This window comes from Microvirga lotononidis, assembly GCF_034627025.1.
GTDB lineage: Bacteria > Pseudomonadota > Alphaproteobacteria > Rhizobiales > Beijerinckiaceae > Microvirga > Microvirga lotononidis.
Genome location: NZ_CP141048.1, coordinates 736,399 through 789,506, shown reverse-complemented (window position 1 = coordinate 789,506; position 53,108 = coordinate 736,399). Strand labels below are relative to the sequence as shown.

Sequence of the window (53,108 nt, the reverse complement as noted above, 5' to 3'; positions counted from 1 at the left end):
GACGGTCGGTGCGATGGATCGTCAGGGTCCAGCCGCGGCGGCGGGCGAGGGCCTGCAGCTCCTCCCGGTGCTGGTCGATCCGCAGGCGGTAGGCCCGGCCCCAGGAGATCGCATCGCCGATGCGCAGGGAAAGACCGTCCTCCAGGTCGTGCAGGACGGCTTGTCCCTGGAACGGGAAGGTTTCCTCGACGGGATCGACGATCATGACGAGATGGCCCCGCGCCCCGCGCGCCGAGATGGCCTCGACCATGGCGGTGATGTCGCGCATGGGCGACAGGAAATCGCTGATCAGCACCGCTTCGTGCTGCGGCGCGACGGGCGCCTGCGGCGGCAGGTCCTCCTCCAGGGCCGAGCGGTCGGTCACCAGGGTCTGGGCCATGGCCTCCGCGATGCGCCTTGTGGCGCGCGGCGGCATGAGGCCCAGCATGCCGACCCGCTCTCCCGCTTCGACGAAGCAATCGGCGAGCGCCAGTCCGAGCACGATGGCACGCTCGATCTTGGGCGCCTGGGCCAGGTCGGAGACGTAACCCATGGAGGCGGAGCGGTCGATCCAGAACCACATGGTCTGGGCCGTTTCCCATTCCCGCTCGCGCACGTAGAGCCGGTCGTCGCGGGCGGAGCGCCGCCAGTCGATGCGCTGCGCCGCCTCGCCGGTGACGAAGGGGCGGAACTGCCAGAAGGTTTCGCCGGTGCCGGCGCGGCGGCGGCCGTGGATGCCGTGCGCGAGGTTCGCGGCCACGCGCCTGGCTTCGAGCACCAGATGCGGCATCCGGCTGGCCAGGGAGAGCGCGCTCTCCGTTTCGCTGCGTCCCGGCGAGCGGGCGCTTTCGGGAAGGACCCGGACACGGGCCATGATGGTGATCCTAGCCTGCCAGCCGCGCGGTGAGCCGGCCGACGACGCTCCTGATCGTCTCTCCGTCCGCCCTGGCGGAGAAGGTCAGCGCCATGCGGTGCTTGAGGACGGGTTCGGCGAGCGCCACCACGTCGGCGATGGAGGGCGCCACGCGGCCCTCGATCAGGGCGCGGGCGCGCACCGCCAGCATCAGGGCCTGGCTGGCGCGGGGGCCGGGCCCCCACAGGATCTTGTCGGTCACGCCGTCCATCCCGTCGCCCTCCGGACGGGCCGAGCGGACGAGGTCGAGGATCGCATCGACCACGCTCTCGCCGACCGGCAGGCGGCGGACGAGCCGCTGCGCGTTCATGAGCGCCTCGGCGTTCATGACGGCTTGCGGCTTGTGTTCGTCGGCGCCCGTCGTCTCGATCAGGATCCGCCGCTCGGCGTCGCGGGTCGGGTAGCCCACGTCGATCTCGAGCAGGAAGCGGTCGAGCTGGGCCTCGGGGAGTGGATAGGTGCCTTCCTGCTCGATGGGATTCTGGGTCGCGAGCACGTGGAACGGCTGGGGCAGGTCGTGCCGCTCGCCGCCCACGGAAACGTGATGCTCCTGCATGGCCTGCAGCAGGGCCGACTGGGTGCGCGGGCTCGCGCGGTTGATCTCGTCGGCCATGAGCAGCTGGGCGAAGACCGGGCCCTTCACGAAGCGGAAGGAGCGCCGGCGGTCGACGCCTTCGTCGAGGATCTCGGAGCCGAGGATGTCGGAGGGCATCAGGTCGGGGGTGAACTGGATGCGGCGGGCGTCGAGGCCGAGCACCGTGCCGAGCGTTTCCACGAGCTTCGTCTTGGCGAGGCCCGGGACGCCCACGAGCAGGCCGTGGCCGCCGGCGAGAAGGGTGATGAGGGTCAGGTCGACCACGTCCTCCTGGCCGAAGATGACCGTGTGAATGGCCTCTCTGGCGCGGCCGACAGTCTCAAGGGTCGCCTCCGCGTTGCGGATGATCGCGTCGTCCAATGCGGTAGGCGCTTGAGCAATGCTGGCCGTCATGAGGTCACTCTCCTCGTTCGCAATTGCCCCCGTTAGCTAGTCTGCCTTTGTTCCGTGTCGAGACGCAAGGGTCGTTGCGCCGCAGCATGACAAGGAACGGAGTGGACGGGACTGCCCGGGGCCCTATGCTCTAGCAAGTAACAATCGGCGGCCGTTCGTCGATCCATAAGTTCAAGATTCCTGTTCACGCTTGCGTCATGACCGAACATTCATCCCCCATTCCCGGGAACGCCTTGGCCCGTCTCGCGCAGGCGCTCGGCCCCGATTCCAAGCGCAAGGGCCCGCCTCCGGTCGAGCGCTGGAACCCGGCCTATTGCGGCGAGATCGACATGCGCATCGCGGCCGACGGAACGTGGCATTACATGGGCACCGCGATCAACCGCCCGGCTCTCGTGAAGCTGTTCTCGACGGTCCTGCGCAAGGACCCGGAGCGATACGTGCTCGTCACGCCGGTCGAGCGGGTCGGGATCGCGGTCGAGGATGTGCCGTTCCTCGCGGTCGAGATGGCCGTGGAGGGTGACGGCGAGGCTCGGCAGATCGCCTTCCGCACCAATGTGGACGATCTCGTGCAGGTCGGCCCCGAGCACCCTCTGCGCTTCGACCGGGATGCCCGTGGCGGCGTGAAGCCTTACGTTAAGGTACGGGGCGATCTCTGGGCCCTGGTGACCCGGTCCCTGGCGCTGGATCTCGTCGCGATGGGCGAGGAACAGGACGTGGAAGGCATTGCCACCTTCGGTATCAGGGCCAATGGCATCTTCTTCCACATGGCTTCCAGCGACGAACTGGGCACACGCTGATGCGGCTCGCACCCCATGACGCGCCCGATTTCCTGACGCTGGCGGCCGAGCGGCTGCGGCCCGAGCCGCCGCATCAGGACGAGGCGCTCGCCAATCCGCGCGGCGATCATACCCTCGACAACGTGCCCCTGGCCCATCCCCTGACGCCCAAGCCGGCAGCGGTCCTCGTGCCCGTGGTCATGCGCGAGGAGCCGATGCTGCTCCTGACCGAGCGCTCCGCGCATCTGCGCCAGCATTCGGGGCAGATCGCCTTCCCGGGCGGGCGGGTCGATCCCGAGGATGCCTCCGTCCTGGCGGCGGCCTGCCGCGAGGCGATGGAGGAGATCGGGCTCGACAGCCGCTTCATCAGCCCGCTCGGCTATCTCGATGCCTATTTATCCACGACGAATTATCTCGTCATGCCGGTGGTGGCGCGGGTTTCCCCTTCCTACACCCTCAATCTCAACCCCGACGAGGTGGCCGAGACTTTCGAAGTGCCGCTCGGCTTCCTCATGGATCCCGCACGCCATGAACTGCATTCGCGCGAATGGAAGGGCCGGGTGCGCCGATACTATGCAATGCCCTACGAGGGACGCTACATCTGGGGCGTGACGGCGGGCATCATCCGCAATCTGTACGAAAGGCTCTACGGTTCATGACGCGGGCAGTTGTTCAGGGACTGGTTCTGTTTTTCCTGCCCTTCGTTCTCTTCGGTGCCTATCTCGTCATCCGCCGCCGCAACCCGCTGCTGTGGTCGCACTGGAGCACCCAGTCGCTCTGGCTCACCATCGCGGGCCTGGGCTTCGTGGTCCTGTCGCTGATCGTCACGGGCTTGGTCGACGAGCGCAAGACGGGCGCCTATGTGCCGACGCGGGTCGAGAACGGGCGCGTGATACCGGGACATTTCGAGTGATGGACGATCTCGATCGACAGGCCCTGGCAAGCCTTCTGGAGCGCCCGGCGCTGCGCCGCCTCCTGGAAGTCTTCAACGACGATGCGCAGGAGACGCGCATCGTGGGCGGCGCCGTGCGCAACGCGCTTCTCGGCAGGCCCGTGACCGAGGTGGATTGCACCACCACCCTGCTGCCGGACGCCATCGTGGCCCGCGCGGAGGCCGCGGGGTTCAAGGCTGTCCCGACCGGGATCGAACACGGCACGATCACGGTGATCGTCCAGGGCGAGCCCTATGAGATCACGACCCTGCGCGAGGACGTGGAAACCAACGGGCGGCACGCGGTGGTGCATTTTGGTCGCGATTTCGCGCTCGATGCAAGGCGTCGCGACTTCACCATCAACGCGCTCTCGCTGAGCCTCGACGGGCGGCTTCACGATTACACCGGCGGCATGGCCGATCTGGCGGCCCGGCGCGTCCGCTTCATCGGCGACGCCCATACCCGCATCCGCGAGGATTACCTGCGCATCATGCGTTTCTTCCGCTTCCATGCGGAATACGCGCAAGGCGATCCGGACCCGGAGGGGCTCGTCGCGTCGGGCGCCGAGCGACAGGGGCTGGAGATCCTTTCGAAGGAGCGGATCCGGCATGAGCTCCTGAAGCTCGTCGTTGCCCGCAGGGCGGAGGACACCATCCGCCTGCTGGCGGAACATGGGTTCCTCACATGGCTGTTGGACGGCGCCGCCGAATTCGGGCGCCTCGATCGGGTCGCCGCCTCCGACCGTGATGATCCCGTCCCGGTCTGGCGGCTGGCAGCCCTCGCCGTCATGGTCGAAGAGGATGCGGAGCGGCTGCGGGAACGCCTGCGGCTGTCCAACGACGAGCACAAGAAGCTCGCCGCCTACGGCAGGCTCCTGTGCCTTCTCAAGACCTGGGCCTTGCCCCTCGACGCCGCCGCCATCCGCCGTCTGGCGGCGGACCATGATCTCGACACCCTCCGGGTCGTCCTCGCGGCCACGGCCGGAGAGCCCCGTCCGATCATCGAGGCCGAGGCCCGCGAGGCGCTCGCCCGGTTCTGGGCTGGCGCTGAGCCGGTGCCGATCTTCCCCCTCCGCGGAGCCGACCTGATCGAGGGCGGTGTTCCGAAGGGGCCGAGGATCGGTCAACTGCTCGCTCAGGCCCGCCAAGCCTGGCTTGCGGAGGGCTGCCGGACGGATGACTCATATTCCAGGGACTTGCTGAAGCGAGTTCTGGAGCAGGTTTAAGGCCACCTCACCGTCGGCGGCATGGAGGAGAGGATCGACGCGATGTTGCCGCCGGTCTTCAGGCCGAAGATCATGCCACGGTCGTAGAGCAGGTTGAACTCCACATAGCGCCCGCGCCGCACCTGCTGCTCCATGCGGTCCGCTTCCGTCCAGGGATTCGTGACGTTGCGGCGGACGATCTCGGGATAGACCTTCAGGAAGGCCTCGCCCACTTGGCGGGTGAAGGCCAGGTCCTCGTCCGGATTTCCGGTCCAGTGATAATCGTAGAAGATGCCGCCGATGCCGCGCGGCTCGTTGCGATGCTTGAGGAAGAAGTACTCGTCGCACCAAGCCTTGTATTTCTCGTAGGAGCCCACCGGCGCATGGCTTCGGCAGGCCTCCTCCAGGGCCTGATGAAAGGCGATGGTGTCCGGGTCGGACTGGGAGCGCCGCCGGTCGAGCACGGGGGTGAGATCCGCTCCGCCGCCGAACCAGGGTTTCGTGGTGACCACGAAGCGGGTGTTCATGTGCACCGTTGGAACGTTGGGATTCCAGGGATGGGCGATGAGCGAGACGCCGCCGGCCCAGAAGCGCGGATCCTGGTCGGAGCCCGGGATCTGGCCTCGGAATTCCGGCGCGAACTCTCCGTGCACGGTCGAGACGTGCACGCCCACCTTCTCGAACACGCGGCCGCGCATCATCGACATGACGCCCCCGCCGCCGGGGGCTCCGCCGTGGTCCTTGCGCTCCCAGGGCGTGCGCTCGAACCGGCCGGGCTCGGAGGCTTCCGGGGGGAGGGGAGCCGTCACCTCGTCTTCCAGCGTCTCGAACGCGGCGCAGATCCGGTCGCGCAGGGTGGCGAACCAGCGGGGAGCCTCCGTCTGCAGGCGCTCGATATCGGCTTTGTCGGTCATGGTGATGTCGCTTCAGGTTTCTGGAAGAGTGGCTTGCGGGAACGTGTTCGTCTGTCTCAGGGCCTCGCCGAGGATCATGGCGGCGGTCACGGCGACGTTGAGGGAGCGAAGGCCGGGCTGCATGGGGATGACCACCCGGGCATCGGCCGCCCGGTGCACCTCCTCCGGCACGCCGGCGGATTCGCGGCCGACCAGGATGATGTCGTCGGGCTGGTAGGCGAAATCGACGTAAGGGACGGCGCCCTTGGTGGTGGTCAGGATCAGGCGGCTCTTCGCGTCCTGCCGCCATTCCTCGAAGGTGCGCCAGGAGATGTGCCGCGTGATCGCGACGCGGTTGAGATAATCCATCCCGGAGCGTCGCAGGTTCCGGTCCGAGACGTCGAAGGCCGCAGGTTCGATGATCTCCACCGGCACGCCGAGGCAGGCGGCGAGGCGCAGCATGGTGCCGGTGTTCTGCGGGATGTCCGGCTGATAGATGGCGAGACGGGGCATGGGCCCGTCATCGGGGCATCGGGCCCCGTCGTCAAGGGAGTGCGTGAGGGCGCGGGAGCGGCGGCATTTTGCGCCACAGGCTGGAACAACTCCAATCCGGCTATGGACAGGCGGGCTTGGCCGTGCCAAAGAGCCACCGCGCGGCGACTCCCAGTCGCATTGCGCGCGCGTCGCCGCGCATGCTTGTTCCATTGCGGACCTCGTGTGCCAAATGCCTTGGCTCCCAAGGTGTTGCCGATGCGCGGTTCTCGTTTTTTGACCAATGCTGGAGAGCCAAGTGGCCGAGACCACCACTCATGTCGCTGAGCCGACACGGCGCGATTTCCTCTACATCGCCACGGGCGCAGCTGCCGTTGTCGGCGGAGCCACCCTGGTATGGCCCTTCGTGCAGTCGTTGGCGCCCGACGCGGCGACGGTGGCTGCCGGCGCCCCCGTCGAGGTTGACCTGACCCCCATCGCCGAAGGGCAGATCGTCAAGGTTTTCTGGCGCGGCAAGCTGATCTTCATCCGTCACCGCACGCCCGAGGAGATCAAGGCCGCCGAGGACGTGAACGTCGCCTCCCTGCGCGACCCGCAGGCCGACTCGGCCCGCGTGAAGCCGGGCAAGGCCCAGTGGCTCATCGTGTACGGCAACTGCACCCATCTGGGCTGCGTGCCGCTCGGCCAGCAGGGTGAGTATCATGGCTGGTTCTGCCCGTGCCACGGCTCGATCTTCGACACCTCCGGGCGCGTCCGCGGCGGCCCGGCGCCGATCAACCTGCCGATTCCGCCCTATACCTTCACGTCGGACACGAAGATCGTGATCGGCCAAGAAGCCACGGCGTAACTGAAAGCGACGATCAGGCGATATCCATGAGCGCACATCCCACAACTTACGTTCCCAAGAGCGCCTTCGGTAAGTGGTTCGAGAGCCGTTTGCCCATCGCAGGCCTCATCCACTCGTCCTTCATTGCGTTCCCGGTTCCGCGGAACCTGACCTATTTCTGGACCTTCGGCGCCATTCTGGTGTTCATGCTCGTCGCGCAGATCGTGACCGGCGTGTTCCTGGCGATGTACTACACGCCGAACGCCGGTCTCGCCTTCCAGTCCGTCGAGCACATCATGCGCGACGTGAACTACGGCTGGCTGATCCGCTATCTGCACGCCAACGGCGCGTCGATGTTCTTCGTGGCCGTCTACGTGCACATCTTCCGGAACTTCTACTACGGCTCCTACAAGGCGCCCCGTGAGGTTCTCTACATCCTCGGCGTGATCATCTTCCTGCTGATGATGGCCACCGCGTTCATGGGCTACGTGCTTCCCTGGGGCCAGATGAGCTTCTGGGGCGCCACCGTGATCACGAACCTCTTCTCGGCGATCCCGGTCGTCGGCGACACCATCGTGAGCTACCTCTGGGGCGGCTACTCGGTGGGCAACCCGACCCTGAACCGCTTCTTCTCCCTGCACTACCTGCTGCCCTTCATGATTGCGGGCGTCGTGATCCTGCACATCTGGGCACTGCACGTGCCGGGCCAGAACAACCCGACCGGCATCCCGATCAAGTCGGGCAAGGACGCGGTTCCCTTCACCCCCTATGCGACGATCAAGGACGTCTTCGCCGTCGTCGTGTTCATGATCTTCTTCGCCTACTGGGTGTTCTACATGCCGAACTATCTCGGCCATGCGGACAACTACATCCCGGCGAACCCGGCCGTGACGCCCGCGCATATCGTTCCGGAATGGTACTTCCTGCCGTTCTACGCGATCCTGCGCGCCATCCCCGACAAGCTCGGCGGCGTCATCGCCATGGGCGCGGCCATCGTGATCTGGTGCTTCATGCCCTGGCTCGACACCTCCAAGGTCCGCTCCACGGCCTACCGCCCGCTCTACAAGCAGTTCTTCTGGATCTTCGTGATCGTGTGCTTCCTGCTCGGCTGGCTGGGTTCCCGCCCGGCTGAGGGCTGGTACGTGATCGCCTCCCAGATCTGCACGGTCTACTACTTCGCCCACTTCCTGATCATCCTGCCGGTGCTCGGCTTCGTCGAGCGTCCGCTGCCGCTGCCGAATTCGATCCTCGAATCCGTCATGGGTGTTCAGAAGGGCGGAGCGGGCATTCCGGCCGGCGCCAATCCCGAACCGCATTCCAAGGGCTGACGCGAGAGTCGAGGAAACAGAAACTATGATGAAGCGTACTCTTCTCATCGCAGCCGCCGTCCTCGGCCTGGCCGCTCCGGCCTTCGCTGCCGGCGAGACCCCGGTCCCGCCAATCCACAAGTGGAGCTTCTCGGGTCCGTTCGGTACTTTCGACCGGGCCCAGCTCCAGCGCGGCTTCAAGGTCTACCGGGAGGTCTGCTCCTCTTGCCACGGCCTGAGCTACGTGGCCTTCCGCAACCTGCACCAGCCCGGTGGTCCGGAGTTCTCCGAGGCCCAGGTCCGTGCCCTGGCGGCGGAATACAAGATCCAGGACGGCCCGAACGAGGCCGGCGACATGTTCGAGCGTCCGGGTCGCCCGGCCGATCACTTCCCGTCGCCGTTCCCGAACGAGAACGCCGCCGCCGCGGCGAACGGCGGCAAGGCTCCGCCGGACCTGTCCCTGATGCCCAAGGCCCGTACCTACGAGCGTGGCTTCCCCTGGTTCATCACCGACGTGTTCCGTCAGTACTCGGAGAATGGCGCGGACTACGTGACGGCGCTGCTGAACGGCTACGAGGAGCCGCCGCAGGGCTTCACGGTGCCTCAGGGTGGTCATTACAACCACTACTATCCGGGCCACGTGATCGCCATGCCGAAGCCGCTCAGCGACGGTCAGGTCGAGTATCCGAAGAACGAGGCCGGCCAGCCTCAGGTGCCGGAGACCGTGGATCAGTACGCCCGCGACGTCACGGCCTTCCTGATGTGGACGGCGGAACCGCACCTCGAGGCCCGCAAGCGCCTCGGCTTCCAGGTCATCCTGTTCCTGATCGTCCTGTCCGGCCTGCTCTACTTCACCAAGAAGAAGGTGTGGGCCCGGGTGGGCGGCGAGGTCGAAGGCCACGCGACGCCTCCGATGACCCACAATCCCTAAAGACCAGGATCAAGGCCCCGCTTCGGGGCCTTTTTCTTTTCGGGTGACAGGATGCCGGGCCGCCTCTATCCCGGTTCTCATGTTGCAGACGATCGCCGACGATATCTGGGGCCAGCCCTGCCTCGCCTACCATGTCCAACCGAGCCTGGAGCCCGAGACACGGGAGGCCTTCGCGCAGGTGCAGCGGAGCTTCGCGGAACTCTGGCCCGAGCCGCTGCATGTAGGTCCCAAGCCCGGGCTCCACGTCACCATCTATCCCCTGGTGATGGTGAAAGGCGACTTCGACAAGGACCGGTACTGGCGCAGCATCGCCGGCCAGGCCAGCGACCTCCTGGAGGAACTCTGCACGGGCCATCGGGCCCTGGAACTGCGCTTCTCCCGCCTCAAGGTCACGGACACGGCCGTCATCGCGACGGCAACCGACGAGACGGGCCTGATCGACGCCATCCGCGAGAGGATCGTCAATGAGATTCCACCGCCGCCGGGCCGGAAGCCGATCATTTACGACCTGATCCATACGACCCTCGCGCGATATCGGACGAGTACGGCGGTTCCCGACGAGGTGGTCGAACGCGTCGAGCGCCTTCCGGTCGGTGTCACGGCGCCCGTGAGGCAGATTCGGCTCGTGCGCGAGACGCTCTTTCCCTGCCTCGCGACCGACGAGATCGCCGCGATCTCTCTGTCGGGCCGGTGACGAGCCACGACAGAGCGGCTTGGGTCAAGTCCTGCCGTCGGCTATGAAGACCGGGGACCAAGGCAGGCGAGGATTCGAGATGGCGAAGGCGGTACTAGGCATCATCGGCGGATCGGGGGTCTACGACCTGCCGGGGCTCGAGGATATTCGCGAAATGCGGATCGATTCCCCCTGGGGCGAGCCTTCGGACGTGCTGCGCGTCGGGCGCATCGGCAGGACCGAAGTCGCCTTCCTGCCACGCCACGGGCGGGGGCACCGCCTCTCGCCATCGGACATCAACTACCGGGCCAATATCGACGTGATGAAGCGCGCGGGCGTCACCGACCTGATCTCCGTCTCGGCCTGCGGCTCGTTCAAGGACGAGTATTATCCCGGCTTCTTCGTCCTGGTGGACCAGTATGTGGACCGGACACACAGGCGCGAAAGCTCGTTCTTCGGCCGGGGCTGCGTCGCTCATGTGCCCATGGCGCACCCGGTCGGGCCGCTCCTGCGCCAGCGCATCGCCGATGCCGCCGTGGCCGAGAAGATCCCGTTCTCCCTCAATGGGACGCTGGTCTGCATCGAGGGGCCCCAGTTCTCCACCTATGCCGAGTCGATCACCTACAAGAACCTCGGCTACGACGTGATCGGCATGACGGCGATGCCAGAGGCGAAGCTCGCCCGCGAGGCCGAGATCACCTATGCGACGGTCGCCATGGTGACCGATTACGATTGCTGGCATGAGGAGCACGATGACGTGGACGTGGCCTCCGTCGTCGCCGTCGCGCACCAGAACGCCCGGAAGGTGGCCGGCCTGATCGCCCGCGTCGCCCGGGATTTCCCGGCCGAGCACGAGCCGTGCCCCGTGGGTTCGGACCGGGCGCTCGACGGCGCGATCATGACCGCCCCCTCGGCTCGCGATCCGGAGCTTCTGAAAAAGCTCGATGCGGTGGCCGGCAGGGTCCTGAAAGCGCCGGCAACCTAGCGCATCGTCCAGCCCATGTGGCCGAAGCCGAAGACGGCCCCGAAGATCCAGCTGATGAACGCCAGGACGAAGCTCACGATGATGGCGGCCGGGATCACGGCGAGCGAAGCCTTGACGAAGAAGAGAACAAGGCTTCCAAAGGGAATATCGATATCGGTCAGAACGGTTCAGGAGGGTTGTTCGGCCATGGCACGGCTCCTCGGATAACCTCAACAATTCTACCTATGACAGGCTCAAACATGGACCAGCGTCTCATCACCGACCTGAAGGCCGCAATCCGGTCGATCCCGGATTATCCGAAGCCCGGCGTCGTCTTCCGGGACATCACGACCTTGTTGGGCGATGCCCGGGCCTTCCGCCGGGCGGTGGACGAGCTCGTCCATCCCTTCGCGGGCGGGCGCGTCGACAAGGTGGCGGGAATCGAGGCGCGGGGCTTCATCCTCGGCGGCGCCATCGCGCACCAGCTCTCCTCGGGCTTCGTGCCGATCCGCAAGAAGGGCAAGCTGCCCCATGAGACGGTGCGGATCGCCTATTCGCTCGAATACGGAGTCGACGAGATGGAGATCCACACCGATGCCATCGGCCAGGGCGAGCGGGTGATCCTCGTGGACGACCTCATCGCCACAGGCGGCACGGCCGTCGCCGCGACCCAGCTCCTGCGCCAGATGGGCGCCAACATCGTGGCGGCCTGCTTCATCATCGACCTTCCCGATCTCGGCGGCGCGAAGAAGCTGCGCGACCTCGGCGTCGAAGTGCGCAGCCTCGTGAGCTTCGAAGGACATTGAGGGGGCGCCGATGACAGGTGACCGCCTTCTGGGAGCGCTGGAATTCCTGCGCGAGGCAGAGAGGCTCAAGGGCACTCTGCGCAGCGGCTTCACCTCGACTGGGCGTCAGGAGAGCACGGCCGAGCACACGTGGCGCCTGTGCCTCATGGCGCTCGTGCTCTCGGACGAGTTCGAGGGCGTCGATCTCCTGCACCTGATCAAGCTCTGCATCGTCCACGATCTCGGCGAGGCCCTGAGCGGCGACATTCCGGCCATCCTGCAGACGGAGGGGATGGACAAGTCCGCCCAGGAGAGGGCCGACCTGCAGATCCTGACCCGGGCGCTCCACCCCGACAAGCGCGACGAGATCCTGGCCCTGTGGGAGGAATACGAGGCGGCCTCGTCGCCTGAGGCGGTACTGGCCAAGGGCCTCGACAAGCTGGAGACTATCCTCCAGCACAACCAGGGTCGGAATCCAGCGGATTTCGACTACGCGTTCAACCTCGGCTACGGGCGAAAGCAGACGTCGGCCCATCCCGTTCTCGCCGGGATCCGGACGGTCCTGGACGAGGAGACGCGCGCAAGGGCGGAGGCTTCGAAGGCGGGTTAAGCCCGCCTTTCCCAGAACACCATGCCGTCGAAGGCGAACACCTCTTCGCCGTGCTGGTTCGTGCCGGTGTTGTGGTGGAACACCAGCCCCCAGCCGGGCCGCGAGGCCGAGGCGCGCTTGGAGGACACGGTCGTGCGGTAGGTGATCGTGTCCCCCGCATAGACGGGCTTGAGCCATTTCAGGTTGGAGAAGCCCGGGGAGGGCCCGAGCCGCGCGGGCCGGCCCCCATGGGCCAGCGCATAGGCGCGGATGCGGTCGCGGTAGCCGACCATCTGCTTCATCCAGACGCTCGCCGTATGCCAGCCCGAGGCGCAAAGCCCTCCGAACAGGCTGTCCTTCGCGGCCTCTGCGTCCACGTGGAAGCGCTGCGGGTCGAATTGCCGGGCAAAGCCGACGATGTCGTCGGGCGTGAAGGTGTGGGAGCCGAGCTCCTCCGTCTCGCCGATCACGAGATCCTCGAAGAACGGGTTGGAGGAGATATGCGGCAGCTCCCGCTCCGGCGCTTGGTCCGGCATAGCGGCGGCGGCCGCGGACAGGACGCCTCGGCCCGCTCCCCTGACGGGTTCCGCGTCGCGGCGGCCGAACATGATCCAGTTTTTCTGCGCGAAGACGGTCTCGTCCTCCTGGTTCAGCATCTCGAACTGGAAGCGCACGAGACCGAGGGAGGGACGGCTCGCCGACGGGCGGCTCTCGAGGATCGTCATGCGCGAGCGCAGGGCATCCCCCGGCCTGACGGGCTTCAGCCACTTCACCTCCTCGATCCCCGGAGAGCCCAGGGACGTGGAATCGAGAATCACCTCGTCGGCCAGAAGGCGCATATTGATGCTGCAGGTATGCCAGCCCGAGGCGATGAGCGTGCCAATGAAGCTGTCCTTGGCCGCGACCTCGTCCACGTGGAAGGGCTGCGCGTCGTATTCCCGCGCGAAGGCGAGCAGCGCCTCCTTGGTGACGATGGTAGGGCCGAGCATCCGGGTGGCGCCGGGCGTGAAATCTTCGAAAGCGTAACGGGGCATGGTCTCGATCGATGCGGGTTGAGCGTATCGCCTCAGGGTCAGGCCGGAAGGGGACTGAATTGTCCAGCCGCGTTGTGCGCCAGGCGGATTGGTTCGGGCAAGCGATACTTTGGAGAACAGCGCAGGACGAGTTCCGCCGCCGTGGGAATATCGGCCAAGTGCCCGGGAGAGATGAACATGGGGTTCTTGGCCGTGCGGGTGCGCAAAGCCACGCCGATGGTCTCCCTGCGGTCGATCAGGGGGGCGGCGGAGCCCTTCTCCTCGCCCAGGTCCTTGTAGCGTCCGCACAGGAGCGTCTTGCCGCAGCCGATGGTGGGGCGCTGCAGCCACAGGCCCATGTGGCTGGCGATGCCGATGCGGCGGGGATGGGCGATGCCCATGCCGTCGAAGAGGAAGACGTCTGGCTCGGACCTCAGTTTCTCGAAGGCTTCTTCGAGGACCGGCCCTTCGCGGAAGCTCAGGAGGCCCGGCACATAGGGAAAGGGCGTCGGGCGCTGCGCCAGGACGGTCTCGACCGGCAGGAATCCCGGATAGGTGACCACCACGATGGCCGCCTGCGACTGCTCGTTCTTCACGCTCACGTCGACGCCGGCCACGAGCCTGACCGCATCGAGATCGATGGGCCGGTCGGACACGACCTCGGTTCTCAGCTGCTGCTGGAGGGCGATGGCCTCGGAGGGGGTAAGGTTCCAGTCGTGGCGGTGATGAAGCTGCATGGCGACGCATTGAAGATGACGAAGCTTCAACGCTCAAGATTCCGGAACGATCCGGATTGATCTGGATCATGGCGGAAGGGACAATTCGTCCTTTGTGGGCGGGTTGACCCGAGCCGGGGATGCGATCATCTCCGGTGAGATCGAGCAGGAGAAAGGCACATTGGCCCATTCAGCCGCCACAGGCCGCAGCATTCCGATCATCAGCCCGGCCGAGGGCGTCTCGGAGGAGCTGATCCGCGAGCTTGTGGAGACCTTCTACGACCGGGTGATCCGCGATCCGGAACTCGGCCCCATCTTCCACAAGGCGCTCTCCGGCCGCTGGAGCCGGCATCTGGCGCTGATGGTGGATTTCTGGTCGTCGATCGCGCTCAGGACCGGCCGCTACCAGGGCAAGCCCCAGGCGGCGCATTTCGGCCTTCAGCTCACGCCGGAGCTGTTCACCCGCTGGCTGTCCCTGTTCGAGGCGACGGCCCACGAGCTCTGCGAGCCGGATGTGGCGGATTTCTTCGTCGACCGGGCGCGGCGCATCGCGGAGAGCCTGCAGATCGGCCTCGGGATCGGACCGAAGGCCCTGCGGCTGCCCTAAGGGACCTATCTCTCCCACCATTCGAGCTTGTCGGGGCCTTGCTTGGGAAGCAGGGCCGAGATGCCGATCATGAGAAAACCGCAGGCCATGAGAACGCCGACGAAGAATTCGGCTTGGCCGAGCCCGGGAGAGACGAAGGTGTCGAATAAAGCCTGCATGGATCACATCCTTGATGCAGGCCTTGTCGCATGGCGGCCCTGAACGGACGAAAAAGCGCGCGTTCAGGAAATTGACAGGTTGCTGAAGGGGCTTGTTCACCCTTCCTGTCATCACCGGCCTTGTGCCGGTGATCTCGATTGGAAAAGCACAGCGCTTAAAATTATCGGTATGGCCGACACAAGGCCGGCCATGACGTGGAGAAACGTCCGGTGCCTTAGGTATTGAACCGGAAGTGCATCACGTCGCCGTCCTGCACGGTGTATTCCTTGCCTTCCAGCCGCAGCTTGCCGGCATCGCGCGCGCCCGCTTCGCCCTTGAGCGTGGTGTAGTCCACATAGGCGATGGTCTCGGCGCGGATGAAGCCCTTCTCGAAATCCGTGTGGATCACGCCGGCCGCGGCAGGAGCCTTGGTGCCCTTGGTGATCGTCCAGGCGCGGGCTTCCTTGGGACCGACGGTGAAGTAGGTGATGAGGCCGAGGAGTTCGTAGCCGGCGCGGATCACGCGGTTGAGGCCGGGCTCCTCGAGGCCCACGGCTTCGAGATATTCCTTCTGCTCGTCGGGCGGCAGAACGGCGATCTCGCTCTCGATCTTGGCGGAGACGACCACGGCCTTTGCGCCTTCTTCCTTGGCCCGCTCGAACACGCGCGCCGAGAACGCGTTGCCCTTGTCGGCGGAGGCCTCCTCGACGTTGCAGACGTACAGAACGGGCTTGGAGGAGAGAAGGCCCAGCATCTGGAACAGGCGCTCTTCCTCGACCTTCCGCTCCACCATGCGAGCGGGCTTGCCGTCGCGCAGAAGGGGCAGGGTGCGGTTGACGAGGTCGAGGGTTTCCTTGGCTTCCTTGTCGTTGCCCTTGGCCTTCTTCTCGAGCGCGGTGACGCGCTTCTCGAGGCTGTCCAGGTCGGCCAGCATCAGCTCGGTCTCGATGGTCTCGATATCGGCAATGGGATCGATCTTGCCTTCGACGTGCGTGATGTCCGTGTCCTCGAAGCAGCGCACCACATGGGCGATGGCATCGACCTCACGGATATTCGCGAGGAACTGGTTGCCGAGACCTTCGCCGCGGGACGCGCCGCGCACGAGACCCGCGATGTCCACGAAGGTGAGGCGGGTCGGGATGATCTGCGCCGAGCTCGCGATGGCTGCGAGCTGGTCGAGCCGCTCATCCGGCACGGCCACGTCGCCCACATTGGGCTCGATGGTGCAGAACGGATAATTGGCAGCCTGCGCGGCGGCGGTCTGCGTCAGCGCGTTGAAGAGGGTGGACTTGCCGACATTCGGCAGGCCGACGATGCCCATCTTGAAGCCCATGGCCTCGCTCCTTGTCATGGCCGGCCTCCGCCGGCGTGAATGTCTGGAGCATCGGACGTGAAATCGAACTCACGCCCCACGCTCTCATCGTTTGTTCTTTCACATCTGCCCGCGCAGAACCGGTTCCCGTTTTTGCGCTCGATGCTCTATTTCTCGGCGGCCTTTTCGCCCGGCCGCTTTACGTCGGTCCAGCCTCTCGCCTCCATGGCGAGGTGGACCTTGTTCTGGAAACTTCCGTCCTCTCCCTTGGCGAGGAGGGCGGCGTTGTCCGCGATGATCCGGCACAGGTCGTCGACCCAGGCCTCTTCGCTCTTCCCGAAATCGCCCAGCACATGGTTCTGCACGAGCGCCTTGTGGCCCGGATGGCCGATGCCGAGGCGCACGCGGCGATAATCGTTGCCGCAATGAGCCGAGATCGAGCGCAGGCCGTTATGGCCGGCATTGCCGCCGCCGATCTTGACGCGCAGCTTGGCCGGGGGAAGGTCGAGTTCGTCGTAGAAGACCGTCACGTCGTGCAGGGGAATCTTGAAGAAGTTCTGCGCCTCTCCCACCGCCTGGCCAGACAGGTTCATGTAGGTCTGCGGCTTGATCAGCAGGACCTTCTCAGCCCCGATCACCGCGTCGGCCGTCTCCGCCTGGAAGCGCTTGCGCCAAGGGCCCGCGTTGTGCACGCGCGCAATCTCGTCCACGGCCATGAAACCGATGTTGTGGCGGTTTCTGGCGTAGCGCGATCCGGGATTGCCGAGGCCGACGAAGAGGCGCATCGCTTGGTCCTGCTCATAAGAAACGCTCCGGCCTTGCGGTCGGAGCGTCGAAGCCGGTCGATGGGCTTGAAACGCCCGATGAGGCCTTTAGGCCGCCGGGGTGCCTTCGGCAGCCGCCGGAGCCGCTTCCTCTTCCTTCAGGCCGGTCGGGGCCACGACGGTGACGAGGGTGAGGTTCTCGGTGGAGGTCGCCTTGGCGCCATTCGGCAGCTTGATGTCTTCAAGGTGAACCGAGGAGCCGATGTCCAGACCTTCGACCGAAGCCTCGATGTAGTCCGGAATCGCGTCGGGGGACACCGCGAGTTCCACCGTGTGCTCCACGACCTGGAGCGTGCCGCCGCGCTTCACGCCGGGGCTCTTCTCCTGGCCGACCACGTGCACCGGAACCACGACCTTGATCGTCTGGCCGGCGGAAACGCGCAGGAAGTCGACGTGGATCGGGAAGTCGCGCACCGGGTCGAGCTGGTAGTCGCGCGGAATGGCGCGGACCGTCTGGCCGTTCACGTCGATCTCGAAGATCGTGGTCAGGAAGTGACCGGCGAAGATCAGCTGCTTGGTCTGGTTGAAGTCGAGGGCGATCGCCTGGGCGGCTTGGCCGGCTCCGTAGATGACGGCGGGAACTTGGCCTTGGCGACGAACGGCCCGGGCGGCCCCCTTGCCGCTCCGGTCGCGCGCCACGGCCTTGATTTGCTTAATTTCGCTCATGGTCGTGGTCCTTAAAATGGGAGTTAAAAACCGATGGCCGCCCGGGCTCTTTTAAAGAACCAGCCGGCGGCCATGAGGTCCGCGCCCGTGCCTCCAAGGGTGTCGAGCGGGCGCGAGGCGGCTTATAGGGGAAAGCGCCCTGGAATGCAAGGAAGCCTCGAGGACGGACCCTCATGGTCGGGATGTCCCACACGCCACGTCCTGGCCGTCGCCGGACTTGATCCGGGGATCAGTCCCGACCATCCCGCCTGCCTAAAGCGCCGCGGCATCCAGATCGGGATCACCGGCACAAGGCCGGTGATGACGTGGAGGGATTTCCCGACGCGCCAGGCAAGGGAAGACTGATGGCGCGTTCCCGCTCAGTCGAACAGGCTCGACACCGAGCTTTCCGTCGCCGTGCGGCCGATGGCCTCGCCCATGAGGGACGCGATGGAGATGACCCGGATGTTGTGGGCCACCTTCACGGCTTCGGTCGGCATGATGGAATCGGTGATCACGAGCTCCTTCAGGCGGGAGCTTGCGATGCGGGCCACCGCGCCGCCGGAGAGCACGCCGTGGGTGATGTAGGCGTAGACCTCCTTGGCGCCGTTGGCCAGGAGGGCGTCGGCGGCGTTCACCAGGGTGCCGCCGGAATCGACGATGTCGTCGACGAGGATGCAGGAGCGGCCGGACACGTCGCCGATGATGTTCATGACTTCGGACTCACCGGGGCGCTCGCGGCGCTTGTCCACGATGGCGAGCTGGGCGTCGATGCGCTTGGCGAGCGCGCGAGCGCGCACCACACCACCCACGTCGGGCGAGACCACCATGCGGTTGCCGCCTTCGAGGTGATCCTTGATATCGCGTGCGAGCGCCGGGGCCGAGAACAGATTGTCGGTCGGGATGTCGAAGAAACCCTGGATCTGGCCGGCATGGAGATCCAGCGTCAGCACACGGTCGACACCCGCATGCGTGATGAGGTTGGAGACCAGCTTGGCCGAGATCGGCGTGCGGCCCGACATGCGCCGGTCTTGCCGGGCGTAACCAAAATAGGGAATCACAGCCGTGATGCGCTTTGCCGAAGAGCGGCGAAGCGCATCCGTGATGATGAGGAGTTCCATTAGGTGGTCGTTCGTGGGGAACGAGGTCGACTGGATGATGAACACGTCCTCGCCGCGCACATTCTCCTGAATCTCGACGAAGACTTCCATGTCCGCGAAGCGCTTGACCTGGGCCTTGGCCAACGGGACATTGAGATAGGCGGAGATGGCCTCCGCCAGCGGACGATTGGAATTTCCCGCAACGAGCTTCATGCAAGCAACTTTGGCTTCGAGTGACCGATAACACCCGCTGCGCAACGCCATAATCCCTGCACGGCTGGGCGCAAGGCTCTTAGCAGCGATAAGGAGCCGTCACAATACATGGAAGGCTTCCAATCCGCTGCAAGTTTGGCTCGCTGCCATGCGCTTATTGCATTGCAACAACGGAATCGTCGCTTGGGCCCGCCGCCGTTTGAATGGCTGTTTCGGGGGCGGCCGGGGTTTCGGAGGCTGTTTCCGATTTCGAGGCGGTCAGGAACTCGGCGATTTCGTCCATGCTGGCCTGCGCCAGCTTGGCGAGTGCCGCCTTGTCGAGTGTCGAGATCGACGATGCCGGGACAGGGCTCGATCCGGCCAGGCGCTTGGCCCGGCGCTTCTGGGAATCGAACACGTCCCAGACATAGGCCACCTTGGTCTCCCCATCCTCGGTTGAGCTCGAGAGATAGCCGCGAACCCGGTAGCGCGCCTGGGCGCTGGCGCCCACGAGATCGACCTTGCGGTCGGTGGCGGCATTGGTGAGTTCGTCGACGAGGGCGGTGCGGATGGGGGCCGGGGCTCCGTCGATGCTCTCCAGGGCCACGGGAACGCCTTCCGGCGACTCGCCGAGCGGTCCCTGGCAGGCTCCCAGAGCCGCCGTCAGGACCAGGGCGGCCAACAGCCCCGCACGCTTCATCCCCGCCATGAGAGTCCCCGTTCTTGTTCTTCGTAACGAAGTCTTAAGCTTAACGGAGGCCGCCGTCCAGATCAGCCGCGCTTGCGCAAGGCGAGGGCCACGAAATCGAGCCCGAGCGTCGCGAGACCGGCCACGAGGCCCCAGAAGGCCGAGCCGATGCCAAAGAGGGTGAGGCCGGAGGCCGTGACCACGAGGGTGACGATGGCCGGGAACCGCTGGGATGCCTCCGAGAGGGCAGAGGTCAGGGCACCCATGAAAGCTCCCATGAGGGCCAAGCCCGCAACCGTCTTGATCAGTTCCGGGGGGAGCGCGGCGATCACGCCGATGAGCGCGGCGCTGAAGGCGGCGAAGACGAGGTAACTCAGAGCATAGAACGGGCCGACCATCCAGCGCTTCGCCGGGTCGGGATGGGTGTCGGGGCCGGTGCAGATCGCGGCCGAAATCGCCGCGAGGTTGCTGGTATGGGCGCCGAAGAAGGCCGTCACGATCGAGGCGAGACCGGTCACGGCGAGAATCGGGCTGGAGGGCGGCTCGTAGCCCGACGCCTTCAGCACCGCGAAGCCCGGGAGATTCTGCGAGGCCATCGTCACCAGGAACAGCGGCAGCCCGAGGCCGATGAGGGCCGTGAGGTCCCAGGCGGGGGCGATGAAGGTGAGGGTGGACAGGGCGAGGTCTGACGTGACCGGCCGGGCCATGCCGCCACCGAAGGCGATGCCGAGGCCGACGAAGAGCACCGCCAGCACGGCAAGGGCCGGATTGAACAGGCGAACCACGAGAAAGATGCCGGCGAGGGGCAGGACGAGGCCGGGCGCGCCTTGAGCGCTCTGGAAGACCCCGACGACGAACTGCAGCAGGACGCCCGCCAGCATCGCGGCGGCAATGGAGGTGGGAATCCGTTCGATCATCCGTCCGAAGGGCCTGATGAAGCCCGCCAGCACGATGAGACTGCCCGCCAGGAGGAAGGCCCCGACCGCCGCGTGGATGGAGATGCCGGTGGAGGCCGCGATCAAGGCCGCGCCGGGCGTCGACCAGGCGGTCACGACGGGCATCCGGTAGCGGACGCTTAAGTATCCGGCCGTCGCCGCCATGGAGAGGCACAGGGCCGCCACCCAGGACGAGGTCTGCGCCGCATCGGCTCCAACCGCCTGGGCGGCCGCGATGATGATGGCAATGGTGCTGCCGAACCCGACCAAGGCCGCGACGACGGCTGACGTGACGATCGACAGGCGCATGACCGGCTTCTCCGCAGGAATGGGAGCTGAGCCGTTTAGCTGGAGTACGGAGGATAGTCTACGCGGGTGCTGTGGAGCGAGAGGGCTGAGTGGAGAATCCGGGATCCTAGACTGACATTACAATATATAGTAACTAAGCTCCATGTGGCCTCTTGGAATTGAACGATGTCTTTGACCCGCAGCGGTGCTGAATGGAAAGTTGGCACCAATTCGCTCTACTTTGGGACAACCCTGACGAATGGAAATGTTCTCTTCCTTGGGGTCCAAACCAACTTTGGCGGGGACAAGGAACTGATCGGCCAAGCCGTCTCTCCTGCCGGAGTCCCCGTCGGCTCGAGCTTTGTTCTTCAGTCCATCGGGACAGGGGAGATAGCCGGTCCTGTGGCCACGCCCCTGGCCAATGGACGCTTCGCAATCGCCTGGCAACGCCTGATCCGTGGACCCGACAACAATTCGACATCGGATGACATCGCCGTCCTGGAAACGGGGATTTTCAATTCCGATGGGTCTGTCTACAAAGCACCCGTTCAAGTCGGTTCAAGCAACGCGCATGATCCGATGATCACGTCCCTTGCTAATGGCGGCTATGCTTTGAGCTACGACGATGGCGGCACCAGGAGCATTGCCTTCGATCGAAGTGGGACCCCGGGAGCGGTCGCCACCATTTCTCCCGCGCAAACCTATGCGCCCGCCGGTCTGAGGGGAGGCGGCTATGTTACCGTCGTTACAGGCTTGGCGGCATCGGGATCGGAAACGGAGATCAAAGCGTATCTCCGTCACCCCAATGGCACGATGACCGAGACACTCATCAAGAAGCTGCCGGGCAACGATATTTATCCAGGTGCACAGGTTGTTGGGCTGACAGACGGGAATTTCGTCGTCGCATGGCGAGTGGCAAACGCTGACGGATCCCAGGCGATCAAGGCACAGGTTGTCAGCTCCCAGGGAACATTGATCGGAACCTAGGTGACCCTCGATCATGTTGCAAGCGGGGACCTGAGCAACATCAAGCTTGGGGCGCTCCTGGACGGAGGCTTCGCGCTTGTCGCCGATACCTTCGTTGGGAACGACTTCAACGTCACTGTTGCAACCTACTCATCGACAGGCGCCGCCGTTACGCCGCCCATGCTCGCGCATTCCAGTGCGGAAGGGCTTCAGTCGTTCGGGCTGCTCGGCGTCTTGAATGATGGGCGTCTGTTGGTGAGCTGGCTCGACTACGAAAGGGGAATTCAATTCCATTTTCAAGTCTTCGACACCGGTTACGTGGCGCCTCCCGGGACCGACCCATCGAGCACTTTCGGCTTCATCCGAGTGGGCACCAAGGGCAAGAATGCGCTCACGGGCGGGGCCGGGGACGACAAGTTCTATGGCGGCTACGGCAACGACAAGCTCACGGGCCTGGACGGCGCCGACGTGTTCGTCTTCAACGCCAAGCTCGGCACGGCTCTGACGGACCGCAAGGTGAACTTCGACACGATCACCGACTTCAAGCCCGGCGAGGACAAGATCTGGCTCGACAATGCCATCTTCAAGAAGCTCGGCAAGAAGGGCTCGGAAACGGCGCCCGCGGCGCTGAACAAGAAGTTCTTCAAGATCGGCAAGCAGGCCGGGGACAAGGACGATTACGTGGTCTACGACAAGAAGACCGGCATCCTCTCCTACGACGCGGACGGCTCCGGCGCGAAGGCAGCCATCGAGATCGCCAAGCTCACCAGGAACCTCAAGCTGAGCCATCTCGACTTCGCGATCGTCTGAGCGCTCGCTCTCCATGTCAGGGCCGGCCCGGGCCGGTCATGGTCCGTGGCGGCGCGGCGCTTGGCGCGGCAGCCCGCAGGGGAGCGGCATTGCCGCAGGACGAGGCCCCTTCGAGGCTATCGAGTTGCGGAGGTGGAACGGGACTTTCCTGAAAGGCCGGGAATCCCTAAATCTCCCCCATGAGTCGCAACACCACCAACGACGTTCCACCCGATATTCTGGACAACGAGGAAGACGACGAGGCCGTTGCCGTCGAGAGCGGCTCGGATGTCGAGTTCGACCTGGAGGCCCATCCGGGCTCGGTCCAGCGCGGCACCGAGGTCATTCGGCATTTCTGGAACACCCTTCCCAATGCGCCCGGCGTCTACCGCATGCTCGATGCCAAGGGCGACGTGCTCTATGTGGGCAAGGCGAAGAGCCTGAAGAACCGCGTCGGCTCCTATGCGCGGGGGCAGGCGCATTCCAACCGCATTGCCCGCATGATCGGCGAAACCGCCTCGATGGAATTCGTCACCACGGCGACGGAGACCGAGGCGCTTCTGCTCGAAGCCAACCTCATCAAGCAGCTCAAGCCCCGCTACAATGTGCTCCTGCGGGACGACAAGTCGCTGCCCTACATCCTGCTCACCGCCGACCACGAGGCGCCGCAGCTCGTGAAGCATCGCGGCGCGAGGAAGCGCAAAGGGGATTATTACGGCCCCTTCGCCAGTGTCTGGGCGGTGAACCGCACCATCAACGCCCTGCAGCGGGCGTTCCTGCTGCGCTCCTGCAACGACAGCTATTACGAGAACCGCACGCGGCCTTGCCTGCTCTACCAAATCAAGCGCTGCTCGGGACCGTGCACGAACGAGATATCGCGGGAGGAATATGCCGAGCTGGTTTCGGAGGCGCGCGGCTTCCTGTCGGGCAAGTCGAACGCCGTGAAGCAGCGCATCACGGACGAGATGCAGCAGGCCGCCGAGGAGCTGGAATTCGAGCGCGCCGCGCGCTGCCGCGATCGCCTGGCAGCCCTGTCGGCCATCCAGGGCGTGCAGGGCATCAACACGCAATCGGTGGAGGAGGCGGACGTCTTCGCCGTCGACGAACAGGCGGGGCAGTTCTGCGTGGAAGTGTTCTTCTTCCGGAACTGGCAGAACTGGGGCAATCGCGCCTACTTCCCGAAGGCCGACAAATCCATGAGCCGGGAGGAGGTCCTCGGCTCGTTCATGGCGCAGTTCTACGACGACAAGCCCGCGCCCCGGCTGATCCTGCTCTCCCACGAGATCGAGGATGCCGAGCTCATGGCCGCAGCCCTGTCCACCCGGACGGAGAACCGGGTCGAGATCCATGCGCCCCAGCGCGGCGAGCGGCGTCAGCTCATCGAATACGTGCTGCGCAATGCCCGCGAGGCGCTCGGCCGGCGGCTTGCGGACACGTCCTCGCAGCAGAAGCTTCTCGTATCTTTGGGACAGGCCTTTGGATTGTCGAAGGCGCCGCGGCGCGTCGAGGTCTACGACAACTCGCACATCATGGGCACCAATGCGGTGGGCGCCATGGTGGTGGCCGGTGCCAACGGCTTCATGAAGCAGCATTACCGCACCTTCAACATGAAGTCCGAGGACCTGAAGCCTGGCGACGATTACGGCATGATGCGCGAGATGCTGCAGCGCCGTTTCGCCCGCCTGGTGAAGGAGGAGCCGCGCGGCGCCGAGACGGAGGGACATCCGGCCGACGATTCCTTTCCCGCCTGGCCCGACCTGGTCCTGATCGACGGCGGCAAGGGGCAGCTGGAGGCGGCCAGGCAGGCCCTGGCCGAGGTCGGCGTCAGCGAGGACGACGTGGCCCTGATCGGCATCGCCAAGGGTCGCGACCGGGATGCGGGGCGCGAGACCTTCTTCAAGCCGGGCCAGCCGCCCTTCAAGATGCCGCCGCGGGACCCCGCGCTCTATTTCGTGCAGCGCCTGCGCGACGAGGCCCACCGCTTCGCCATCGGGGCGCACCGGGCCAAGCGCAAGCGGGAACTGGTGAAGAACCCGCTCGACGAGATTCCCGGCATCGGCCCCACTCGCAAACGGGCGCTTCTGCACCATTTCGGAACCGTCAAGGCCATCCAGCGGGCAGCCCTGGAGGACCTGGTGAAGGCGCCCGGCGTCAATGCGGCAACGGCCCGGGCCGTCTACGATTTCTTCCACGAGCGGGGATAGACATGGATATCGGCAGGAGCGGGCAGGCGCTTTTCACATTGCCGTGCTTCCGGAGAGGCGGCGGTGCGCAACGGCGGCCCCTCCAATTGACGGACCGGCCATCCTCATGCTTCCTGCGGGTGTCATGAAGACCGTTTCCTCCTTGGGCCGCTCGAAGGCTTTCAACCTTGCGAACATGCTGACCTACGGTCGGCTCATCGCGGTGCCGGCCGTGGTCGCTCTCCTGTTCTGGCCCGAGGACCACTGGTCCCGCTGGCTGGCCCTGTTCGTGTTTGCCCTGGCGGCGATCACCGATTACCTCGACGGCTATGTGGCCCGCACCTTCGCCCAGCAATCGGCCCTGGGGCGCATGCTGGACCCCATCGCCGACAAGCTTCTGGTGGCGGCGAGCCTGCTCATGCTGGTCGCCGACGGCACCATCCGGGGATGGGCGCTGTGGGCCGCCATCGTCATCCTCTGCCGCGAGATCCTGGTTTCGGGCCTGCGGGAATTCCTGGCCGAGCTGAAGGTGAGCGTGCCCGTCAGCCGGGTGGCCAAATGGAAGACGACGCTCCAGCTCGTGGCTCTGGGCTTCCTGATCGCGGGACCGGCCGGCGAAACGGTTTTGCCCAACAACATCCTCATCGGCACGATCCTTTTGTGGATCGCCGCCATTCTGACGATCTACACGGGCTGGGACTACTTCAAGAACGGCATCCACCACCTCATGGACGAGGGCTAGGCCATGAAGCTCGTCTATTTCGCCTGGGTGCGCGAACGGGTCGGCAAGACCGACGAGCAGGTGGCGCTGCCGGAAGGCATCGACACGGTGGCCGATCTGGTGCGCTGGCTGAAGAGCCGGGGCGAGGAATACGAATATGCCTTCGAGAACGAGGGCATCGTCCGCGCCGCCATCGACCATGTCCACGTGAAGCCCGACGCCCGGATCACGGGCGCGCAGGAAATCGCCTTCTTCCCCCCGATGACGGGAGGCTAGCTCCTGCGCAGGAGCGGTTCGCCATGACCGTCACCGTCCGCATCCAGGCAGAGCCCTTCGATACCGCCGGCGAGACGGCCGTCCTGACCGGGGGGAGGGCGGATATCGGCGCCGTGGTCGCCTTCACGGGCCTGTGCCGGGACGAGGGCGGGCGGCTCGCGGCCCTCGAACTCGAGCATTATCCCGGCATGGCCGAGGCCGAGATCGGCCGCATCGCCGGCGTGGCGCAAACCCGCTGGCCGATTCTCGGCCTCACGATCATCCACCGCTTCGGCAGGATCGGGCCGGGCGAGGAGATCGTGCTCGTGCTTGCTGCCAGCGCCCATCGCCAAGCGGCCTTCGAGGCCGCCTCGTTCCTGATGGATTATCTGAAAACCCACGCGCCGTTCTGGAAGCGCGAGCACCTCAAGGACGGGACGATCGGCGCTTGGGTCGAGGCCAAGGAGATCGACGACCGGGCCTTGGAGCGGTGGCGCTGATCCAGACTTGACGCAACGTGTCGACGGCGCGAGCATCGTCCGTGAACGACATACGGAGGCGTCCCATGCGCAGCGTCGTTGTCCTTCTCAGCCTCGTCGCGGCATTTCCGGTCTTGGCTCAAGAGAGGCCGGCCGTCCAAACGGCCCAGGCCCCCGCGCACAACCCTCTCGAGTGCTATTGCCGGGCACAGGGAAAAATGTTCGCCCTCGGCGAGCGTGTCTGCCTCAGGACGGCCGAAGGTCCCAAGCTGGCGCAGTGCCGGATGGAGATCAACGTGATGTCCTGGAGCATCACGGAGGTTCCCTGTCCTGAGACATGAGAACGCTGTCGAAGCGGTCGCTGGGAAATGTGGGAAAGCGAGCCTGAACCCGATGCGGCGGGTGTCAGAAGAGGCCCGTGACGACGACGAGAATGTAGGAAAACGACACGCACACAGCGGCGATGTTGAGCTTTGATGCCCAGTCGAGCTTCGATGCCATGTTCATCGGAGGAGCCCCTATCTCTGAAGGGGTTTAGACCCCCTCTGAATGGATAGGCAAGCTATCAAACCTGTATGGTCCTGAGAAGCACCCCCGATGGGCTAGGGCCCGTATCACCGGCGCGATGTAATCGTTAACAAAAAGTTAAGACCTTGTTTTGCCATGGATACTTCCCGCCTGAATTGGGGCGAAAAAAGTTCCTGATCAATTCTGTCGCACCCCCTGCAGCCGTGTCCAGCAATGCGCATGGCGCATCTGAAACAGCCTGATCGCATCCGTCCAGGCATTGGGCGCAGAGCCGGACGCCCGCTCGGCCACAGCCGAATCCGAGCCCGATCCAGGCTGGCCGTGTCGAAGGAGCTTCCAGGGGGGCGGGGCGATCCATCGCGTTCTTTAAGAAGCGTCCCCGTGTGGGCCGTCGGCCCATCGGTCAAAGCCGCGGCGACACGCACCACGTCATGGCCTCCCGGCCTTGATCCGGGGGGCAGTGCCGGCAATCCCGATCCGGTGAGGTTCGGCGCTTCAATCCATCGGGCTCACCGGCACGAGGCCGGTGATGACGTCGAGGGTGTCATCAGGAGGCCGCGTGGCGGAAGCCGGGACCCGGATCCGCCGACAATGGTGCCCCATCCTACTAGAGAAACCCGATCCGCAGGACCGTTCGGTCGCCGAGACGTACGGGCGTGACACCCTAAGTTTCGGCTATTCCTTCACCCATTCCCGGATCAGGTGGTTGGCAATGGCGATCGGCGAGGGGGCGTTGAATTGCTCGTGGGTGCCCTCCAGCATGCGCCGGACATCCTCCTTCGTGAACCAGCGGGCATCCTCCAGCTCTTCGCCGTCGAACGTGATCTCGTCGGTGAGTGCCTCGCCGATGCAGCCGATCATGACGTTGGACGGGAAGGGCCAGGGCTGGGAGGTCATGTAGCGCACGGCGCCGACCCGGATGCCGGCCTCCTCGAAGGTCTCCCGGCGCACCGCGTCCTCAATGGTCTCCCCCGGCTCCAGGAAGCCCGCGAGGCAGGAATACATCTTTTCGGCGAAGCGCGGCTGGCGGCCCATGAGGCATTTGTCGCCCCGCGTGATCAGCATGATCACCACGGGATCGGTGCGGGGGAAATGCTGCGCCCCGCAGGCACTGCAGTCGCGCCGGAAGCCCGCCTGCGCGAGCTGCGTCGGCGCGCCGCAATTGGCGCAGAAGCGGTGCCGCCGGTGCCAGTCGAGCAGGGACTTCGCCATGGCGAGCAGCCCGAGTTCCTCCGCCGGAACGAGTCCGCGCACGGCGATGGAGCGCAGGTCCACGACGGCGAGGGACGCATCGTCCTGGAACGATTCCGCCGTCTCCGGCGCCGCCAGGGTCGCCACCACGGGGCGGTCTCCGAGCATGCCGAGAAAGACCTGCTCCTGATGCCCAGGGAGGCGGTCGAGGATCGAGGCAGGGAGCAGGCTTGTCCCCGGCTCGCCGGCCAGGAGGATGGGCAGGTCCCCGGCGAGGACCACCATGGCGGTGCGCGGATCCCGGGCCGCGTTGGCCAGGGCCACCGGGTCCCGCTCGGCACTGTGGCGCACGAGCGGATTCGAGATGTAGGCGATGGGGCGTGTCATGGGTCAGGCCGCTGCGAAAAGGGCTGCGGCGCGCTCGATCAGGGCCGTCGCCGCGTGGTCGGGATAGGGCGTGCGGGTACCGTGCCCCCAGACGGGGCCGGGCCAGGCCGGATCGGAGCGGAAGCGCCCGATCACGTGCACATGAAGCTGCGTCACGATGTTGCCCAGCGCCCCCACATTCACCTTGTCGGGCCTGGAAAGCTCCAGCATCACCTTGGTGGCGATGCGGATCTCTTGAGCGAGCTGGACGTAATCGGCCTCCGAGAGGTCGGTGAACTCGCTCGCTCCCGCGATGCGCGGCACCAGCACGAACCAGGGGAAGCGTGCGTCGTTCAGAAGCAGGACGGACGAGAGGGCGAGATCGCCGACGGGGATCGTGTCGGCCTCGAGCCGGGAATCGAGCTTGAATGTCATGGCGCTATGTAACCGAGCTCGTGGCTTCGTGTCAGCCTGTGTTCCGCTCCGTCACTGGAAGAGCCCGGTGGAGATCGGGGATGGCCGTGAAGGCGGTTCGTTTCCAACTTGCGTTTCTCGAGCGATACGCCCATATAGCCGGTGGGAGGTTGGCGAGGGACGTCTCACTCGCCAACCGGGTCAGGTCCGGAAGGAAGCAGCCCTAACGAGACCGAACGGGTCTTCGTCCAGCCTCCCACCTTTGACGATTCTCCAAAGCCTTGCAGTCGATGGACGATACCACAGCCGGCACGCCCCCGAACGACGAGCCGGCCCTGCCGGGCTTCCCCGCCGCGCCCGCTTCCGCAGTGCCGGCCTCTCCTTATCGCGTCCTTGCCCGAAAATACCGCCCTCGAACCTTCGACGACCTGATCGGTCAGGAGGCGATGGTGCGCACCCTCTCGAACGCCTTCGAGACCGGGCGCATTCCGCAGGCCTGGATGCTCACCGGCGTCCGCGGCGTCGGCAAGACCACCACGGCCCGCATCCTCGCCCGCGGCCTCAACTACCAGAAGGCCGACGGCTCCGGTCAGCCGACCATCCACATGCCGGAACTCGGCGTCCATTGCCAGGCGATCATGGAATCGCGGCACGTGGACGTGCTGGAAATGGACGCCGCGTCCCACACTGGCATCGACGACGTCCGACAGATCATCGACGGCATCCGCTATTCGCCGGTTTCGGCCCGCTACAAGGTCTACATCATCGACGAGGTCCACATGCTCTCGGAGAAGGCGTTCAACGCCTTCCTGAAGACGCTGGAGGAACCGCCGCCGCATGCGAAGTTCATCTTCGCCACCACCGAAATCCGGAAAGTCCCCGTCACGATCCTGTCCCGCTGCCAGCGCTTCGACCTGCGCCGCATCGAGGCGGACAAGCTCGTGGCTCATCTCGGCCGCATCTGCAATGCCGAAGGCGTGCAGGCCGACCAGGAGGCGCTCGCCGCCATCGCCCGCGCGGCGGAAGGCTCGGCGCGCGATTCCCTGTCGCTGATGGATCAGGCCATCGCCCACGGCGCCGGAATCGTGACGCCCGACACCGTGCGCGACATGCTGGGGCTTGCCGACCGTACGCAGGTGATCGACCTCTTCGAGGCCGTGATGCGCGGCGACGTGCCGGCCGCCTTCGCGGGTCTGCGCTCGCAATACGACGCCGGTGCCGATCCCGCGGTGATCCTGTCCGATCTCGCGGCCTTCTCGCATGTGGTCACCCGCCTCAAGCTGATTCCGGAAGCCGCCAGGGATCCCGCTCTCTCCGAGATCGAGCGGACGCGCGGCACCGATTACGCCCAGAAGCTCTCGGTCAGGACCCTGTCGCGCGCCTGGCAGATTCTCCTCAAGGGCATTCCCGAGGTGCAATCCTCGAACCGTCCGATCGCGGCGGCCGAGATGGTGATCGTGCGCCTCGCCTATGCGGCCGACCTGCCGACCCCGGACGAGGCGCTGCGCGCCCTGAAGGACGGCGCGCCGGTTCCCGCCGGCGGCTCCTCGGCGCCCGCGCCCCGGCCGTCCGGTCCCGCCACGTCGGGCAACATGGCCCTGGCGACGTCGCAGCCCTATCCCCAGCCGCGCCCGCAGGCCGCGCAGCCCGAGCCGACCATGCGGCTTCGCCGCTTCGAGGACGTGGTCGCGCTCGCCGGCGAGAAGCGCGAGATCGTCCTGAAGGCGCAGCTCGAACGGGACGTGCGCCTGGTGCGTTTCGAGGAGGGCCGCATCGAGCTCAGCCTCACCGAGACCGGCAGCCGCACCATCGCCAACGACCTGACCCGCGCCCTCCAGCAATGGACCGGCGAGCGCTGGATGGTGGCCCTGTCCTCGGAGGAGGGGCAGGCGACCCTGCACGAGAAGGCGGTCGAGGCCGAGCGCGAGCGCAAGGAGGGCGCCGCCAATCACCCGCTCGTGCAGGCGGTGCTGACGAAGTTCCCCGGCGCGCAGATCGTGAACGTGGTCGAACGGGCGGAGAAGCCCGGCGAGGACGCGGAAACCGAGATCCTCGGCGAGGCCGATGCGCTGGCCGCGCACGAGGCCGAGGACGACGACGATCTTTTCTGATTTTCATTTCTAGATTGAGGATACGGTCATGAAGGACATCATGGGATTGATGAAGCAGGCTCAGGCCATGCAGCAGAAGCTGCAGGACGCGCAGGCCGAGCTCGACACCCTCGAAGTCGACGGCACCGCCGGCGGCGGCGTCGTGACCGTGAAGGTGACCGGCAAGGGCAGCCTGAAATCCATCAACATCGATGCCTCGCTCATGAATCCGGACGAGAAGGAGATCCTCGAGGATCTCATCGTGGCGGCCATGAACGATGCCCGCGGCAAGGCCGAGCGTGTCACCCAGGAGCGCATGGAAAGCATCACCAAGGGCCTGCCGCTGCCTCCGGGCCTGAAGCTGTTCTGAGCATCACGCCAAGACGTGGATGCCGGGTCTTCGCATTGAGCGATGCGACAAAAGCAAAGAGACTTTTTGAATGGCTCAGCACGTTGCCGGCCCTGAGATCGAGCGCCTGATCCAGCTCCTCGCCCGCCTGCCGGGCCTGGGGCCGCGCTCCGCACGGCGTGCGGCGCTTCATCTCATCAAGAAGCGCGAGACGCTGCTCAACCCGTTGAGCGATGCCATGCGCATCGCCAACGAGCGCATCGTCGTGTGCTCGACCTGCGGCAATGTCGATACGTCGGATCCCTGCACGGTCTGCCGCGATCCCAAGCGTGATCCGTCCATCCTCGTGGTGGTCGAGGACGTGTCCGACCTCTGGGCGCTGGAGCGGTCCGGCGCGGTCAGCGCCAAGTATCACGTGCTCGGGGGAGTGCTCTCGCCGCTCGACGGCATTCGTCCCGAGCACCTGAACCTGGAGCGCCTCGTCGCCCGCGCGTCCGAGTCGGGCGTGAACGAGGTCATCCTCGCGCTCAACGCCACGGTCGACGGCCAGACCACGGCCCATTACATCACCGAGCTTCTCGCCCATCTGCCCGTGAAGGTGACCAAGCTCGCCCATGGCGTGCCGGTGGGCGGCGAGCTCGATTATCTCGACGAGGGCACGCTCTCGGCGGCGATCCGGCAGCGCACGTCGTTCTGAACTCCGTTCGTCATCCCCGGGCTTGTCCCGGGGGCCCACGTCTTTTCAGTGCGTGGGTAAAGGCGTGGATGGCCGGGGCGAGTCCGGCCATGACGGGCAGAATATCAAGTCGAGCCACAGGCAGATGATCACGTGACAGGCCCGCGCGCCGTTGCTAATCAGGCGGCAACGAAACCCTGACCCGAGTTGCCCATGTCCACCGCTGATCTCGCCCGCACCATCGACGCCGCCTGGGAGGACCGGGCCAACGTGAACCCTTCGACGACCGGCGCCGTCCGCGAGGCCGTCGAGGAGGCGATGAACCTTCTCGATTCCGGCAAGGCGCGCGTGGCCGAGAAAACCGGCGGCGAGTGGCAGGTGCATCAGTGGCTGAAGAAGGCCGTGCTGCTGTCCTTCCGGCTCAACGACATGGACGTGATCGGCGGCGGGCCGGGCGAGGCCACGTGGTGGGACAAGGTGCCGTCCAAGTTCGCCGGATGGGGTGAGAACCGCTTCCGGGCCGCAGGCTTCCGTGCGGTTCCGAACTGCACCGTGCGGCGCGGCGCCTATATCGCGCCCGGCGTGGTGCTGATGCCGTCCTTCGTCAATCTCGGCGCCTATGTGGACGAGAACACCATGGTCGATACTTGGGCGACGGTGGGTTCCTGCGCCCAGATCGGCAAGAACGTGCACCTCTCCGGCGGCGTCGGCATCGGCGGCGTGCTGGAGCCGCTCCAGGCCAATCCCACCATCATCGAGGACAACTGCTTCATCGGTGCCCGCTCCGAGGTCGTGGAAGGCGTGGTCGTGGGCGAGGGCTCGGTGCTCTCCATGGGCGTGTTCATTTCGGCCTCGACCAAGATCATCGACCGCAACACCGGCGAGGTCTTCATCGGCCGCGTGCCGCCTTACTCGGTCGTCGTCCCCGGCTCGCTCCCTGGCAAGCCGCTTCCGGACGGCACTCCGGGCCCGTCGCTGTACTGCGCCGTGATCGTGAAGCGCGTCGATGCGCAGACACGCGCCAAGACGGGGATCAACGAGCTGTTGCGGGACTGATCCGATGGAACACTCGCCGCTCTCCCTCGCCCAATCGCTCCTGCGCTGCCCCTCGGTGACGCCCGAGGAGGGCGGGGCGCTTGCCTTCATCGAGGGCGTGCTGAAACAGGCGGGGTTCGAGGTTCACCGGCCGGTCTTCTCCGAGCCGGGCACGCCGGACGTGGAAAACCTCTATGCCCGCTATGGCACGGCTGAGCCCTACCTGCTCTTCGCCGGGCATACGGATGTGGTTCCGCCCGGCGATGCGGCCCGCTGGACCTACGATCCGTTCGGCGGCGAGATCCACGGCGGCGAGCTTTATGGGCGCGGCGCGGTCGACATGAAGGGCGGCATCGCCTGCATGATGGCGGCGGCGCTTGAGTTCATTGGCGCTAACCCGGACTTCGAAGGCTCCATCGGCTTCCTCATCACGGGAGACGAGGAGGGGCCGGCCGTCAACGGCACGGTGAAGCTCCTCGAATGGGCGAAGGGACGCGGCGAGCGGTTCGACCATTGCATCCTGGGCGAGCCGACCAATCCCAACCAGCTCGGTGACATGATCAAGATCGGGCGGCGCGGATCGCTCACCGGCAGGATCCTGGTCGAGGGCAAGCAGGGGCACGTGGCCTATCCGCATCTGGCGGACAATCCCATCCCGGGCCTGATGCGCCTGCTCGAGGGGCTCCTGAAGGAGCCGCTCGATCGGGGCACGGATCATTTCGATGCCTCGAACCTGGAGGTGACCACCATCGATGTGGGCAATCCGGCGGCGAACGTGATCCCGGCGGAGGCGAAGGCCACCTTCAACATCCGCTTCAACGACCTCTGGACGCCCCACAGCCTGGAGGCGGAGATCGAGCGCCGCCTGCGGGAAGCGGCAGGCAACACGGTCCGCTATGCCCTGACGATGGAGCCGACCAACGCGGTCGCCTTCCTCACGCCGCCGAACGAATTCGTCGGCTTCATCGCCAACGCCATCAAGGCGGAGACCGGCTCGCAGCCGAAGCTCTCCACCACGGGCGGCACCTCGGATGCTCGCTTCATTGTGAAGGACTGCCCGGTGGTCGAGTTCGGCCTCGTCGGACAGACCATGCACCAGATCGACGAGCGGGTGGCCGTGGCCGATTTGGATCGTCTCGCAACGATTTACCGCAAGGTGCTGGATGCCTATTTCGCCGGGTGAGCCCGACGGGGAAACTTGACCGTCTAAACTAAAGTCGAAGAAAGGCCGGAACGTTTTGCGGGCGCCGTCCATTTTTCGAGGGCAATCGTCTTCGAGAAAATGAGGCCGCTGATGATCGTTACGGCTGAGGAGGTCAACCGCTCGTTCAGGGGGACGCTCGACCTGCTCAACAGCAGGTCCGAGGGCCTGAAATCCTTCGACATGAGCGAGCGGGGCTTCTGGCGCTCCTTCACGGCGATCTGGCTGACGCTTCCCGCTTATGTCGTCTCCCTCGCCTTCGAGCGCCTCCGCCTCGGCCTTCTCCAGCCGGACCGGCCCCTTCTCGACAGTTTCTGGATCGATCTCGTCGTGGCTCTCGGCCATGTGGCGGGCTTCGTCGCCCTGCCGGTCGCCATGATCTGGATCGCCCGCTGGCTCCGGCTCGAGAAGTCCTATGTGCCCTTCGTCATCGTGACGAACTGGATCTCCGTCATGGGCATGCTGGTGCTCTCGGTGCCGGCGATGCTCATGCTGCTCGGCTGGGCGCCTGCGGGGCTCGCCAGCCTGTTCAGCCTCGCCTTCGCGATCATCATCGTGCGGCTGCAATGGTTCGCCACCAAGGAGACGCTGAAGATCGAGAGCCTTCCGGCGCTCGGCATCGTGATCCTCGGCATCATGCTCAATTCCGTCATCGGGACGGCGATGCGGGGGCTTCTAGGCTGAAGCATCGAACGCAAAAGTGGGAACCGGTTTTGCGTGGAAAGATGCGCCAATCGAAATCTTAGAGCTCGGGATAATCGACGCCGATCAGGTAAAGGCCAGTCGATGGGGCCATCGGCCCGCAGCGCCTGCGGTCGCGCGCATCGAGCGCCGCGCGCACATCCTCCACCGACCAGCGTCCCGCGCCGGCCCGCTCCAGGGTTCCCGTCATGGAGCGCACCTGGTGGTGCAGGAACGAGCGGGCGGAGGCATAGATGCGGATCTCGTCGCCGATCCGCTCCACGTCGAGCCTGTCGAGGGTGCGGACCGGGCTGTTGGCCTGGCACTCGGCGGCCCGGAAGGTGGTGAAGTCGTGCCGCCCGATCAGCGTTTGCGCGGCCTCGTGCATCAGGCCGGCATCGAGCTTCCAGGCCACGTGCCAGACCCGGTTCGCATCCAGCGCCGGGGGAGCGCGGCGGTTGAGGATGCGATAGACGTAGTGGCGCTTCACGGCGGACAGGCGGGCGTGGAACGTCTCGGGTACGGCCTCGGCCGAGAGGATGGCCACGGGAGCGGGTTTCAGATGAGCGTTGGTGGCATCCCGGACCGTATCCGGACGCCAGTCCTTGTCCAAGTCCACATGAACGACCTGATGGGTGGCATGAACCCCCGAATCCGTCCGCCCGGCGCAATGGATGCGCACGGCTGCGCCCGTGAAGCGCGCGATGGCATCCTCCACCGCCTGCTGCACGGAGAGCCCGTTCGTCTGATGCTGCCAACCGGTGAAGGGCGTGCCGTCGTACTCGACGACAAGCTTGTAGCGAGGCATGTTATTTCAGTTCTGCGAAGGCTCTGGCGTAAGTCACCGAGCCGTGAGCCTCTTTCCCGGTGTCGGAAAGGGCAAGGGCCTGAAGATAGGGTCCGTCATAGAGTGTCTTGAACCTGCGCGCCAGCGCCGTCGAGAAACCGAAGCGGCCATAATAATCCGGCTCGCCCAGAACGAGCACGAGGTCGAACCCCTTGGCCGTCATCCGCTTCAGGCCCTCCTCGATGAGAAGGGACCCGACACCACGCCCCTGGTTGGCGGGGTTAACCGCGAGTGGAGCCAGGCCGCATCCTTTGACGAAAGGGGCCTCATGGAGGGTCAGGCGGGAGAAAGCGATATGGCCGACGGGCTCCGCCCCATAGGCCGTGAGAGACAGGATGAGGTCGCCATCGTTGCGCAGGCGCTGGACGAGGCTGGCCTCAGCCAGCTGCCCGAACGCGGCTTGGTAAATCGCGCAGAGTCCTGCCCAATCGGCGGATTCCTCCAGACGAACCTCCATGCCGGACCTCACGCAAATTGGGCGCCCGGACCAATCCTCACGCCCCGCAGGAACTCTTCGAAGGCCACGGGGCCTTTTCCGGCACGCTGAACCTGAATCAGGCGGATCGCACCCTCGCCGCAGGATATCGTACCATCGCTGTCGATCAGAGTCCCGGGCAAACCGGAACCTTTTCCCAAGGTTGCCCTGAGAACCTTCACCCGCTCCGGTCCTTTGCCAAAATCGGCGGTAAAATAGGCACCTGGGAAGGGCGAGAGGCCGCGAATGTGGTCGTGAACGGCCTGCGCCGGTGTCGACCAGTCGATCCGGGCATCCTCGTTCTTGAGCTTGTGGGCATAGGTCACGCCTTCCTCGGGCTGGGGCGTAAAGCCCAAGCCGCCGCGGGAGAGGGCGGCGAGCGCCCGCACCATCAGGTCGGCGCCCAGGACCATAAGGCGGTCGTGGAGCTCGCCGGCGTTCATGTCCGGCGCGATCGTCACCCGCTCGACCATGGCGACGGGGCCGGTGTCCAGGCCTTCCTCCATCTTCATGACGGCGACCCCGGTCTCACCGTCGCCGGCCATGATGGCCCGCTGGATCGGCGCGGCGCCGCGCCAGCGCGGGAGGAGGGAGGCGTGAAGGTTGAGGCAGCCGAGCTCCGGCGCCTCCAGGATGGCCTTCGGCAGCAGCATGCCATAGGCCACCACCACCGCGACGTCGGCGTCGTGGCTGCGGAAGATCTCGGTTGCTTCTTCGGTGCGCAGGGTCTTCGGCGTCAGCACGGGAAAGCCGAAACGATCCGCCATCCGGTGGACCGGAGAGGGCTTCAGCTCCATGCCGCGGCCGGCCGCGGCGGGGGCGCGGGTATAGACGGCCACCACATCGTGGCCCTGGCCGACGATCTCGGACAGGGTCGGCACGGCGAAATCCGGCGTGCCCATGAAGACGACGCGCAGGCTCATGCCCCGGCCTCGCGCTTAGCCGCCTTCTTGAACTTGGTCATCACCCGGTCGCGCTTGAGCTTCGAAAGGTAGTCGATGAACAGGACCCCGTTCAGGTGGTCGATCTCGTGCTGCACGCAGGTGGCCAGCAGGCCGTCCGCATCCTGTTCGATGGTCTCGCCCTGCAGGTTCATGAAGCGGAACCGCACCCGGTCGGGACGCTCGACCTCCTCGTAATATTCCGGGATCGACAGGCAGCCCTCTTCGTAGACCCGCTTCTCCTCCGACGCCCAGGTGATCTCCGGATTGATGAGCACCATCGGCTGTCGCTCGTCGTCGGACTTGGACACGTCCATGGTCACCATGCGGACCGGCACGCCGATCTGGATGGCGGCCAGGCCGACGCCGGGGGCGTCATACATGGTTTCCAGCATGTCGTCCGCCAGCCGGCGGATCTCGCTCGAGATGTCCGTGATGGGTTCGGACACCAGGCGAAGCTTGGAATCGGGGATAATGACGAGGGGTCTGATGCTCATGATCGCGGGAAATAAGCGCTCGGCGAAGGATGGTCAAATCGTTCATCTAGAGCATCGGGCCCAGAAGCGGATCCGCTTCTGGGCCCAGCCCGATGCATGCCATTCATAAGTGCATCGTTTCCGCGGAAAAGTGGATTCCGCTTTGCCCCACGAGGCACTTGTGTTCGGATGCGTCCGTCAACCGGAACGATAGGCTCCATGAACGATGTCGTCCTGATCCTCGGCCAAACCCCCCTGACCTGGGGGCAGATCGTCATGGGCATGGCCGGTCTGAGCCTCGTCCTGCTCCTCATCGTGACCATGCTTCTCCTGCGGACCCGCCGGGAGCGAGCCCTGGAGGCCGCCATCGCGGACGAGCGGGCCAGGGAGATGGACGACAAGGTGGCCGAACTCACCCGGATCCAGTCGGAAATGACCGGCCGGATGCGGACCATGGCCGAGGTCTTCGGCTCGCGCCAGAGCGATTTCGTCCGCATGATCTCGGAGCGGATCGACGGATTGCAGCACCGGGTCGGGCAGGGGCTGGAAGCCTCCACGCGCCACCAGTCGGAGAACCTCTCCCGGCTCAATGAGCGCCTCGCCGTGATCGACGCCGCGCAGCAGAACCTGACGAGCCTCACCGGTGAGATCGTGGGCCTGAAGGACATCCTCTCCAACAAGCAGACCCGGGGCGCCTACGGGCAGGGGCGCATGGAGGCCATCGTCCGCGACGGGTTGCCCGCCAACGCCTTCGAGTTCCAGGCGACCCTGTCGAACCGCACGCGTCCCGACTGCCTCGTGCGCCTGCCCGGCGACGGGCGCGGCCTCGTGATCGACGCCAAGTTCCCGCTGGAGGGTTTCACCCTCTTCCGCGAGGCCAAGGGCGACGAGGCGCGCGGCCGCGCGGCCGCGAAGGTCCGCAACGACATGCTGGTGCACGTGAAGGACATCGCCGAGAAGTACCTGATCCCGGGCGAGACCCAGGACATCGCGATGCTCTTCGTGCCGGCGGAATCCATCTATGCCGATCTGGCCGAGCATTTCGACGACGTGGTCCAGAAGGCGCATCGCGCCCGCATCGTCATCGTGTCGCCCTCGCTCCTGACGCTCGCCATCCAGGTGATGCAGGCCCTGGTCCGCGATGCCCGTATCCGCGAGGAGGCGAGGGTGATCCAGGTCGAGGTGCAGAAGCTCCTGGAGGATGTGGTGCGCCTCGATGCCCGGGTGGCGAAGCTCGACACCCACTTCCGGCAGGCCCAGGAGGACGTATCGCAGATCCGGGTCTCGGCCGACAAGATCGTCAAGCGCGGCCAGAAGATCGAAACGCTCGAATTCGACGAGAACGAAGCCGAGGCCCGGGCCGAGTGGCTGCGCCTCCAAGGACGGAATCTCCGGGCGGTGGAATAAAAGCGTCCGACGATGCGTTCATGAAGGTTGGGGCCGGGAACCGCCTTTCTCCCGCAACGTTCTTCCCACGCTGCACGACACGCCATGGGCATGATGGCGTTTGCCGACCGGTACATCTCAGATTTTGGGAAGGATTGCGCTATGGGCCTTTTCTCGAAGGACATCAAGTCGTTGGATGATCTCTTCATCCACACCCTGCAGGACATCTACTACGCCGAGCAGCAGATCACGAAGGCGCTGCCGGAGATGATCGAGAAAGCGAGCGACCCGCAGCTGAAGCAGGCGTTCCAGACCCATCTCGGCGAAACCCAACAGCAGATCCAGATGGTCGAGCAGGTGTTCCGCATGCACGGCCACGACCCGAAGGGCGTGACCTGCCCGGCGATCGACGGCATCATCGACGAAGCCCAGGACATCGCTGGCGACATCGACGACCCGCAGGTTCTCGACGCGGCGCTGCTGGCCGCCGCTCAGGCGGTGGAGCACTATGAAATCACCCGCTACGGCACCCTCGTCGCCTGGGCCAAGCAGCTCGGCCGCGAAGACTGCGCCGGCGTCCTGCACCAGATCCTGGATCAGGAAAAGTCCACCGATGAGAAGCTCAACCGGATCGCGGAGAGCAAGATCAACACGAAGGCCGCGTAAGGTCTTCGCCCGACGAAACGGAAATGGCCTCCGGACGGGGGCCATTTTTGTCTTGGCTGCACGTTGTCATCCCCGGCGAGCCGAAGGCGAGGGAAGGGGATCCACGATCAGGTGAGCCGCTATGGATTCCCTTCCCCTCCGATGGCTTCGCCATCACCGGCCTTGTGCCGGCCATCCCGATGCGGAAAGGTTCGGCGCTCTACAGAAGCGAGATCACCGGCACAAGGCCGGTGATGCCGTGGCGGATGTCGTTTCGGTCTCTACTTCACCGGCAACGCATAGGCCCGCAGGAAATCAGCCAGGTCGTTGGTGATGTAGTCGATATCCGGCGTCCGCACCGCTTCCTGCTCGAAGCTCTCCCGGAACGGGTCGAAGGTCTTGGGCACGATGAGCGTGGTCGTCATGCCCAGTTCGTGCGGCACCGTGAGGTTCTTGGCGATGTCCTCGAACATGGCCGCGCGGGCCGGTTCCACCCCGTGCTTGTCGAGGAAGGTCTCGTAGGCGCGCCGGTCGGGCTTGGGCACGAAGTTCGAGGCGGCGATGTCGAACACGTCCTCGAAATGGTCGAGAATGCCGATCTTCCGCGCCACGTTCTCCGCGTGCTTGCGCGAGCCGTTGGTGAGGATGAGCTTGCGGCCGGGAAGCTTCTCGATGGCATCGCCGAGGCTGTTGTTCAGCTCGATATCCGTGTGGTCGATATCGTGGGCGAAATCGAGGAAGTCGGCCGGATCGATGTCGTGCTCCTCGATCAGCGCCCGCAGGGTCGTGCCATGCTTGTGATAGAAGTACTTCTGCAATGCCTTGGCGGAGAGGCCGTCGATTCCGAACAGGTTTGCCACATAAAGCGTGATGCGCTCGTCGACCTGGGGCCAGACCCGCGAGGTGTGCGGGTAGAGCGTATTGTCCAGGTCGAAGACCCACGTCTCCACATGCGCGAAGGGGCGGGATTCGGCGGACGACAGGTGATTTTCGACAGGCGGCTTAGCGTTCATGGATCTCAAAGACGACAATGGGGCCGTGCGGCCCCACTGACAAATATATAGGCTCTTTCGGCCGATCCGTGAAGGGCGACGCCTTAGCCCCGGCGGATCATGGTGCCCGCGCCGTGGTCGGTGAACAGCTCCAGCAGCACCGCGTGGGGGACCTTGCCGTCGAGGATGACGACCGCTTCCACGCCCCTCTCCAGGGCATAGATGCAGGTCTCGATCTTCGGGATCATGCCGTCCGTGATGGTGCCGTCGGCGATCAGGCGGCGGCAATCATCGATGGTCATGTCGGGGATCAGGTTCTTGTTCTTGTCGAGAACGCCCGGAACATCCGTGAGCAGCAGGAGGCGCTTGGCCGTCATGGCGCCGGCGATGGCGCCCGCGAAGGTGTCGGCATTGACGTTGTAGGTCTGGCCGTCGTTCCCGGTCGCGACCGGGGCGAGGACGGGGATCAGCTCGGCCTGGAGAACCTGGTCCAGGACGGCCCGGTTCACATGTTCAGGCTCGCCCACGAAACCGAGATCCACCACCTTCTCGATGTTGGAATCAGGGTCGACGGCGGTGCGGGTCACCTTTCGGGCGGTGACCATGTTGCCGTCCTTGCCGGAAAGGCCGACGGCCTTGCCGCCCTCGGCACCGATCCAGCCGACGATCTGCTTGTTGATGGAGCCCGCGAGCACCATCTCGACGACCTCGACCGTGGCCTCATCCGTGACGCGCAAGCCGCCCTTGAATTCGGACTTGATGCCGAGCTTCTCCAGCATCTTGCCGATCTGCGGCCCGCCGCCATGGACGATGATCGGCTTGATGCCCGATTGCTCGAGCAGGACCACGTCCTCGGCGAAGTCCTCGGCGGCGGCGCGGTCGCCCATGGCGTGGCCGCCATACTTGATCACAACGACCTGCTGGTCGTAGCGCTGCATGTGCGGCAGAGCCTGCACAAGCACCTCGGCCTGCACATGAACGTCGGGAAGGGGCATGGACGGATCGGACATGAACGGCTCCGGCGCGGGGATCGGGATCAAACGGCCTGCCTTCTAGAGCATCGGACCCGAAAGTGGAATGCACTTTCGGGATCCATCCGATGCTTCACCCTACAAACCGGCGCATCGCCCGTAGAATGCGCCGGCTCAAGGAAAGGCGGCTGCCAACAAGAGTTCAGGCCCTCAGGCGCAGAAGGGCCGAGATTCCGACCAGGAGCCAGCCCAGCATGAGGAGGATGCCACCCGTGGGCGCCGCCCTAGGGAAGAGCGCCACGCCCGAGAAGGCCCGGCGGGAGAGATCGCCGCAGAACAGGATCAGGCCGAGAACGAGGACGTAGCCGGCGATCTGGGCCAGCATCGGGTTCACGGCTCCGGCCGCGATCAGGGCCACGAGGGCCAGCAGGGCGGGGGCGTGGAAGAGCAGGAACTGCGCCGCCGTGGCGAGATTGCCGCCCGTGATGTGGGCCGCGGCCGCCGACAGGCCGACACCGAGCAGGCCGGAGAGCGAGGCCAGGACGATCAGGATCCGGGCGGCGAGGTTCATCCCGCGCCTCTCTCGCTCAGGAGCCTGGCGATTCCGGCGCGCAGCTCTGGAATGCCGAAGCCCGTGCGGCTCGATGTGGGCAGGATCTCGGGGAACGCTGCGGCACGCTTCTCGATTTTCTGAAGCGTGTCGGCCATGCGCTTGTCGAGCTCGTCCGGCTTCAACTCATCGGCCTTGGTCAGAACGATCTGGTAGGAGACGGCGGCGGTGCCGAGGGTCTCCAGGACCGCTTCGTCGACCGGCTTGATGCCGTGGCGGGCGTCGATCAGCACGTAGACGCGGGCGAGGCTCGCCCGGCCGCGAAGGTAATCGTGAATCAGCTGCGTCCAGGCCGCGACCTTCTGCTTGTCGACGGCCGCATAGCCGTAGCCGGGCATGTCGACCAGATGGAAACGGTCGTTGACGTTGAAGAAATTGAGCTGCTGGGTGCGGCCCGGAGTATGCGAGGTACGGGCCAGCGTGTTGCGCCCGGTCAGCGCATTCACGAGGCTCGACTTGCCGACGTTGGAGCGGCCCGCGAAGGCGATCTCCACCTTGCTCATGGGCGGCAGGTTCTTCAGGGAGTTGGCGGCCCAGATGAAATCAGCCTCGCCGGCAAAGAGCTTGCGGCCGATCTCGAGAAAGGGGTCGGTATCAGGTTCCATATCGGTCATGGGGCCCTTATCGGCGCTTGGTGCCCGGAGTTCAAGGCACCTCGCTCAAGCTTTTCCAGGCTCTTGAGGCGCCGAGACCCAGAACGGCTCCGCCTTGGAGAGCTTCCGGGCCTCCTTCTCTGCCTGGGACAGGAGCTTGCGTTCGCGCCGCTTCGTGTCCCCGGCCGCCTTACGGACCAATTTCCGGAACGGCGGAGCCAGCAGGGTTTCGCTCACCTCGATGTCGTTCAGCTTGCCCAGCACGTCCTGCAAGCCCTCGAGAAGGTCCAGCAGCGCCTTGCGGTTCTTTCGCGCCGGAATGCCCGGGAACAGGGTGGCGAAGAACTCCACGCCGTAGCGCAGCTTCTTGATGCGGATGCGAAGCCTGTGGCGGTCCTCTCCGCTCAGATCGGTCATCTGCCGTGCGCCCCGCCGGATCCGCCGCCAGCGGCGCGCGAGTTCCTCGGCCGCCCGCGCTTGAGCGGGCATTTCCCGTGCAGCCCTGACGGACGGCTTGCGCCGCGTGAGCCAGCGGCCGGTCTCGATCCATGTCGCGGCTTTCAGGACCGCCCTCATGAAACGGGGCTTGGACAGGGTTTTCAGGAGGCTCTCGAAAGCCTCGGTCCGCAGCCGTACGGCTTCTTCCAGAACCTGCGGGCCACGATCCTGGTCGTCGGCCTTGCGCAGCCGCGCGATCAGGACGTCGAGATCGCGAACGAGGCCGAGCTTCTTGCCCGCCCATCGCAGCTCGGCTTTCATCGTCTCACTGTCCCGGTCCCGCAGCATCGGCTCGAAGAGCGAGATCGCCGCGTTGAGCCGCCGGAAGCCGACCCGCGTTTGATGGACCAGCTCGGGGTCGTCGTGCCTGCGCAGGAGCGCCTCGTTGCGGATGATCTGGGACAGGCAGGCGCGTGCGATCATCTGGAACGCTTCGGCGCACGAGGCCTGGGTCGGAATGACGATCCGGCCGGCCTTGACCGGGGTGACGTCGGCCTGGCCGAGAAGCCGGTAGCCGCGTTCCGATTTCGTCACGGGAGAGAGACGGACCGGGAGGCTCTCGGCCAGATCGTCGGCGATCGCGAAGAGGGCGGTCGGGTCGCCGTCCTTCAATTCCAGCTCGACCTCGCAGAAATGCTCGGCACCGTTCTCCGTCGACGTTCTGGCGTCGTCGAGGGCGAGTTCGATCGTGGCTCCGTCGCGCTTGATCTCGAAGGCCCGGCGGTCCGTGTCCACGGTGAAAACGGGCTTCAGGTCCTGGCGGATGGCATCCTTGGCAACGAGCGGGGCAAGGGGTGTGCCCGCCGCCGCCGCGAGATCGGGACCGTCCTCGACCGGAATCTCCCATTCTCCGCGATCGAGGGCGAGGCCCCGGGTTTTGCGCTCGGCCTTGATGGTCTGCGTGCTGCGACCGTTCCGCTGCCGGACCCGGAGGCTCACTCCCGCCTTGTGCAGGGCGCAATCCGTCGAATCGTAATAGACGGCATGGAGGGCTCCGCCCTGATCGGGGAGGTCCCGGGCCTGCGACATCAGCGGGTGGCGAAGGAGCTTGCCTGCGGCGTCTGTGGCGAGTTCCAGCTTCAGTTCGATCTCGCTCGCCCTCTCGGGCCCGTGTTTGTCCTGCCGTCCGGCACTCATGGGCAGCCGCGTCTCCGGTTTTCCTGCGACGATCATGTAGAGCGATTCCCGGTGAAAGCCATGTGGAAGATCGTCGGCCGGGTTTTCAGGAAGCGGCTACCAGAAATCTACCGCTCTTCTACGAAACCGGAGGAGTGCATTCGACCGCGCCGCCGCCATGCTGTGCCGTCTTGGACATGACGGAAATGCGCACATGACGGACGCTCCCATTCTCATTCGCTCGGTCGAGATCCTCTCCGACGACTGGGCCATCCTCAAGAAGTTCACCTTCGACTACCGCCGCCGGGACGGCAGCCTGGAAAGGCAGGTTCGACAGACCTATGACCGCGGCCATGGCGCCGTGATCCTCCCCTACGATCCCGGGCGCGGTACGGTGCTGCTCGTCCGGCAGTTCCGGCTGCCCGCCTACGTGAGCGGCCATTCCGAGCCCCTGATCGAGGCCTGCGCGGGACTGCTCGACAAGGACAACCCCGAGACCTGCATCCGCCGGGAGGCGGAGGAGGAGCTTGGCTACCGGCTGCGCGAGACCGAGCCCGTTTTCCACGTCTTCATGAGCCCGGGCAGCGTGACCGAGCGGCTCATGTTCTTCATCGCCCGCTATTCGCCTGAGGATCGTGTCGGCGAGGGTGGAGGCGACAGGCATGAGGGCGAGGACATCGAGGTGCTGGAAATGGCGCTCGATGAAGCCCTTGCCATGGTGGACCAGGGCCGGATCGTCGACGGCAAGACCATCATGCTGCTCCAGCACCTGAAGCTGAAAGGTCTTTGAGAGCCTGACAAAGAAAAACCCCGGGCTTCGACCCGGGGTTCTCTGCTGGTTCCGGTCGATGGCGGCTCAGCCCTTGGCCGGGCTGGCCTTGCGGCTGAAGGTCTTGCGCAGGTTGTCCCAGAGTTCGATCTTCACGCCGTTGCGCTTCATGATGAAGGCCTGCTGGCTCACCGAGAGGAGGTTGTTCCAGGCCCAGTAGATCACGAGACCGGCCGGGAACGAGCCGAGCATGAAGGTGAAGATCACCGGCATCCAGGAGAAGACCTGCTTCTGCACCGGGTCCGGCGGCTCCGGGTTCATCTTCATCTGCAGCCACATGGTGAAGCCCATGATGATCGGCCACACGCCGAGCATCAGGAAGTGGCCGATGACCGGCACGGCGCCCGGGTTGTAGGGCAGGAGGCCGAACAGGTTGAAGATCGTGGTCGGATCGGGAGCCGCGAGGTCGCGGATCCAGCCGAAGAACGGCGCATGGCGCATTTCAATGGTGACGAAGAGCACCTTGTAGAGCGCGAAGAAAACCGGGATCTGGATCAGCACGGGCCAGCAGCCGGCGACCGGGTTGATCTTCTCCTTGCGGTAGAGCTCCATCAGAGCCTGCTGCTGCTTCATCTTGTCGTCGGCATAGCGCTCGCGGATCGAGGCCATCTCCGGCTGCACCGCCTTCATCTTCGCCATGGAGCGATAGGACTTGCTGGCGAGCGGGAAGAACAGACCCTTCAGGATCACGGTCACGAGGAGGATCGCGATGCCGAAATTGCCGAACAGGCGGAAGAAGAAGTCCAGAACCTTAAAGAGCGGCTTGGTGATGAAGTAGAACCAGCCCCAGTCGATCAGGAGATCGAAGTTCTTGATGTTCAGGGCGCTGTGATAGGCGTCGACGGTCGCGACCTCCTTGGCACCGGCGAACAGGCGCTGGGTCACTTCCGTGGTGGCGCCGGGCTGAAGCGTCTGCGACGCACCGGCCACCGTGGCCTGATAGGTGCGATCCGCCGTCTGGCCCTGCTGCGACGTGAAGGAGCCCTGGAAAGCCTGCGTCTGGTCGGGAATGACGGCCGCCGCCCAGTACTTGTCGGTGATGCCGAGGAAGCCGCCGGTGACCGAGTTCCAGATCTGGCCGACCGTGCTGCCGCCCGAGATCGGCTCCTTCTTGTCCAGGTTCGCGTATGTGATCTCCTGGAGGCCGTTGTCGCCGAGAACGCCGATCATGCCTTCGTGCAGCACGTAATAGCCGAGGGTCACGGGCCGCCCATGACGGGAAACGAGGCTGTAGGACTGCAGCGTCACGGGAGCCGAACCCCGGTTCTCGACCGCATCCTTGACCGTGAACATGTACTTGTCGTCGACCGAGATCGTGCGGCGGAACACCAGGCCCTGGTCGTTCTGCCAGGTCAGGGTCACCGGGCTGCTGGGGGTCAGGGTGGTCTTGTCCGCCGTCCAGACCGTGTTCTGGTTTGGCAGGCTGCCCGCCTCGGCGCCGACCCAGCCGAACTCGGCGTAGTAGGGGTTCTGAGTGCCCGTCGGCGACAGGAGCACGATGATCGGGCTCTTGGGGTCCACCGTCTCCCGGTAATGCTTGAGGGACACGTCGTCGACGCGGCCGCCGCGCAGGTTGATCGAGCCGGAGATCGCGGGCGTGTCGATGGTGACGCGCGGCGAAGCGGCGAGCGCCGCCTCACGGGATTGGACGGTCGGAGCCGAAGGGGCGCCCGGGACGGTTCCCGGCACGGTCGGGGAGGCTCCGCCAGCCTGGCTCGGGCTCGCCGGCGGATTCGGCGCCGTGGGATTCACCTGCGTGGATTGCGCCTGCTGGGCGGCCTGCCGCTGCTTCTCGGCCTGGGGAGCCGCATAGAAGTATTGCCAGCCGAGCAGGATCGCCAGCGATAGCGCGATGGCGACGATGAGATTTTTGTTGTCTTCACGCATGGGAATGTCCGCGACGCTCGCCGTTGGGGGGAGGTGAGGAAGGGGGCCGACGCTCTGCGGACGGTGCGCTTCTCGGCTTGGTGACCGTCCGCAGCGCGCGTCTAAGATCGTCGATGAGCAGAGCGAAATCGGCGGAGAGGATATCGCGTCGTCCGATGATGACGACGTCCGCATCGATATTCGCGTAATCCTGGCCCGCCGCAGGAAGGGCGGCCCGGAGCCGGCGCTTGATCCGGTTGCGCTCGGTGGCGTGGCCGACGCGCTTCGTGACCGTGAGGCCGAAGCGCAGGCCGAGGCCCGAGCCTTCGCGCAGCCGAGCCTGCACCGACATCCGCTCGGTATGAAAGCGGCGGCCAGAGGCCGCCGCGACGAAGTCAGGTCTTTTCGTCAGACGCCCGAGGCATTGCTCTGCGCGAGGCTCGCGCATCGGGCGATCCTTAGCTGCTTACGCCGAAAGGCGCTTGCGGCCATGGGCGCGGCGAGCGGCAATGACCTTGCGGCCACCCTTGGTCGCCATGCGCGCACGGAAGCCGTGGCGGCGCTTGCGAACCAGCTTGCTCGGTTGATACGTCCTCTTCACGGCACATCTCCGGTCGAATGGGGCAGCGGTGCTCGATGGCTCGCGCCCGTCTGGTTAAAATGGGGTTGCCCCCGAAACTGTCTCGAAAAAACGATCAGCGCCCCAGAAGAGCGCTGTCAGCTTGCGGGCTTATGAAGGAATGGAGGGGCAAAGTCAACGCTGCTCTGGCCCTTATGCGGCAATCGGCCCAGCAGCCCCGCCTCAGGCGCCGAGTCCGTGGGCCCGCCGCCGTCAGGCCCTATGTAGGGCCTGAAAAACAAGGAGAAGTCGTGGTCGATCCGCAACAGAACGCTCATAGCCCAAAGGGAGCGTCCCGTCTCCTGCGCATCCTGCCCCTCGGGCTCGTCGTCCTGGTGCTGGGGGCCTTCTTCGCATCGGGCCTGCACCGGTCCTTGAGCTTCGAGACCTTCATCCGCTACCAGACATGGCTGCAGGACCACGTCGCCGCCCATCGCGTTGCCATGCTCGCCCTGTTCGGGGCGATCTATGTGGCGGCTGTCACCCTGTCCCTGCCGGTTTCCGCCCTGCTGACGACCGTCGGTGGCTATCTGTTCGGTTGGGTGCTCGGGGGGATCGCGGCTTCCGTGGCAGCCACCATGGGGGCGACCGGCCTCTTCCTGATCGCCCGCACGTCTCTCGCGGGGCCTCTCCTGCAGAGGGCAGGCGGGCGGATCCAGGCCCTTGCGGCGGGCTTCCGGAAGCAGGCCTTCTTCTATCTTCTTTCGCTTCGCCTGATTCCTGCCGTGCCATTCTGGCTCACGAACCTCGCCGCGGCCTTTTTCGGCATGCCCGCCAAGACCTTCGTTCTGGCGACCCAACTGGGGATCCTGCCGGTTTCCTTTGCGTTCGCCTTCGCAGGCTCGGGACTGGACGAGGCGCTGTCACGGCACAAGACGCTCCTGGCCGAATGCCGGGCGGCCGGGCGAGGCGATTGCGCGGTCGATTTCGACCCGCGGAGCCTGTTGACGCCGGAACTCCTGATCGCTCTCGTGATCCTGGGAGCGCTCGCACTGGTTCCGGTTGCGCTGAAGCACTGGCGCAGGCGCGTCGCCGACGAGGGCCGATGATTAAGCAGGCGTGGATGAGGGCATCGAATCCTAGCGTGGAGCTCGCTTTCGGGCTTGCTCCATTCCTATCTCCCTTTATCCCAGCCCATGTTGGGCGCGACGGTGGCGTTTCTCGAATCGTCGGCTCACAATCCATGAGCGCGGCGGCCGGTCTTCAGGGGCGCCGCCTGGAATGAAACGGGAATGAGCCGCGAGCCGACCACTCTCACAGGACGCATCCTGAGCCAGTTCGGGCTCTCCGCTCGGCTGCTCCTGCTGACCGTGCTCTTCGTGATGATCGCGGAGGTGCTCATCTATGTGCCCTCCGTGGCCAATTTCCGGCTGACATGGCTGAACGACCGTCTCGCGGCGGCGCAGATCGCCGCCATGGTTCTCGATGCCGCGCCTGAGGAAAGCCTGACGGAGGAGTTGGAGCTGCGCCTCCTGCACGGAGTCGGCGCCAAGGCCATTGCCCTGAAGGGAGGCGGGCGCCGGAGCCTGCTGGCCTCCGGCGAGATGCCGAACGAGGTGAGCAAGACGGTCGACCTGCGCGACGCCCATTGGCCGACCTTGGTCCAGGACGCCTTCTCCGTGCTGTTCAACCCGGCGGACAAGCCGATTCGTGTCATCGGCGCCGGCATGGGGGTGGAATTCGTCGAGATGATTCTCGATCAGGCCCCCTTGCGCCAGGCCATGATCAAGTTCTCGCGCAACATCCTGTTCCTGTCCCTGTTCATCTCCGGCATCACGGCGATTCTCGTCTATCTCACCCTGCAATGGGTGATCGTGCGTCCCGTGCGGCGGCTCACGGGCAACATCGCGGAGTTCTCCAGCAATCCGGAGGATGCGTCGCGGGTCATCCAGCCGACCGATCGCGTCGACGAGATCGGCCTCGCCGAACAGGCGCTCGCCCGCATGGAGACGACGCTCGCCGATGAGCTGCGCCAGAAGCGTCGCCTGGCGCAGCTGGGGCTGGCGGTCAGCAAGATCAATCACGAGCTGCGCAACATGCTCACCACGGCCCAGCTCCTCACGGATCGCCTGGACAACGTGAGCGACGAGAGCGTCCAGCGCATCGCCCCCAGGCTCGTCAACACCCTCGACCGGGCCATTGCCTTCTGCGAGACCACCCTGGCCTACGGCCGGGCCACGGAGCCCCTGCCGCAGCGGCGGCTGATCGCCCTGGCACCCCTGATCGCGGAACTGTCGAACCTCACGGACCTGGCGCCGGAGGTCGGCATCACCTTCGAGGCCCAGGTGCCCGAGGACCTCATGGTTGACGCCGACCCGGATCAGCTCTCCCGGGTTCTGGTGAATGTCGTTCGCAACGCGGTCCAGGCTCTCAGCCAGACCGGGGCCCCGGAGGGGCGCCCCCGGATCGATGTGTCCGCCTCCCGGGAGGACGGCTCCGTGTGCATCCTGATCAAGGATAACGGTCCCGGCATTCCCGAGCGGGCGAAGGCGACCCTGTTCACCCCCTTCCAGGGCTCGGCCCAGAAGGGCGGGACGGGCCTGGGCCTTCCCATCGCGGCGGAGCTCGTCCAGCTTCACGGCGGGACCATCGCCCTCGACGAGAGCCACGGCACCACTTGCTTCAAGATCTCGATTCCCGACCGGCCCTCCGTGTCGGGATCAAACTGAAGCTTTCCGCACATCTTCTGCACGAAGAGGCTTGCCAAGCGGATCAGATGCCTCTATGTCAGCGGCCTCGGCGAACGTTGCTTCCTGCAACAACCGGCCGATAAAGCGCCCGTAGCTCAGCTGGATAGAGCACCAGACTACGAATCTGGGGGTCAGAGGTTCGAATCCTTTCGGGCGCGCCATTTTCCTTGCTACAATCTGTGAAGACGAGACGAGAGTTCGAGGCTCAGATCCTGAGCATCTGGACTCCGCATTCGTTTCGGGCGCCGTGATCGATCCGGCACCAGCCATTCACCTCTTCCTTGCAAGCGCTCATCCCGAGGAGGCGCGTCGCGCCGTCTCGAGGGAGGACCCGGAGAGCACACGCAGATCAGTCGGACACAGCGCCGCCGCTCCTCAGAACGAGGTGAGAGGGTATTCGGCGGGTTCATCGGCATGGGATCAGGCGTGGCAACCCCATGAGTGCATAGGAAGGTCTCGAGGGTTCTAGACCTCGGCCGCCGGAGTGATGCCGAGGTCGGTGAGCTTGGCTCGAACCTCCGAGACCGGCCGTTTCAGCTTCAGGCTGATCACCGAGACCGGGGCTCCTTCCCGCGCGAGGGACAGAAGGGCTTGGACGGCCTCGTAGCTCCAATGGTCTCCAGCAGGATTCATGGCGTTCTTCTCCCTGTGAACGAAGCGCAAGCGTCGGTCGCAAGTGCGGCGAGATGATGAAATGGGGCTTTGGGAGACGGTCCCGCCGCAACCTTAGCCGAGGATGCGCGTTCCTTGTGGAGGCAACGCAGACCAAGGACCGCAACATGAGCATTCTCTGGACCATCATCATCGGCTTCGTGGCAGGTGTGATCGCTAAATGGATCATGCCCGGACGGAACGAGCCCTCCGGCTTCATCATGACGACCATCCTGGGCATCGTGGGTGCCGTGGTCGCCACCTATCTCGGTCAAGCTCTGGGCTGGTACCGGGCCGATGAGGGGGCAGGGTTCATCGGCGCCATCGTCGGCGCGATCATCGTGCTCTTCATCTATGGCCTGATCGTCGGACGCCGCTCGACGTCGTCTTATTGATCGGCTCCAGGATCGAGATAAAAACGCCAAGGGCCACAGTCTCGCTGTGGCCCTTCTTGCATGAGGGGTATCCCGGAAGCGGCATCCGCTCCCGGGTCTGCCTTTCTAGCTGTTTCCACTAGCGTGGAATCATCTCTCTTCTTTGCTGGGCCGCATTTTTGACGGCCAACCGGATCCACTTCGCCGAAAAATGCTCTAGCCGTGATGCGCGATGCGATCCTGAGCGTCCGAGCCCATGAGGGCCGCCTTGACGGGGCAATTGCCCACATAGCCGCGCCAAGCGAGATAAGAGCCGCCCGCGAGCGCGAGAATGTTCAAGAGGGGATTGGGGCGCGGCTTGGCCGCCGCAGCCGCCAGGCCGAGCCCGGCCAGCATATAGGCCCCGCGCTCGACCGTACTGAGGTTGGGCTCTCCATCCATCATGTTCGTCACGTCTGTTCTCCTTCTTTGATCTTGGCCGAACGCGACGCGAAGCCGTGTTGTTCCCCTGTGACAAGAGCCGAAAAATTCTGCAGGAACCCCGAAGCTTGACCTTCGTTGAGTCCACGCTCAACGAAGGAGTTGTTACGATGGCAGCCAAGGAAAAGACCCTGAACGACCTGTTCCTTCACACGCTGAAGGACGTCTACTACGCCGAGAAACAGATCCTGAAGGCCCTGCCGCGGATGGCGAAGAACGCCGATTCCGAGGAGCTCAAGCAGGCCTTCGAGACCCATCGCGAAGAGACGGAAGGCCAGATCGAGCGGCTCGAGAAGGTGTTCGAGATGCTCGGCAAGCCAGCTCGCGGCGTGCAGTGCGAAGCGATCAACGGCATCATCGAGGAAGGCAAGGAAGTCATGGAGGACTTCGCCGACAGCGAGGCTCTCGACGCGGGCATCCTCGCCGCCGCGCAGGCCGTCGAGCATTACGAGATCACCCGCTACGGCTCCCTGAAGACCTGGGCCGGCGAGCTGGGCCTGAACGACGCCGTGACGCTCCTCGACCAGAACCTCGAAGAGGAGAAGAAGACCGACAAGCTGCTGACCCAGCTTGCCGAGGCGCGCGTGAACACCAAGGCCGCGTAAACGACGCTTGCGAAGGAACAGCCTCGCGCTCCCGCAGCGCGAGGCTCTTTCGTTTTCGAGGCGGCCGGAACGCGCAGCCTCAATGCCGATGGGCCGGATCCGGCGCGACCTTCGTGTCCAGGATTAGCCGCATGGTTCCCGACGGGGTGATCTCGAGCGAGGCGCGCATCGTGTCCGGGTATTCCACCAGATGCATGAAGGCCAGAAGCCTCAGGCGCGCGATGGCGGGAAACTGAGCCAGGCAATGCGCCATGTTGCGGGAGGCGCGCTCGATCAACTCGTCCGGGACAATGCAGGAGAGGAGAGGGTTCTCTTCAGGCAGCGACATGCGGCACCCGTCTTATAGCTGGAGACAGCGGGGTATTGCGTTCGAGCACGGAGCCGCGCAGACCGGCGATGCGGCGAACCTGCTCCAGGCTCTCCGGTGACACGGTGATCGACGCCGCGATGCAGGGCTGGCCTTCGATCGTCGTCGGCAGGCCCAGAGGCTTTACCTTGAAGCCTGTCTGCTGCCAGCGCGGCAGCCACCACATCTCGACAACCGCCGTGAGTTCCGTGATGCCTTCCTCCAGGCAGTACTCCTGCACGGCCGCGAGAAGCCTGCAATCCGTTCGCCCCATGCGTCTTTCCTTGACGACGAAGTAGCGCGTCCACTCGAAGACGCGGTCGGCTCGGAGGATGCCCCGTGGCGCCATGTGGCCGAAGACGTCGCTCAGCATATGGGGCAGAACGGTCGGGTAAAGCCGCTGGCCTCCCACGACCCGGTCCTGTTCGATGGCCAGGAGATAGATCGCGTTGCTGTTGTCGTAG

63 protein-coding genes, 1 tRNA gene and 1 other RNA gene (2 of these 65 only partly in view) are annotated in these 53,108 nt (G+C 65.3%); 34 read left to right on the top strand and 31 right to left on the bottom strand.

The window, feature by feature from the left end; translation table 11 throughout:
• Together U0023_RS03685 and U0023_RS03680 are read right to left on the bottom strand one after the other, a co-directional pair.
• Positions 1-853, bottom strand: partial view of a DUF58 domain-containing protein gene (locus U0023_RS03685; protein ID WP_009763692.1) — the 5' portion only. Its footprint begins 74 nt before the window's first position; 853 of the gene's 927 nt are visible here — the first part of the coding sequence; it begins with the start codon at positions 851-853; the stop codon falls past the left edge of the window.
• Positions 854-863: 10 nt separating this feature from the next.
• A complete protein-coding gene (locus U0023_RS03680) occupies positions 864-1,880 on the bottom strand; it encodes an AAA family ATPase (protein WP_009763693.1) in 1,017 nt (338 codons plus the stop codon).
• A gap of 197 nt (positions 1,881-2,077) precedes the next feature.
• On the opposite strand from U0023_RS03680, the gene U0023_RS03675 reads away from it, so the two are divergent.
• The 4 genes from U0023_RS03675 to U0023_RS03660 are packed head-to-tail and all read left to right on the top strand — an operon-like array spanning position 2,078 to position 4,813.
• A complete protein-coding gene (locus U0023_RS03675; protein ID WP_009763694.1) occupies positions 2,078-2,677 on the top strand; it encodes a DUF1285 domain-containing protein in 600 nt (199 codons plus the stop codon).
• A complete protein-coding gene (locus tag U0023_RS03670) occupies positions 2,677-3,315 on the top strand; it encodes a CoA pyrophosphatase (protein ID WP_009763695.1) in 639 nt (212 codons plus the stop codon). The genes U0023_RS03675 and U0023_RS03670 overlap by 1 nt, the downstream gene beginning before the upstream one ends.
• Entirely contained in the window at positions 3,312-3,569 is a 258-nt protein-coding gene (locus U0023_RS03665; RefSeq protein ID WP_009763696.1) for a DUF6111 family protein, read from the top strand. The genes U0023_RS03670 and U0023_RS03665 overlap by 4 nt, the downstream gene beginning before the upstream one ends.
• Positions 3,569-4,813 (top strand): CCA tRNA nucleotidyltransferase, encoded by a 1,245-nt coding sequence (locus U0023_RS03660; protein WP_009763697.1) that lies wholly within the window; start codon positions 3,569-3,571, stop codon positions 4,811-4,813. Before U0023_RS03665 ends, U0023_RS03660 begins: the two co-directional genes overlap by 1 nt.
• Here U0023_RS03660 and hemF read toward each other — a convergent pair.
• Positions 4,810-5,706: an oxygen-dependent coproporphyrinogen oxidase gene (hemF, locus tag U0023_RS03655; protein WP_009763698.1), complete on the bottom strand. Its 897-nt coding sequence runs from the start codon at positions 5,704-5,706 to the stop codon at positions 4,810-4,812. The two genes, U0023_RS03660 and hemF, sit on opposite strands and share 4 nt — an antisense overlap.
• 12 nt (positions 5,707-5,718) lie before the next feature.
• On the bottom strand, positions 5,719-6,198 hold the full coding sequence (locus tag U0023_RS03650) for a tRNA (cytidine(34)-2'-O)-methyltransferase (protein ID WP_040638715.1): 480 nt from the start codon (positions 6,196-6,198) through the stop codon (positions 5,719-5,721).
• A gap of 277 nt (positions 6,199-6,475) precedes the next feature.
• Between U0023_RS03650 and petA the strand changes: the two genes are divergently transcribed.
• The 7 genes from petA to U0023_RS03615 all read left to right on the top strand — a co-directional run bounded on the left by petA (position 6,476) and on the right by U0023_RS03615 (position 12,273).
• Entirely contained in the window at positions 6,476-7,024 is a 549-nt protein-coding gene (petA, locus tag U0023_RS03645) for a ubiquinol-cytochrome c reductase iron-sulfur subunit (protein WP_009763700.1), read from the top strand.
• A gap of 26 nt (positions 7,025-7,050) precedes the next feature.
• Positions 7,051-8,331, top strand: coding sequence for a cytochrome b (locus tag U0023_RS03640; protein ID WP_009763701.1), 1,281 nt, complete (start codon positions 7,051-7,053; stop codon positions 8,329-8,331).
• A gap of 25 nt (positions 8,332-8,356) precedes the next feature.
• On the top strand, positions 8,357-9,241 hold the full coding sequence (locus tag U0023_RS03635; RefSeq protein ID WP_009763702.1) for a cytochrome c1: 885 nt from the start codon (positions 8,357-8,359) through the stop codon (positions 9,239-9,241).
• Positions 9,242-9,320: 79 nt separating this feature from the next.
• Positions 9,321-9,935 (top strand): 2'-5' RNA ligase family protein, encoded by a 615-nt coding sequence (locus tag U0023_RS03630; protein WP_009763703.1) that lies wholly within the window; start codon positions 9,321-9,323, stop codon positions 9,933-9,935.
• 79 nt (positions 9,936-10,014) lie between these two features.
• Positions 10,015-10,899 carry an S-methyl-5'-thioadenosine phosphorylase gene (locus U0023_RS03625; protein ID WP_009763704.1) on the top strand — a complete coding sequence of 295 codons (885 nt, stop codon included), beginning with the start codon at positions 10,015-10,017 and terminating at the stop codon, positions 10,897-10,899.
• 239 nt (positions 10,900-11,138) lie between these two features.
• Positions 11,139-11,684, top strand: a complete 546-nt coding sequence (locus U0023_RS03620) for an adenine phosphoribosyltransferase (RefSeq protein WP_009763705.1) — start codon at positions 11,139-11,141, stop codon at positions 11,682-11,684.
• Positions 11,685-11,694: 10 nt separating this feature from the next.
• The gene (locus U0023_RS03615; protein ID WP_009763706.1) at positions 11,695-12,273 is read left to right on the top strand and encodes an HD domain-containing protein; all 579 of its coding nucleotides are present in this window, start codon (positions 11,695-11,697) and stop codon (positions 12,271-12,273) included.
• Here U0023_RS03615 and U0023_RS03610 read toward each other — a convergent pair.
• Positions 12,270-13,286 carry a MaoC family dehydratase gene (locus tag U0023_RS03610; RefSeq protein ID WP_009763707.1) on the bottom strand — a complete coding sequence of 339 codons (1,017 nt, stop codon included), beginning with the start codon at positions 13,284-13,286 and terminating at the stop codon, positions 12,270-12,272. The genes U0023_RS03615 and U0023_RS03610 overlap by 4 nt on opposite strands.
• A gap of 38 nt (positions 13,287-13,324) precedes the next feature.
• On the bottom strand, positions 13,325-14,002 hold the full coding sequence (gene nfi / locus U0023_RS03605; protein WP_009763708.1) for a deoxyribonuclease V: 678 nt from the start codon (positions 14,000-14,002) through the stop codon (positions 13,325-13,327).
• A 103-nt stretch (positions 14,003-14,105) separates the two neighbouring features.
• On the opposite strand from nfi, the gene U0023_RS03600 reads away from it, so the two are divergent.
• Entirely contained in the window at positions 14,106-14,588 is a 483-nt protein-coding gene (locus U0023_RS03600; RefSeq protein ID WP_245272991.1) for a group III truncated hemoglobin, read from the top strand.
• 5 nt (positions 14,589-14,593) lie between these two features.
• Here U0023_RS03600 and U0023_RS03595 read toward each other — a convergent pair whose 3' ends face one another.
• The 7 genes from U0023_RS03595 to U0023_RS03565 all read right to left on the bottom strand — a co-directional run bounded on the left by U0023_RS03595 (position 14,594) and on the right by U0023_RS03565 (position 20,731).
• Positions 14,594-14,746 (bottom strand): hypothetical protein, encoded by a 153-nt coding sequence (locus U0023_RS03595; RefSeq protein ID WP_009763710.1) that lies wholly within the window; start codon positions 14,744-14,746, stop codon positions 14,594-14,596.
• Between the two features lie 215 nt (positions 14,747-14,961).
• Complete coding sequence (ychF, locus tag U0023_RS03590) at positions 14,962-16,059, bottom strand: redox-regulated ATPase YchF (protein ID WP_040638717.1); 1,098 nt, start codon at positions 16,057-16,059, stop codon at positions 14,962-14,964.
• Positions 16,060-16,205: 146 nt separating this feature from the next.
• A complete protein-coding gene (pth, locus tag U0023_RS03585; protein WP_009763712.1) occupies positions 16,206-16,823 on the bottom strand; it encodes an aminoacyl-tRNA hydrolase in 618 nt (205 codons plus the stop codon).
• Positions 16,824-16,910: 87 nt separating this feature from the next.
• Complete coding sequence (locus U0023_RS03580; protein WP_009763713.1) at positions 16,911-17,528, bottom strand: 50S ribosomal protein L25/general stress protein Ctc; 618 nt, start codon at positions 17,526-17,528, stop codon at positions 16,911-16,913.
• A 359-nt stretch (positions 17,529-17,887) separates the two neighbouring features.
• Complete coding sequence (locus tag U0023_RS03575; protein WP_009763715.1) at positions 17,888-18,820, bottom strand: ribose-phosphate pyrophosphokinase; 933 nt, start codon at positions 18,818-18,820, stop codon at positions 17,888-17,890.
• A 154-nt stretch (positions 18,821-18,974) separates the two neighbouring features.
• Positions 18,975-19,508, bottom strand: coding sequence for a hypothetical protein (locus tag U0023_RS03570; protein ID WP_009763716.1), 534 nt, complete (start codon positions 19,506-19,508; stop codon positions 18,975-18,977).
• 62 nt (positions 19,509-19,570) lie between these two features.
• Complete coding sequence (locus U0023_RS03565; protein ID WP_009763717.1) at positions 19,571-20,731, bottom strand: benzoate/H(+) symporter BenE family transporter; 1,161 nt, start codon at positions 20,729-20,731, stop codon at positions 19,571-19,573.
• A 165-nt stretch (positions 20,732-20,896) separates the two neighbouring features.
• Here U0023_RS03565 and U0023_RS03560 point away from each other — a divergent pair, with 165 nt between their 5' ends.
• From U0023_RS03560 to U0023_RS03530, 7 genes are all read left to right on the top strand, one after another.
• Entirely contained in the window at positions 20,897-21,697 is an 801-nt protein-coding gene (locus U0023_RS03560) for a hypothetical protein (protein ID WP_009763718.1), read from the top strand.
• Entirely contained in the window at positions 21,698-22,486 is a 789-nt protein-coding gene (locus tag U0023_RS03555) for a M10 family metallopeptidase C-terminal domain-containing protein (protein WP_009763719.1), read from the top strand.
• A gap of 179 nt (positions 22,487-22,665) precedes the next feature.
• Entirely contained in the window at positions 22,666-24,669 is a 2,004-nt protein-coding gene (uvrC, locus tag U0023_RS03550; RefSeq protein ID WP_009763720.1) for an excinuclease ABC subunit UvrC, read from the top strand.
• A 124-nt stretch (positions 24,670-24,793) separates the two neighbouring features.
• Positions 24,794-25,390 (top strand): CDP-diacylglycerol--glycerol-3-phosphate 3-phosphatidyltransferase, encoded by a 597-nt coding sequence (gene pgsA, locus U0023_RS03545; RefSeq protein WP_040639055.1) that lies wholly within the window; start codon positions 24,794-24,796, stop codon positions 25,388-25,390.
• Positions 25,391-25,393: 3 nt separating this feature from the next.
• The gene (moaD, locus tag U0023_RS03540; RefSeq protein ID WP_009763722.1) at positions 25,394-25,645 is read left to right on the top strand and encodes a molybdopterin converting factor subunit 1; all 252 of its coding nucleotides are present in this window, start codon (positions 25,394-25,396) and stop codon (positions 25,643-25,645) included.
• 23 nt (positions 25,646-25,668) lie between these two features.
• Positions 25,669-26,124 (top strand): molybdenum cofactor biosynthesis protein MoaE, encoded by a 456-nt coding sequence (locus U0023_RS03535; RefSeq protein WP_009763723.1) that lies wholly within the window; start codon positions 25,669-25,671, stop codon positions 26,122-26,124.
• 65 nt (positions 26,125-26,189) lie between these two features.
• Positions 26,190-26,444, top strand: coding sequence for a hypothetical protein (locus tag U0023_RS03530; RefSeq protein WP_009763724.1), 255 nt, complete (start codon positions 26,190-26,192; stop codon positions 26,442-26,444).
• An 862-nt stretch (positions 26,445-27,306) separates the two neighbouring features.
• Here the strand turns inward: U0023_RS03530 and nudC are convergent.
• Positions 27,307-28,209, bottom strand: a complete 903-nt coding sequence (gene nudC / locus U0023_RS03525) for an NAD(+) diphosphatase (RefSeq protein WP_009763726.1) — start codon at positions 28,207-28,209, stop codon at positions 27,307-27,309.
• A gap of 3 nt (positions 28,210-28,212) precedes the next feature.
• Complete coding sequence (locus U0023_RS03520) at positions 28,213-28,623, bottom strand: HIT domain-containing protein (RefSeq protein ID WP_009763727.1); 411 nt, start codon at positions 28,621-28,623, stop codon at positions 28,213-28,215.
• A 143-nt stretch (positions 28,624-28,766) separates the two neighbouring features.
• Between U0023_RS03520 and ffs the strand changes: the two genes are divergently transcribed.
• The 7 genes from ffs to U0023_RS03485 all read left to right on the top strand — a co-directional run bounded on the left by ffs (position 28,767) and on the right by U0023_RS03485 (position 34,637).
• An RNA gene (ffs, locus tag U0023_RS03515) (signal recognition particle sRNA small type) lies at positions 28,767-28,863 on the top strand.
• A gap of 29 nt (positions 28,864-28,892) precedes the next feature.
• A complete protein-coding gene (locus tag U0023_RS03510; RefSeq protein WP_009763728.1) occupies positions 28,893-30,713 on the top strand; it encodes a DNA polymerase III subunit gamma/tau in 1,821 nt (606 codons plus the stop codon).
• A 28-nt stretch (positions 30,714-30,741) separates the two neighbouring features.
• A complete protein-coding gene (locus U0023_RS03505) occupies positions 30,742-31,062 on the top strand; it encodes a YbaB/EbfC family nucleoid-associated protein (RefSeq protein ID WP_009763729.1) in 321 nt (106 codons plus the stop codon).
• 70 nt (positions 31,063-31,132) lie between these two features.
• Complete coding sequence (gene recR / locus U0023_RS03500; protein WP_009763730.1) at positions 31,133-31,738, top strand: recombination mediator RecR; 606 nt, start codon at positions 31,133-31,135, stop codon at positions 31,736-31,738.
• 192 nt (positions 31,739-31,930) lie between these two features.
• Positions 31,931-32,773 (top strand): 2,3,4,5-tetrahydropyridine-2,6-dicarboxylate N-succinyltransferase, encoded by an 843-nt coding sequence (gene dapD, locus U0023_RS03495; protein ID WP_009763731.1) that lies wholly within the window; start codon positions 31,931-31,933, stop codon positions 32,771-32,773.
• Positions 32,774-32,777: 4 nt separating this feature from the next.
• Positions 32,778-33,935, top strand: a complete 1,158-nt coding sequence (gene dapE / locus U0023_RS03490; RefSeq protein ID WP_009763732.1) for a succinyl-diaminopimelate desuccinylase — start codon at positions 32,778-32,780, stop codon at positions 33,933-33,935.
• Positions 33,936-34,046: 111 nt separating this feature from the next.
• Complete coding sequence (locus U0023_RS03485) at positions 34,047-34,637, top strand: hypothetical protein (RefSeq protein WP_009763733.1); 591 nt, start codon at positions 34,047-34,049, stop codon at positions 34,635-34,637.
• 58 nt (positions 34,638-34,695) lie between these two features.
• Here the strand turns inward: U0023_RS03485 and truA are convergent, their stop codons facing one another.
• The 4 genes from truA to def are packed head-to-tail and all read right to left on the bottom strand — an operon-like array spanning position 34,696 to position 37,394.
• Positions 34,696-35,442: a tRNA pseudouridine(38-40) synthase TruA gene (gene truA, locus U0023_RS03480; protein ID WP_009763734.1), complete on the bottom strand. Its 747-nt coding sequence runs from the start codon at positions 35,440-35,442 to the stop codon at positions 34,696-34,698.
• A 1-nt stretch (position 35,443) separates the two neighbouring features.
• Complete coding sequence (locus U0023_RS03475; RefSeq protein ID WP_009763735.1) at positions 35,444-35,938, bottom strand: GNAT family N-acetyltransferase; 495 nt, start codon at positions 35,936-35,938, stop codon at positions 35,444-35,446.
• Positions 35,939-35,946: 8 nt separating this feature from the next.
• Complete coding sequence (gene fmt, locus U0023_RS03470) at positions 35,947-36,879, bottom strand: methionyl-tRNA formyltransferase (protein ID WP_009763736.1); 933 nt, start codon at positions 36,877-36,879, stop codon at positions 35,947-35,949.
• Positions 36,876-37,394 (bottom strand): peptide deformylase, encoded by a 519-nt coding sequence (gene def, locus U0023_RS03465; RefSeq protein ID WP_009763737.1) that lies wholly within the window; start codon positions 37,392-37,394, stop codon positions 36,876-36,878. Before def ends, fmt begins: the two co-directional genes overlap by 4 nt.
• A gap of 198 nt (positions 37,395-37,592) precedes the next feature.
• On the opposite strand from def, the gene U0023_RS03460 reads away from it, so the two are divergent.
• Positions 37,593-38,780: a DNA recombination protein RmuC gene (locus tag U0023_RS03460; protein ID WP_009763738.1), complete on the top strand. Its 1,188-nt coding sequence runs from the start codon at positions 37,593-37,595 to the stop codon at positions 38,778-38,780.
• A gap of 141 nt (positions 38,781-38,921) precedes the next feature.
• Entirely contained in the window at positions 38,922-39,425 is a 504-nt protein-coding gene (locus tag U0023_RS03455) for a YciE/YciF ferroxidase family protein (protein WP_009763739.1), read from the top strand.
• A 260-nt stretch (positions 39,426-39,685) separates the two neighbouring features.
• Here the strand turns inward: U0023_RS03455 and U0023_RS03450 are convergent, their stop codons facing one another.
• The 5 genes from U0023_RS03450 to U0023_RS03430 form a co-directional block, all read right to left on the bottom strand.
• Positions 39,686-40,417, bottom strand: a complete 732-nt coding sequence (locus U0023_RS03450; protein ID WP_009763740.1) for a pyrimidine 5'-nucleotidase — start codon at positions 40,415-40,417, stop codon at positions 39,686-39,688.
• Between the two features lie 83 nt (positions 40,418-40,500).
• Entirely contained in the window at positions 40,501-41,406 is a 906-nt protein-coding gene (argB, locus tag U0023_RS03445; protein ID WP_009763741.1) for an acetylglutamate kinase, read from the bottom strand.
• 163 nt (positions 41,407-41,569) lie between these two features.
• The gene (locus U0023_RS03440) at positions 41,570-41,938 is read right to left on the bottom strand and encodes a DUF423 domain-containing protein (RefSeq protein WP_009763742.1); all 369 of its coding nucleotides are present in this window, start codon (positions 41,936-41,938) and stop codon (positions 41,570-41,572) included.
• On the bottom strand, positions 41,935-42,591 hold the full coding sequence (gene yihA, locus U0023_RS03435) for a ribosome biogenesis GTP-binding protein YihA/YsxC (RefSeq protein WP_009763743.1): 657 nt from the start codon (positions 42,589-42,591) through the stop codon (positions 41,935-41,937). The genes U0023_RS03440 and yihA overlap by 4 nt, the downstream gene beginning before the upstream one ends.
• Positions 42,592-42,636: 45 nt before the next feature.
• A complete protein-coding gene (locus tag U0023_RS03430; RefSeq protein ID WP_009763744.1) occupies positions 42,637-44,241 on the bottom strand; it encodes a CYTH and CHAD domain-containing protein in 1,605 nt (534 codons plus the stop codon).
• A gap of 157 nt (positions 44,242-44,398) precedes the next feature.
• Here U0023_RS03430 and U0023_RS03425 point away from each other — a divergent pair, with 157 nt between their 5' ends.
• Positions 44,399-44,974: an NUDIX domain-containing protein gene (locus tag U0023_RS03425; RefSeq protein WP_009763745.1), complete on the top strand. Its 576-nt coding sequence runs from the start codon at positions 44,399-44,401 to the stop codon at positions 44,972-44,974.
• Between the two features lie 66 nt (positions 44,975-45,040).
• Here U0023_RS03425 and yidC read toward each other — a convergent pair whose 3' ends face one another.
• The 3 genes from yidC to rpmH are packed head-to-tail and all read right to left on the bottom strand — an operon-like array spanning position 45,041 to position 47,480.
• Entirely contained in the window at positions 45,041-46,900 is a 1,860-nt protein-coding gene (gene yidC / locus U0023_RS03420) for a membrane protein insertase YidC (protein WP_009763746.1), read from the bottom strand.
• Complete coding sequence (rnpA, locus tag U0023_RS03415) at positions 46,893-47,327, bottom strand: ribonuclease P protein component (protein WP_009763747.1); 435 nt, start codon at positions 47,325-47,327, stop codon at positions 46,893-46,895. The genes yidC and rnpA overlap by 8 nt, the downstream gene beginning before the upstream one ends.
• An 18-nt stretch (positions 47,328-47,345) precedes the next feature.
• Positions 47,346-47,480 (bottom strand): 50S ribosomal protein L34, encoded by a 135-nt coding sequence (gene rpmH, locus U0023_RS03410; protein WP_027314822.1) that lies wholly within the window; start codon positions 47,478-47,480, stop codon positions 47,346-47,348.
• Positions 47,481-47,749: 269 nt separating this feature from the next.
• Between rpmH and U0023_RS03405 the strand changes: the two genes are divergently transcribed.
• The 3 genes from U0023_RS03405 (at position 47,750) to U0023_RS03395 (ending at position 50,349) form a co-directional block, all read left to right on the top strand.
• Positions 47,750-48,547 carry a TVP38/TMEM64 family protein gene (locus U0023_RS03405; protein ID WP_009763748.1) on the top strand — a complete coding sequence of 266 codons (798 nt, stop codon included), beginning with the start codon at positions 47,750-47,752 and terminating at the stop codon, positions 48,545-48,547.
• A 183-nt stretch (positions 48,548-48,730) separates the two neighbouring features.
• Complete coding sequence (locus U0023_RS03400) at positions 48,731-50,167, top strand: sensor histidine kinase (RefSeq protein WP_009763749.1); 1,437 nt, start codon at positions 48,731-48,733, stop codon at positions 50,165-50,167.
• 105 nt (positions 50,168-50,272) lie between these two features.
• Positions 50,273-50,349: transfer RNA gene (locus U0023_RS03395), tRNA-Arg, on the top strand.
• 304 nt (positions 50,350-50,653) lie between these two features.
• Here the strand turns inward: U0023_RS03395 and U0023_RS03390 are convergent.
• Positions 50,654-50,821 carry a hypothetical protein gene (locus U0023_RS03390; RefSeq protein WP_009763750.1) on the bottom strand — a complete coding sequence of 56 codons (168 nt, stop codon included), beginning with the start codon at positions 50,819-50,821 and terminating at the stop codon, positions 50,654-50,656.
• 146 nt (positions 50,822-50,967) lie between these two features.
• Between U0023_RS03390 and U0023_RS03385 the strand changes: the two genes are divergently transcribed.
• Entirely contained in the window at positions 50,968-51,234 is a 267-nt protein-coding gene (locus U0023_RS03385) for a GlsB/YeaQ/YmgE family stress response membrane protein (RefSeq protein ID WP_009763751.1), read from the top strand.
• A gap of 195 nt (positions 51,235-51,429) precedes the next feature.
• On the opposite strand, the gene U0023_RS03380 is transcribed toward U0023_RS03385, so the two are convergent.
• On the bottom strand, positions 51,430-51,657 hold the full coding sequence (locus tag U0023_RS03380; protein WP_040639060.1) for a YgaP-like transmembrane domain: 228 nt from the start codon (positions 51,655-51,657) through the stop codon (positions 51,430-51,432).
• A 146-nt stretch (positions 51,658-51,803) separates the two neighbouring features.
• Between U0023_RS03380 and U0023_RS03375 the strand changes: the two genes are divergently transcribed.
• Entirely contained in the window at positions 51,804-52,298 is a 495-nt protein-coding gene (locus U0023_RS03375) for a YciE/YciF ferroxidase family protein (RefSeq protein WP_009763753.1), read from the top strand.
• A 79-nt stretch (positions 52,299-52,377) separates the two neighbouring features.
• On the opposite strand, the gene U0023_RS03370 is transcribed toward U0023_RS03375, so the two are convergent.
• Both U0023_RS03370 and U0023_RS03365 read right to left on the bottom strand, forming a co-directional pair.
• Positions 52,378-52,626: a hypothetical protein gene (locus tag U0023_RS03370; protein ID WP_009763754.1), complete on the bottom strand. Its 249-nt coding sequence runs from the start codon at positions 52,624-52,626 to the stop codon at positions 52,378-52,380.
• A protein-coding gene (locus tag U0023_RS03365; protein ID WP_009763755.1) for an acyl-homoserine-lactone synthase crosses the window boundary here: on the bottom strand, positions 52,613-53,108 show its 3' portion. 146 nt of this gene lie beyond the right edge of the window; the window shows 496 of its 642 coding nt (coding positions 147-642); the start codon falls outside the window, past its right edge — the gene reads right to left on this strand; its stop codon occupies positions 52,613-52,615. The genes U0023_RS03370 and U0023_RS03365 overlap by 14 nt, the downstream gene beginning before the upstream one ends.

Bases quoted from the DNA above. Each gene is read 5' to 3' on its own strand.
- U0023_RS03530 (WP_009763724.1), top strand. From the start codon at position 26,190: ATGCGCAGCGTCGTTGTCCTTCTCAGCCTCGTCGCGGCATTTCCGGTC.
- U0023_RS03370 (WP_009763754.1), bottom strand. From the start codon at position 52,626: ATGTCGCTGCCTGAAGAGAACCCTCTCCTCTCCTGCATTGTCCCGGAC.
- U0023_RS03595 (WP_009763710.1), bottom strand. From the start codon at position 14,746: ATGCAGGCTTTATTCGACACCTTCGTCTCTCCCGGGCTCGGCCAAGCC.
- U0023_RS03430 (WP_009763744.1), bottom strand. From the start codon at position 44,241: ATGATCGTCGCAGGAAAACCGGAGACGCGGCTGCCCATGAGTGCCGGA.
- argB (WP_009763741.1), bottom strand. From the start codon at position 41,406: ATGTCCGATCCGTCCATGCCCCTTCCCGACGTTCATGTGCAGGCCGAG.
- U0023_RS03425 (WP_009763745.1), top strand. From the start codon at position 44,399: ATGACGGACGCTCCCATTCTCATTCGCTCGGTCGAGATCCTCTCCGAC.
- moaD (WP_009763722.1), top strand. From the start codon at position 25,394: ATGAAGCTCGTCTATTTCGCCTGGGTGCGCGAACGGGTCGGCAAGACC.
- uvrC (WP_009763720.1), top strand. From the start codon at position 22,666: ATGAGTCGCAACACCACCAACGACGTTCCACCCGATATTCTGGACAAC.
- U0023_RS03615 (WP_009763706.1), top strand. From the start codon at position 11,695: ATGACAGGTGACCGCCTTCTGGGAGCGCTGGAATTCCTGCGCGAGGCA.
- U0023_RS03455 (WP_009763739.1), top strand. From the start codon at position 38,922: ATGGGCCTTTTCTCGAAGGACATCAAGTCGTTGGATGATCTCTTCATC.
- U0023_RS03385 (WP_009763751.1), top strand. From the start codon at position 50,968: ATGAGCATTCTCTGGACCATCATCATCGGCTTCGTGGCAGGTGTGATC.
- U0023_RS03670 (WP_009763695.1), top strand. From the start codon at position 2,677: ATGCGGCTCGCACCCCATGACGCGCCCGATTTCCTGACGCTGGCGGCC.
- U0023_RS03660 (WP_009763697.1), top strand. From the start codon at position 3,569: ATGGACGATCTCGATCGACAGGCCCTGGCAAGCCTTCTGGAGCGCCCG.
- U0023_RS03460 (WP_009763738.1), top strand. From the start codon at position 37,593: ATGAACGATGTCGTCCTGATCCTCGGCCAAACCCCCCTGACCTGGGGG.
- U0023_RS03675 (WP_009763694.1), top strand. From the start codon at position 2,078: ATGACCGAACATTCATCCCCCATTCCCGGGAACGCCTTGGCCCGTCTC.
- yihA (WP_009763743.1), bottom strand. From the start codon at position 42,591: ATGACCGATATGGAACCTGATACCGACCCCTTTCTCGAGATCGGCCGC.
- U0023_RS03575 (WP_009763715.1), bottom strand. From the start codon at position 18,820: ATGAAGCTCGTTGCGGGAAATTCCAATCGTCCGCTGGCGGAGGCCATC.
- U0023_RS03535 (WP_009763723.1), top strand. From the start codon at position 25,669: ATGACCGTCACCGTCCGCATCCAGGCAGAGCCCTTCGATACCGCCGGC.
- U0023_RS03380 (WP_040639060.1), bottom strand. From the start codon at position 51,657: ATGATGGATGGAGAGCCCAACCTCAGTACGGTCGAGCGCGGGGCCTAT.
- U0023_RS03475 (WP_009763735.1), bottom strand. From the start codon at position 35,938: ATGGAGGTTCGTCTGGAGGAATCCGCCGATTGGGCAGGACTCTGCGCG.
- nfi (WP_009763708.1), bottom strand. From the start codon at position 14,002: ATGCAGCTTCATCACCGCCACGACTGGAACCTTACCCCCTCCGAGGCC.
- def (WP_009763737.1), bottom strand. From the start codon at position 37,394: ATGAGCATCAGACCCCTCGTCATTATCCCCGATTCCAAGCTTCGCCTG.
- nudC (WP_009763726.1), bottom strand. From the start codon at position 28,209: ATGACACGCCCCATCGCCTACATCTCGAATCCGCTCGTGCGCCACAGT.
- U0023_RS03440 (WP_009763742.1), bottom strand. From the start codon at position 41,938: ATGAACCTCGCCGCCCGGATCCTGATCGTCCTGGCCTCGCTCTCCGGC.
- recR (WP_009763730.1), top strand. From the start codon at position 31,133: ATGGCTCAGCACGTTGCCGGCCCTGAGATCGAGCGCCTGATCCAGCTC.
- U0023_RS03650 (WP_040638715.1), bottom strand. From the start codon at position 6,198: ATGCCCCGTCTCGCCATCTATCAGCCGGACATCCCGCAGAACACCGGC.
- U0023_RS03680 (WP_009763693.1), bottom strand. From the start codon at position 1,880: ATGACGGCCAGCATTGCTCAAGCGCCTACCGCATTGGACGACGCGATC.
- U0023_RS03505 (WP_009763729.1), top strand. From the start codon at position 30,742: ATGAAGGACATCATGGGATTGATGAAGCAGGCTCAGGCCATGCAGCAG.
- yidC (WP_009763746.1), bottom strand. From the start codon at position 46,900: ATGCGTGAAGACAACAAAAATCTCATCGTCGCCATCGCGCTATCGCTG.
- fmt (WP_009763736.1), bottom strand. From the start codon at position 36,879: ATGAGCCTGCGCGTCGTCTTCATGGGCACGCCGGATTTCGCCGTGCCG.
- truA (WP_009763734.1), bottom strand. From the start codon at position 35,442: ATGCCTCGCTACAAGCTTGTCGTCGAGTACGACGGCACGCCCTTCACC.
- U0023_RS03560 (WP_009763718.1), top strand. From the start codon at position 20,897: ATGTCTTTGACCCGCAGCGGTGCTGAATGGAAAGTTGGCACCAATTCG.
- U0023_RS03635 (WP_009763702.1), top strand. From the start codon at position 8,357: ATGATGAAGCGTACTCTTCTCATCGCAGCCGCCGTCCTCGGCCTGGCC.
- U0023_RS03570 (WP_009763716.1), bottom strand. From the start codon at position 19,508: ATGGCGGGGATGAAGCGTGCGGGGCTGTTGGCCGCCCTGGTCCTGACG.
- dapE (WP_009763732.1), top strand. From the start codon at position 32,778: ATGGAACACTCGCCGCTCTCCCTCGCCCAATCGCTCCTGCGCTGCCCC.
- U0023_RS03510 (WP_009763728.1), top strand. From the start codon at position 28,893: ATGGACGATACCACAGCCGGCACGCCCCCGAACGACGAGCCGGCCCTG.
- U0023_RS03640 (WP_009763701.1), top strand. From the start codon at position 7,051: ATGAGCGCACATCCCACAACTTACGTTCCCAAGAGCGCCTTCGGTAAG.
- dapD (WP_009763731.1), top strand. From the start codon at position 31,931: ATGTCCACCGCTGATCTCGCCCGCACCATCGACGCCGCCTGGGAGGAC.
- U0023_RS03630 (WP_009763703.1), top strand. From the start codon at position 9,321: ATGTTGCAGACGATCGCCGACGATATCTGGGGCCAGCCCTGCCTCGCC.
- U0023_RS03565 (WP_009763717.1), bottom strand. From the start codon at position 20,731: ATGCGCCTGTCGATCGTCACGTCAGCCGTCGTCGCGGCCTTGGTCGGG.
- U0023_RS03375 (WP_009763753.1), top strand. From the start codon at position 51,804: ATGGCAGCCAAGGAAAAGACCCTGAACGACCTGTTCCTTCACACGCTG.
- U0023_RS03485 (WP_009763733.1), top strand. From the start codon at position 34,047: ATGATCGTTACGGCTGAGGAGGTCAACCGCTCGTTCAGGGGGACGCTC.
- U0023_RS03400 (WP_009763749.1), top strand. From the start codon at position 48,731: ATGAGCCGCGAGCCGACCACTCTCACAGGACGCATCCTGAGCCAGTTC.
- U0023_RS03520 (WP_009763727.1), bottom strand. From the start codon at position 28,623: ATGACATTCAAGCTCGATTCCCGGCTCGAGGCCGACACGATCCCCGTC.
- U0023_RS03450 (WP_009763740.1), bottom strand. From the start codon at position 40,417: ATGAACGCTAAGCCGCCTGTCGAAAATCACCTGTCGTCCGCCGAATCC.
- U0023_RS03580 (WP_009763713.1), bottom strand. From the start codon at position 17,528: ATGAGCGAAATTAAGCAAATCAAGGCCGTGGCGCGCGACCGGAGCGGC.
- U0023_RS03610 (WP_009763707.1), bottom strand. From the start codon at position 13,286: ATGCCCCGTTACGCTTTCGAAGATTTCACGCCCGGCGCCACCCGGATG.
- hemF (WP_009763698.1), bottom strand. From the start codon at position 5,706: ATGACCGACAAAGCCGATATCGAGCGCCTGCAGACGGAGGCTCCCCGC.
- U0023_RS03390 (WP_009763750.1), bottom strand. From the start codon at position 50,821: ATGAATCCTGCTGGAGACCATTGGAGCTACGAGGCCGTCCAAGCCCTT.
- rnpA (WP_009763747.1), bottom strand. From the start codon at position 47,327: ATGCGCGAGCCTCGCGCAGAGCAATGCCTCGGGCGTCTGACGAAAAGA.
- ychF (WP_040638717.1), bottom strand. From the start codon at position 16,059: ATGGGCTTCAAGATGGGCATCGTCGGCCTGCCGAATGTCGGCAAGTCC.
- pgsA (WP_040639055.1), top strand. From the start codon at position 24,794: ATGAAGACCGTTTCCTCCTTGGGCCGCTCGAAGGCTTTCAACCTTGCG.
- pth (WP_009763712.1), bottom strand. From the start codon at position 16,823: ATGCGCCTCTTCGTCGGCCTCGGCAATCCCGGATCGCGCTACGCCAGA.
- U0023_RS03665 (WP_009763696.1), top strand. From the start codon at position 3,312: ATGACGCGGGCAGTTGTTCAGGGACTGGTTCTGTTTTTCCTGCCCTTC.
- U0023_RS03620 (WP_009763705.1), top strand. From the start codon at position 11,139: ATGGACCAGCGTCTCATCACCGACCTGAAGGCCGCAATCCGGTCGATC.
- U0023_RS03625 (WP_009763704.1), top strand. From the start codon at position 10,015: ATGGCGAAGGCGGTACTAGGCATCATCGGCGGATCGGGGGTCTACGAC.